Origin of the sequence: Streptomyces sp. NPDC058052 (assembly GCF_042885515.1) — a bacterium.
In the GTDB taxonomy this organism is placed as follows: domain Bacteria; phylum Actinomycetota; class Actinomycetes; order Streptomycetales; family Streptomycetaceae; genus Streptomyces.
Map to the genome: position 1 here is coordinate 335,775 of NZ_JBHVRX010000004.1, position 57,531 is coordinate 393,305.

General features: G+C 72.9%; 46 protein-coding genes and 1 tRNA gene (2 of these 47 running past the window's edge). 19 read left to right on the forward strand and 28 right to left on the reverse strand.

Going from position 1 to position 57,531, the window contains the following annotated elements; all coding sequences use genetic code 11:
• The 3 genes from mfd to ACFVU3_RS08355 all read right to left on the reverse strand — a co-directional run.
• Positions 1–2,586, reverse strand: partial view of a transcription-repair coupling factor gene (gene mfd, locus ACFVU3_RS08345; RefSeq protein WP_390064771.1) — the 5' portion only. The gene continues 942 nt to the left of window position 1, outside the view; the window shows 2,586 of its 3,528 coding nt (coding positions 1–2,586); the start codon lies at positions 2,584–2,586; its stop codon lies beyond the left edge, outside the window.
• Positions 2,587–2,853: 267 nt separating this feature from the next.
• A complete protein-coding gene (locus tag ACFVU3_RS08350; protein ID WP_390064773.1) occupies positions 2,854–5,427 on the reverse strand; it encodes an ABC transporter permease in 2,574 nt (857 codons plus the stop codon).
• Positions 5,424–6,212, reverse strand: a complete 789-nt coding sequence (locus ACFVU3_RS08355) for an ABC transporter ATP-binding protein (protein ID WP_390064774.1) — start codon at positions 6,210–6,212, stop codon at positions 5,424–5,426. Before ACFVU3_RS08355 ends, ACFVU3_RS08350 begins: the two co-directional genes overlap by 4 nt.
• Positions 6,213–6,465: 253 nt before the next feature.
• Here ACFVU3_RS08355 and ACFVU3_RS08360 point away from each other — a divergent pair, with 253 nt between their 5' ends.
• Both ACFVU3_RS08360 and ACFVU3_RS08365 read left to right on the forward strand, forming a co-directional pair.
• Positions 6,466–8,091 carry an MFS transporter gene (locus ACFVU3_RS08360; RefSeq protein WP_390064775.1) on the forward strand — a complete coding sequence of 542 codons (1,626 nt, stop codon included), beginning with the start codon at positions 6,466–6,468 and terminating at the stop codon, positions 8,089–8,091.
• A 68-nt stretch (positions 8,092–8,159) separates the two neighbouring features.
• Positions 8,160–8,720, forward strand: coding sequence for a nitroreductase family protein (locus ACFVU3_RS08365; RefSeq protein WP_390064776.1), 561 nt, complete (start codon positions 8,160–8,162; stop codon positions 8,718–8,720).
• Between the two features lie 54 nt (positions 8,721–8,774).
• Here ACFVU3_RS08365 and ACFVU3_RS08370 read toward each other — a convergent pair whose 3' ends face one another.
• From ACFVU3_RS08370 to ACFVU3_RS08385, 4 genes are all read right to left on the reverse strand, one after another.
• The gene (locus tag ACFVU3_RS08370; RefSeq protein ID WP_390064778.1) at positions 8,775–9,152 is read right to left on the reverse strand and encodes a VOC family protein; all 378 of its coding nucleotides are present in this window, start codon (positions 9,150–9,152) and stop codon (positions 8,775–8,777) included.
• 10 nt (positions 9,153–9,162) lie between these two features.
• Positions 9,163–10,167: a cellulose-binding protein gene (locus tag ACFVU3_RS08375; RefSeq protein WP_390064779.1), complete on the reverse strand. Its 1,005-nt coding sequence runs from the start codon at positions 10,165–10,167 to the stop codon at positions 9,163–9,165.
• Positions 10,168–10,303: 136 nt separating this feature from the next.
• Positions 10,304–12,802: an SUKH-4 family immunity protein gene (locus tag ACFVU3_RS08380; protein ID WP_390064781.1), complete on the reverse strand. Its 2,499-nt coding sequence runs from the start codon at positions 12,800–12,802 to the stop codon at positions 10,304–10,306.
• 7 nt (positions 12,803–12,809) lie between these two features.
• On the reverse strand, positions 12,810–13,808 hold the full coding sequence (locus tag ACFVU3_RS08385) for an SMI1/KNR4 family protein (RefSeq protein WP_390064783.1): 999 nt from the start codon (positions 13,806–13,808) through the stop codon (positions 12,810–12,812).
• 309 nt (positions 13,809–14,117) lie between these two features.
• Between ACFVU3_RS08385 and ACFVU3_RS08390 the strand changes: the two genes are divergently transcribed.
• Both ACFVU3_RS08390 and ACFVU3_RS08395 read left to right on the forward strand, forming a co-directional pair.
• A complete protein-coding gene (locus ACFVU3_RS08390; protein WP_390064785.1) occupies positions 14,118–14,636 on the forward strand; it encodes a YwqJ-related putative deaminase in 519 nt (172 codons plus the stop codon).
• A gap of 9 nt (positions 14,637–14,645) precedes the next feature.
• Entirely contained in the window at positions 14,646–15,128 is a 483-nt protein-coding gene (locus ACFVU3_RS08395) for an SUKH-3 domain-containing protein (RefSeq protein WP_390064787.1), read from the forward strand.
• Positions 15,129–15,159: 31 nt separating this feature from the next.
• Here ACFVU3_RS08395 and ACFVU3_RS08400 read toward each other — a convergent pair whose 3' ends face one another.
• Positions 15,160–16,491 carry a sensor histidine kinase gene (locus ACFVU3_RS08400; RefSeq protein ID WP_390064789.1) on the reverse strand — a complete coding sequence of 444 codons (1,332 nt, stop codon included), beginning with the start codon at positions 16,489–16,491 and terminating at the stop codon, positions 15,160–15,162.
• A 179-nt stretch (positions 16,492–16,670) separates the two neighbouring features.
• Between ACFVU3_RS08400 and ACFVU3_RS08405 the strand changes: the two genes are divergently transcribed.
• The 7 genes from ACFVU3_RS08405 to ACFVU3_RS08435 all read left to right on the forward strand — a co-directional run bounded on the left by ACFVU3_RS08405 (position 16,671) and on the right by ACFVU3_RS08435 (position 22,474).
• Positions 16,671–16,745, forward strand: a tRNA-Gln gene (locus ACFVU3_RS08405).
• Positions 16,746–16,863: 118 nt separating this feature from the next.
• Positions 16,864–18,312: a bifunctional UDP-N-acetylglucosamine diphosphorylase/glucosamine-1-phosphate N-acetyltransferase GlmU gene (glmU, locus tag ACFVU3_RS08410; protein WP_390064790.1), complete on the forward strand. Its 1,449-nt coding sequence runs from the start codon at positions 16,864–16,866 to the stop codon at positions 18,310–18,312.
• A 121-nt stretch (positions 18,313–18,433) separates the two neighbouring features.
• Entirely contained in the window at positions 18,434–19,408 is a 975-nt protein-coding gene (locus ACFVU3_RS08415; RefSeq protein WP_030494695.1) for a ribose-phosphate diphosphokinase, read from the forward strand.
• Between the two features lie 243 nt (positions 19,409–19,651).
• On the forward strand, positions 19,652–20,245 hold the full coding sequence (locus ACFVU3_RS08420) for a 50S ribosomal protein L25/general stress protein Ctc (RefSeq protein ID WP_390064792.1): 594 nt from the start codon (positions 19,652–19,654) through the stop codon (positions 20,243–20,245).
• A 101-nt stretch (positions 20,246–20,346) separates the two neighbouring features.
• Positions 20,347–20,943: an aminoacyl-tRNA hydrolase gene (gene pth, locus ACFVU3_RS08425; RefSeq protein WP_390064794.1), complete on the forward strand. Its 597-nt coding sequence runs from the start codon at positions 20,347–20,349 to the stop codon at positions 20,941–20,943.
• Positions 20,944–20,994: 51 nt separating this feature from the next.
• A complete protein-coding gene (locus ACFVU3_RS08430) occupies positions 20,995–21,438 on the forward strand; it encodes a hypothetical protein (protein WP_390064796.1) in 444 nt (147 codons plus the stop codon).
• 184 nt (positions 21,439–21,622) lie between these two features.
• Positions 21,623–22,474, forward strand: coding sequence for an LPXTG cell wall anchor domain-containing protein (locus tag ACFVU3_RS08435; RefSeq protein ID WP_390064797.1), 852 nt, complete (start codon positions 21,623–21,625; stop codon positions 22,472–22,474).
• 67 nt (positions 22,475–22,541) lie between these two features.
• Here ACFVU3_RS08435 and ppc read toward each other — a convergent pair whose 3' ends face one another.
• Positions 22,542–25,271 (reverse strand): phosphoenolpyruvate carboxylase, encoded by a 2,730-nt coding sequence (gene ppc, locus ACFVU3_RS08440; RefSeq protein ID WP_390064799.1) that lies wholly within the window; start codon positions 25,269–25,271, stop codon positions 22,542–22,544.
• Positions 25,272–25,510: 239 nt separating this feature from the next.
• Here ppc and ACFVU3_RS08445 point away from each other — a divergent pair, with 239 nt between their 5' ends.
• The 4 genes from ACFVU3_RS08445 (at position 25,511) to ACFVU3_RS08460 (ending at position 30,996) form a co-directional block, all read left to right on the forward strand.
• On the forward strand, positions 25,511–26,494 hold the full coding sequence (locus tag ACFVU3_RS08445) for an acyl-CoA desaturase (RefSeq protein WP_390064801.1): 984 nt from the start codon (positions 25,511–25,513) through the stop codon (positions 26,492–26,494).
• Entirely contained in the window at positions 26,494–27,186 is a 693-nt protein-coding gene (locus tag ACFVU3_RS08450; RefSeq protein ID WP_390064915.1) for a TetR/AcrR family transcriptional regulator, read from the forward strand. Before ACFVU3_RS08445 ends, ACFVU3_RS08450 begins: the two co-directional genes overlap by 1 nt.
• Before the next feature lie 206 nt (positions 27,187–27,392).
• Positions 27,393–29,084 (forward strand): FG-GAP repeat domain-containing protein, encoded by a 1,692-nt coding sequence (locus ACFVU3_RS08455; protein ID WP_390064802.1) that lies wholly within the window; start codon positions 27,393–27,395, stop codon positions 29,082–29,084.
• Positions 29,085–29,301: 217 nt separating this feature from the next.
• Complete coding sequence (locus tag ACFVU3_RS08460; protein WP_390064803.1) at positions 29,302–30,996, forward strand: FG-GAP-like repeat-containing protein; 1,695 nt, start codon at positions 29,302–29,304, stop codon at positions 30,994–30,996.
• 73 nt (positions 30,997–31,069) lie between these two features.
• Here the strand turns inward: ACFVU3_RS08460 and ACFVU3_RS08465 are convergent, their stop codons facing one another.
• On the reverse strand, positions 31,070–31,906 hold the full coding sequence (locus tag ACFVU3_RS08465; RefSeq protein ID WP_390064804.1) for a trans-aconitate 2-methyltransferase: 837 nt from the start codon (positions 31,904–31,906) through the stop codon (positions 31,070–31,072).
• Positions 31,907–32,067: 161 nt separating this feature from the next.
• Between ACFVU3_RS08465 and ACFVU3_RS08470 the strand changes: the two genes are divergently transcribed.
• Positions 32,068–32,565 (forward strand): MarR family winged helix-turn-helix transcriptional regulator, encoded by a 498-nt coding sequence (locus ACFVU3_RS08470; RefSeq protein ID WP_030494707.1) that lies wholly within the window; start codon positions 32,068–32,070, stop codon positions 32,563–32,565.
• Here ACFVU3_RS08470 and ACFVU3_RS08475 read toward each other — a convergent pair.
• The 9 genes from ACFVU3_RS08475 to ACFVU3_RS08515 all read right to left on the reverse strand — a co-directional run bounded on the left by ACFVU3_RS08475 (position 32,524) and on the right by ACFVU3_RS08515 (position 44,838).
• Entirely contained in the window at positions 32,524–33,294 is a 771-nt protein-coding gene (locus ACFVU3_RS08475; protein ID WP_390064805.1) for a LuxR C-terminal-related transcriptional regulator, read from the reverse strand. The genes ACFVU3_RS08470 and ACFVU3_RS08475 overlap by 42 nt on opposite strands.
• A gap of 257 nt (positions 33,295–33,551) precedes the next feature.
• Complete coding sequence (galK, locus tag ACFVU3_RS08480) at positions 33,552–34,700, reverse strand: galactokinase (RefSeq protein WP_390064806.1); 1,149 nt, start codon at positions 34,698–34,700, stop codon at positions 33,552–33,554.
• Positions 34,697–35,689, reverse strand: a complete 993-nt coding sequence (gene galE / locus ACFVU3_RS08485; RefSeq protein WP_390064807.1) for a UDP-glucose 4-epimerase GalE — start codon at positions 35,687–35,689, stop codon at positions 34,697–34,699. The genes galK and galE overlap by 4 nt, the downstream gene beginning before the upstream one ends.
• Positions 35,686–36,729, reverse strand: a complete 1,044-nt coding sequence (galT, locus tag ACFVU3_RS08490; RefSeq protein ID WP_390064809.1) for a galactose-1-phosphate uridylyltransferase — start codon at positions 36,727–36,729, stop codon at positions 35,686–35,688. The genes galE and galT overlap by 4 nt, the downstream gene beginning before the upstream one ends.
• Positions 36,730–36,873: 144 nt before the next feature.
• Positions 36,874–37,557: a LuxR C-terminal-related transcriptional regulator gene (locus tag ACFVU3_RS08495; RefSeq protein WP_390064917.1), complete on the reverse strand. Its 684-nt coding sequence runs from the start codon at positions 37,555–37,557 to the stop codon at positions 36,874–36,876.
• Between the two features lie 171 nt (positions 37,558–37,728).
• A complete protein-coding gene (locus ACFVU3_RS08500) occupies positions 37,729–39,660 on the reverse strand; it encodes a PQQ-binding-like beta-propeller repeat protein (protein ID WP_390064811.1) in 1,932 nt (643 codons plus the stop codon).
• Positions 39,661–39,673: 13 nt separating this feature from the next.
• A complete protein-coding gene (locus ACFVU3_RS08505; RefSeq protein WP_390064812.1) occupies positions 39,674–41,509 on the reverse strand; it encodes a PQQ-binding-like beta-propeller repeat protein in 1,836 nt (611 codons plus the stop codon).
• Between the two features lie 112 nt (positions 41,510–41,621).
• Positions 41,622–43,427 (reverse strand): ABC-F family ATP-binding cassette domain-containing protein, encoded by a 1,806-nt coding sequence (locus ACFVU3_RS08510; RefSeq protein ID WP_390064813.1) that lies wholly within the window; start codon positions 43,425–43,427, stop codon positions 41,622–41,624.
• Between the two features lie 118 nt (positions 43,428–43,545).
• Positions 43,546–44,838 (reverse strand): acyltransferase, encoded by a 1,293-nt coding sequence (locus ACFVU3_RS08515; RefSeq protein WP_390064814.1) that lies wholly within the window; start codon positions 44,836–44,838, stop codon positions 43,546–43,548.
• Between the two features lie 213 nt (positions 44,839–45,051).
• Here ACFVU3_RS08515 and ACFVU3_RS08520 point away from each other — a divergent pair, with 213 nt between their 5' ends.
• Positions 45,052–46,017: a hypothetical protein gene (locus ACFVU3_RS08520; RefSeq protein WP_390064815.1), complete on the forward strand. Its 966-nt coding sequence runs from the start codon at positions 45,052–45,054 to the stop codon at positions 46,015–46,017.
• Here ACFVU3_RS08520 and ACFVU3_RS08525 read toward each other — a convergent pair.
• The 6 genes from ACFVU3_RS08525 to rsmI form a co-directional block, all read right to left on the reverse strand.
• Positions 46,014–46,919 (reverse strand): 4-(cytidine 5'-diphospho)-2-C-methyl-D-erythritol kinase, encoded by a 906-nt coding sequence (locus ACFVU3_RS08525; RefSeq protein ID WP_390064817.1) that lies wholly within the window; start codon positions 46,917–46,919, stop codon positions 46,014–46,016. The two genes, ACFVU3_RS08520 and ACFVU3_RS08525, sit on opposite strands and share 4 nt — an antisense overlap.
• Positions 46,916–47,788, reverse strand: coding sequence for a 16S rRNA (adenine(1518)-N(6)/adenine(1519)-N(6))-dimethyltransferase RsmA (gene rsmA / locus ACFVU3_RS08530; RefSeq protein ID WP_390064818.1), 873 nt, complete (start codon positions 47,786–47,788; stop codon positions 46,916–46,918). Before rsmA ends, ACFVU3_RS08525 begins: the two co-directional genes overlap by 4 nt.
• Positions 47,789–47,874: 86 nt before the next feature.
• A complete protein-coding gene (locus tag ACFVU3_RS08535; RefSeq protein ID WP_390064820.1) occupies positions 47,875–49,167 on the reverse strand; it encodes a ubiquitin-like domain-containing protein in 1,293 nt (430 codons plus the stop codon).
• 162 nt (positions 49,168–49,329) lie between these two features.
• Complete coding sequence (locus ACFVU3_RS08540) at positions 49,330–50,199, reverse strand: TatD family hydrolase (RefSeq protein WP_390064822.1); 870 nt, start codon at positions 50,197–50,199, stop codon at positions 49,330–49,332.
• A gap of 44 nt (positions 50,200–50,243) precedes the next feature.
• Positions 50,244–50,663, reverse strand: coding sequence for a hypothetical protein (locus ACFVU3_RS08545; RefSeq protein WP_390064824.1), 420 nt, complete (start codon positions 50,661–50,663; stop codon positions 50,244–50,246).
• 173 nt (positions 50,664–50,836) lie between these two features.
• The gene (gene rsmI, locus ACFVU3_RS08550; RefSeq protein WP_390064826.1) at positions 50,837–51,682 is read right to left on the reverse strand and encodes a 16S rRNA (cytidine(1402)-2'-O)-methyltransferase; all 846 of its coding nucleotides are present in this window, start codon (positions 51,680–51,682) and stop codon (positions 50,837–50,839) included.
• Between the two features lie 104 nt (positions 51,683–51,786).
• On the opposite strand from rsmI, the gene ACFVU3_RS08555 reads away from it, so the two are divergent.
• Entirely contained in the window at positions 51,787–53,544 is a 1,758-nt protein-coding gene (locus ACFVU3_RS08555; RefSeq protein ID WP_390064828.1) for a dolichyl-phosphate-mannose--protein mannosyltransferase, read from the forward strand.
• 208 nt (positions 53,545–53,752) lie between these two features.
• Complete coding sequence (locus ACFVU3_RS08560; RefSeq protein ID WP_390064829.1) at positions 53,753–53,995, forward strand: hypothetical protein; 243 nt, start codon at positions 53,753–53,755, stop codon at positions 53,993–53,995.
• Positions 53,996–54,184: 189 nt separating this feature from the next.
• On the opposite strand, the gene ACFVU3_RS08565 is transcribed toward ACFVU3_RS08560, so the two are convergent.
• The 3 genes in view from ACFVU3_RS08565 to ACFVU3_RS08575 are tightly spaced (at most 2 nt apart) and all read right to left on the reverse strand, a layout consistent with a single transcriptional unit that may run on beyond the window.
• The gene (locus ACFVU3_RS08565; RefSeq protein ID WP_390064831.1) at positions 54,185–54,802 is read right to left on the reverse strand and encodes a hypothetical protein; all 618 of its coding nucleotides are present in this window, start codon (positions 54,800–54,802) and stop codon (positions 54,185–54,187) included.
• Between the two features lie 2 nt (positions 54,803–54,804).
• Positions 54,805–57,108: a hypothetical protein gene (locus ACFVU3_RS08570; protein ID WP_390064832.1), complete on the reverse strand. Its 2,304-nt coding sequence runs from the start codon at positions 57,106–57,108 to the stop codon at positions 54,805–54,807.
• On the reverse strand, positions 57,108–57,531 hold the 3' portion of the coding sequence (locus ACFVU3_RS08575) for a hypothetical protein (RefSeq protein WP_390064833.1). It continues 98 nt past the right edge of the window; only the last 424 of its 522 coding nucleotides appear in the window; the start codon falls outside the window, past its right edge; the stop codon is at positions 57,108–57,110. The genes ACFVU3_RS08570 and ACFVU3_RS08575 overlap by 1 nt, the downstream gene beginning before the upstream one ends.

Consider the following 57,531-nt stretch of genomic DNA (forward strand, 5'->3'; position numbering starts at 1 on the left):
CGCCTCGGGGACGATCTCGCGCAGCCGGGCCGCCGCGCGGTCGATCGAGTCCACCCGGTTGTGGATGTAGAAGACCTGGCCCTCGCGGAGCAGTTCGCGGCGGATCGCCGCGCCGATCTGCTTCTCCTCGTACGGGCCGACGAAGGTGAGGACCGGGTGCCGCTCCTCCGGCGGGGTGGTGATGGTGGACATCTCGCGGATGCCCGTCACCGCCATCTCCAGGGTCCGGGGGATCGGGGTCGCGGACATGGTGAGGACGTCGACGTTGGCGCGGAGCTTCTTCAGCTGCTCCTTGTGCTCGACGCCGAAGCGCTGCTCCTCGTCGACGATGACGAGGCCGAGGTCCTTGAACTTGGTCTCGGAGGCGAAGAGGCGGTGGGTGCCGATGACGACGTCGACCGATCCCTCCCGCATCCCCTCCAGGGTCGCCTTGGCCTCGGTGTCCGTCTGGAAGCGGGAGAGGGCGCGGACGTTGACGGGGAACTGGCCGTACCGCTCGGAGAAGGTGCCGTAGTGCTGCTGGACGAGCAGGGTCGTCGGCACCAGGACCGCGACCTGCTTGCCGTCCTGGACCGCCTTGAACGCGGCCCGCACCGCGATCTCCGTCTTGCCGTAGCCGACGTCGCCGCAGATCAGCCGGTCCATCGGGACCGTCTTCTCCATGTCCTCCTTCACCTCGGCGATCGTCGAGAGCTGGTCGGGCGTCTCCGCGTACGGGAAGGCGTCCTCCAGCTCCCGCTGCCACGGGGTGTCGGGGCCGAAGGCGTGGCCGGGGGCCGCCATCCGGGCGCTGTACAGCTTGATCAGGTCGGCGGCGATCTCCTTGACCGCCTTCTTCGCCCGCTGCTTCGTCTTCGTCCAGTCCGCGCCGCCGAGCCGGTGCAGGGTGGGCGCCTCGCCGCCGACGTACTTGGTGACCTGCTCCAGCTGGTCGGTCGGGATGTAGAGCCGGTCGCCGGGCTGGCCGCGCTTGGCGGGGGCGTACTCGACGAGCAGATACTCGCGGGTGGCGCCCTGCACCGTCCGCTGCACCATCTCCAGGTAGCGGCCCACGCCGTGCTGCTCGTGCACGATGTAGTCGCCCGCCTCCAGGGTCAGCGGGTCGATCGTCTTGCGGCGCTTGGCCGGCATCCGCTGGCCGTCCTTGCCGGCCGCCTTCTGGCCGGACAGGTCGGTCTCCGTCAGCACGGCGAGCTTCAGCGCCGGGTCCACGAAGCCGAAGTCGATCGAGCCGCAGGCCACGTGGACGACCGCCGGGTCGACGTCCTCCAGGTCGGCCGCCAGACGGGCCGGGATGCCCTCGCCGCCCAGTACCTCGACCGTGCGGGAGGCGGGGCCGTGGGCCTCCGTCACGTACACCGTCCGCCAGCCGTCGGCCAGCCAGCCCTTGGTGTCGGCGAGCGCGCGGGCCGTGTCGCCGCGGTACGTCTCCGGGGCGTGCATGCCCAGGGTGAGGGTGTCGGCCTCCTGGTCGAGGCCGGCCGCGAACGGCGACACCGACCACCACATCATGCCGAGTTCCCGCGCCCGGTCCCGGACGTCCGCGATCCCCCACAGGGAGGCCGCGCCGACGTCGATCGGCGCCTCGCCGCCGCCGGCCGTCGCCGCCCACGACGCCTGGAGGAACTCCTGGCTGGTCGCGACGAGGTCGGCGGCCCGGGTGCGGACCCGCTCGGGGTCGCAGACCACGGCCATCGACCCGGTCGGGAGGACGTCGAGCAGCAGCTCCATGTCGTCCACGAGGACCGGCGCCAGCGACTCCATGCCCTCGACCGCGATGCCCTCGGCGATCTTGTTCAGCATCTCGCCGAGCTCCGGGTGCTCCTCGGCGAGGGCCGCGGCCCTCCCCCGCACCTCGTCCGTCAGCAGCAGCTCACGGCAGGGCGGCGCCCACAGGCCGTGCTCGGCCACCTCCAGGGAGCGCTGGTCGGCGACCTTGAAGTACCGGATCTCCTCGACGTCGTCGCCCCAGAACTCGATCCGGAGCGGGTGCTCCTCGGTCGGCGGGAAGACGTCCAGGATGCCGCCGCGGACCGCGAACTCGCCGCGCTTCTCGACCAGCTCGACCCGGGAGTACGCGGCGGCCGCGAGCCCCGCGACGACCTCGCCGAGGTCCGCCGTCCGCCCCGACCTGAGCGCCACCGGCTCCAGGTCGCCCAACCCCTTCACCTGCGGCTGGAGCACCGACCGGATCGGCGCGACGACCACGCTGACGGGCCCCGCGGCCGGGTCGTCCGGGCTCGGGTGCGCGAGCCGCCGCAGCACGGCGAGGCGGCGGCCGACGGTGTCCGAGCGGGGCGAGAGCCGCTCGTGCGGCAGGGTCTCCCAGGACGGGTACTCGACGATGGTGTCCGGGTCGAGGAGGGAGCGCAGCGCCGCCGCCAGGTCCTCGGCCTCCCGGCCGGTCGCCGTCACCGCGAGCACCGGCCGCCCCGAGTCCCGGGCCAGCGCGGCCACGGCGAAGGGCCGGGCGGCGGCGGGCCCGACCAGGTCCACGTGCGGGCGGTTCCCGTCGAAAGCGGCCGTCATCGCCTCCTCAAGGGCCGCGTCCTTGACGACGAGGTCGAGCAGACCGTGCAGGCTCATGGGGCTTCCATCCCGGTACGTACGAGGGTGAACGGACAAGCGGACAGGCTGACGAACAGGCAACGCGAACGACCCGACACGTCGCACGGGCCGGGGCCTCCACCCTACGACGGCGCCGGGCCCCCGGCGCGGGGGATCGCACCCGTCCGGCGGGGCGGATCGCCCGCTCCGCCGGTCCCCTCCCCCGCGCGCCGGTCCCGGCCGTCCGGACAGCCGTACGGCCCCGGTGCGGAAAGCCGCTCCGGGGCCGTGCGCCGCCTCGCGGGATCAGTCGCTCGCGATGGCGTTCAGGACGTTCATGCGGCCCGCGCGGAAGGCCGGGACCAGGGCCGCGAAGAGACCCACGAAGGCCGAGCCGACGAAGACCGTGACGATCGTCGGCCACGGGATCTCCAGGACGCCGAAGCCCTCCAGGGCGAGGAGCTTCTGGGCCGCCGTGCCCCAGCCCATGCCCAGGCCGAGGCCGAGCAGGGCACCGAAGAGGGCGATCACCACCGACTCCAGCCGGATCATCCTCCGCAGCTGGCGGCGGGAGAGACCGATCGCCCGCATCAGACCGATCTCGCGGGTGCGCTCCACCACCGACAGGGCCAGGGTGTTCACGACTCCCAGGATCGCGACGACGATCGCCAGCGCCAGCAGGCCGTAGACGATGTTCAGGAGCTGGCCCACCTGCTTCTGGAGGGCCTCCTTGTAGTCGGCCTGGTTGGAGACCTTGTACTGCGGGTACGGCGCGAGCGCCTTCTTCAGCGCCTCGTACGCCGCCTCCTCCTGCCCGTCCTTCGCGCTCGCGAGGAGCAGCGCGCTGGCCGGCATCCGCTCGGCCGGCAGATGGGCGCGGGCGGTGGTGACGTTCGTGTACATGGCGCCGTTGTCGACGTTGCCGCCGTCCACCGTGATCGCCGCGACCTTCAGCTTCGCCGTCGATCCGTGGGCGAAGGCGACGGTCAGGGTGTCGCCGACCTTCACGCCGTGCGCCGTCGCGTAGTCGCTGCCGACGGACATCGCGCCCGGGCCGTAGGCGGCCGCCAGGTCACCGGAGGCGACCTCGCGCTTCAGGTCCCCCGGGTACGACGGCTCGGTCGCCGCCAGCCACTCCTTGGAGACCGCGCCGCGCGCGTCGGTGATCCGTACGTCGACGGGGCGGTACTCGGTGACGTGGTCGAGACCCGCGGTCTTCTCCACCGCGGCCTGCGCCTGCGGCACGATCGGCGCGCCCATCTGGTTCTGCACGATGTAGTCGGCGCCGACGGACCGGTCCAGCTCCTCGGTGGCCGAGGCGACCATGGAGGAGCCCACGACGGAGAGGCAGGCGACGAGCGCCAGGCCGATCATCAGGGCGGCGCCGGTCGCGCCGGTGCGGCGCGGATTGCGGAGCGCGTTCCGCTCGGCCATCCGGCCGACCGGACCGAAGATCCGCAGGACGACGACGCCGAGGGCCCGCACGACCCCGCCCGCGAGGACCGGGCCGATGACGACGAAGCCGAGCAGCGACAGGACGACGCCGAGACCGAGCCACAGGGAACCCGTGCCGGCCTTCTCGGCCTGGGTCGCCGCCCACAGCGCGCCGCCGCCGGCGAGCGTGAGGAGCAGGCCGAGGGCGGCGCGGACCCGTCCGGCGCGCCCGTCGGCCGGGGTGCCGGCGTCGCGGAGGGCGGCCATCGGGGAGACCTTGCCGGCCCGGCGGGCCGGGACGTAGGCGGCGAGGACGGTGACGAGGACACCGAGGGCGAGGCCGACGACGGGGGTGGTCCAGGCGACGGTGAGGTCGCGGGTGGACAGGTCCATGCCCATCGAGGACATGAGCTTCATCAGGCCGACGGCGAGGCCGACGCCGGCGGCGACGCCCGCGACCGAGCCGATCACGCCGAGCAGGACGGCCTCGACGAGCACGGAGCGGTTGATCTGCTTGCGGCTGGAGCCGATGGCCCGCAGCAGGCCGATCTCGCGGGTGCGCTGGGCGACCAGCATGGAGAAGGTGTTGACGATGAGGAAGATGCCGACGAGGAAGGCGATTCCGGCGAAGCCGAGCATCGCGTACTTCATGACGTCGAGGAAGCCGGCGACGTCCTCGCGGCCCGCGTCGGCGGCCTCGGCGGCGGTCTGGAGCTTGTATCCGTCCCCGAGCGCCGCGGCGACGTCCGCCTTCAGCGTGTCGTCGGCGACGCCCGGCTTCCCGTCCACCATCACCTGCGTGAACAGGCCCTCCTCGCCGAGCAGCTGACGCTGCGCGGTGGCGGTGTCGAAGTAGACGACGGTGGCGCCCGGGTTGGTGACCTTGAACTCGACGATGCCGGAGATCTTCGCGGTGAAGTCGCCCGCGGCGGAGATCGTCCGGAGGGTGGCACCGAGCGTCAGGCCGTGCTTGTCGGCGGTGCCGCGGTCCACGACGACGTCGGTGGGGCCGCGCGGCTCGTGGCCCTCGGCGAGCTGCACCGAACGGAGCTCGTACGGGCTCCAGTTGACGGCGATCGTCGGGGCGCCGCTGGTCGGACCGACGTTCTTGTCGTCCTTGTCGACGACGGTGATGCCGAGCGAGGTGACCGAGCCCTGCGCCGCGGCGACGCCCTTCGCCTTCCGCACGTCGGCGACGACGGAGGCGGGGAAGGACTCGGGGCGGCCGGTGTCCGGGGTCTCGTCCTCCGGGTCGGCCTGCTTCGGGGAGACCGTCACGTCGGAGGCGGTGACGGCGAAGAGCTTGTCGAAGGTCGTGTTCATCGTGTCCGTGAAGACCAGCGTGCCGGACACGAACGCGACGGAGAGGAGCACGGCGACGGCGGAGAGCGCCATCCGGCCCTTGTGCGCGAGGAGGTTTCTCAGCGAGGTGCGGAAGACGGTCACGACGTCCGCCCGCGCGCGTCGAAGTCCTTCATCCGGTCGAGGACGGCCTCGGCGGTCGGACGCTCCATCTCGTCCACGATCCGCCCGTCCGCCAGATACAGCACGCGGTCCGCGTACGAGGCGGCGACCGGGTCGTGGGTGACCATGACGATCGTCTGCCCCAGCTCGTCCACCGACTGCCGCAGGAAGCCGAGGACTTCGGCGCCGGCCCGCGAGTCGAGGTTTCCGGTCGGCTCGTCCCCGAAGATGATCTCCGGACGGGCGGCGAGCGCCCGCGCGACGGCGACCCGCTGCTGCTGCCCGCCGGACAGCTCGGTCGGCCGGTGGCTCAGCCGCCCGGCGAGCCCGACGGTGTCCACCACGCGGTCCAGCCAGGCCCGGTCGGGCTTGCGGCCGGCGATGTCCATCGGCAGCGTGATGTTCTCCAGGGCGGTCAGCGTCGGCAGCAGGTTGAACGCCTGGAAGATGAAGCCGATCCGGTCCCGGCGCAGCTGGGTGAGCTTCTTGTCCTTGAGCCCGGTGATCTCGGTCTCGTCGAGGAAGATCTGCCCGCCGGTGACGGTGTCGAGACCCGCGAGGCAGTGCATCAGGGTCGACTTGCCGGACCCCGAGGGGCCCATGATCGCGGTGAACTGGCCGCGGGCGATGTCCACGTCGACGTGGTCCAGCGCGACGACCCGGGTCTCCCCCGAGCCGTACGCCTTGACGACCTGTCGCGCCCGCGCGGCGACGGCCGTACGCCCTCCAGTACCCCCGTGCCTGGGGATGGTCACAGCCGTGGTCACGGTTTTCTCCTAGGGATGGTGTGGGACGGCGAAAGAAATGGCGCATGGGACGGTGCGGACGGCGGCGCGGCCGGTGGGCCCAGGACCGCCGTATAAGAACAAGCTAAGAACCTCCCCCGCCCCTTCTCGTCCTCCGCCGGGACGACCGTCCCCTGGCTCGCATGGGGGAGGTTCCCCTAGGGGTTCCTCCGCCCGTGGTCGGAGTGAGACTCTGGGCCCGCACATTTAGGTGTACGAAGAAAGGAAGGGCCGCGTGGTGACGGACGGGAGCACGTCCCCGGGACGGACCGCCCAGGAGAAGCCGCCCGCGGACCGCCGCCGCGGCGCCGTCGTCGCCGCCCTCATGCTCTGCATGGCGCTCGCCGCCCTCGACGGCACCATCGTCGCCACCGCCGTCCCCCAGATCGTCGGCGACCTCGGCGGACTCTCCGTCTTCTCCTGGCTGTTCTCCGGCTACCTCCTCGCCGTCACCGTCACCCTCCCCGTCTACGGCAAGCTCAGCGACACCTTCGGCCGCAAGCCGGTCCTCGTCGCCGGAACGATCCTCTTCCTCGTCGGCTCGCTGCTCTGCGCCGCCGCCTGGAACATGGCCGCCCTCATCGCCTTCCGCGTCGTCCAGGGCCTCGGCGGCGGCGCCCTCCAGGGCACCGTCCAGACCATCGCCGCCGACCTGTACCCGCTCAAGGAACGCCCCAGGATCCAGGCGAGGCTCTCCTCCGTCTGGGCCACCTCCGCCGTCGCGGGCCCGGCCGTCGGCGGCCTCCTCGCCGGATACGCGGACTGGCGCTGGATCTTCCTCGTCAACCTTCCGGTCGGCGGCCTCGCCCTCTGGCTGATCGTCCGCCACCTCGGGGAACCCGCCCGGGCCCCCCGCACGACCCCGGTCCGCATCGACTGGCCGGGCGCGCTCGGCGTCTTCGCGACCGGCGCGCTGCTGCTCACCGCCCTCGTGCAGGGCGGCGTCGCCTGGCCGTGGCTGTCGGCCCCGTCGCTGGGGCTGCTGGGCGGCGCGGCGCTGCTCGCCACCGCCACCGTGGCCGTCGAACGCCGGGCGGCGGAACCGATGATCCCCGGCTGGGTGTGGCGGCGCCGCACGATCGCCGCCGTCAACGTGTCCCTGGGCGCGCTCGGTCTCCTCATGGTCGCCCCGACCGTCTTCCTGCCGACGTACGCCCAGTCCGTGCTCGGCCTCGGGCCCATCGCCGCCGGGTTCGTCCTCTCCGCGTGGACGCTCAGCTGGCCGATCACGGCCGCGTTCTCGAACCGCGTCTACACCCGCATCGGCTTCCGGCTGACCGCCGTCCTCGGCATCTCGGGCGCCCTCGTCTGCCTCCTCGCCTTCCCGTTCCTGCCCTATCCGGGCGAGGCGTGGCAGCCGGCCGTCCTGATGCTGCTGCTCGGCGGCTGTCTCGGCTTCTTCCAGCTCCCCCTCGTCGTGGGCGTGCAGTCCACCGTCCCGTACGAGGAACGGGGCACCACCACCGCGTCCGTCCTCTTCTGCCGCCAGGTCGGGCAGAGCGTCGGCGCGGCGGCGTTCGGCGCGGTCGCCAACGGCGTCCTCGCCGCCCGCCTCGGCGCCGGCGCGGACCTCGACGCCCTGGCCCGCTCCCTCGACACCACCGACGCCATCCGCCGCGCCGTCGACGCGGCCGTGGACTGGGTCTACTTCGGCGCGGCCGGCGCCGCGGCCCTCGCCCTCCTGGCCCTCCTCACCCTGGCCCCCCGCCGCTTCCCGGTGCTCCAGGAGACGGCGCCGGAGGACCCGGAGCGAGGGGAGGACCCGGAGCCCCGGCGGACCGCGGCCGAGGACCCGAAGCCGCGGACGGCCGCGGCGGAGAACCCGGAGCGACACGGACCGGGCACGCCGCCGGAACGGTGACGGAGCCGGGCGGCGCCGCCGTCCGGCCGGGCGGAATACGGTCGGGCGGCGGGGAGTTGGAGCGGGTCATGCGACGCGACCCGGGAGCGCACGGCGCCCTTCACCCCCTGTTGGCGGGACGGTACAGCCCCTCCCGGTTCGACCCGGCGGCCGCCGTCGACGACCACGCCCTGCACCTGCTGCTGGAGGCCGCCCGGTGGGCGCCGTCCGCCGGGAACTCCCAGCCCTGGGGCTTCCTCCCCGCCCGGCCCGGCGAGCCGGAGCACGAACGGCTGGTCCGCCACCTCGCGCCCAGTTCGGCCCGGTGGGCGCCGGACGCCGGGCTGCTCGTCGTCACGCTGACGCGCCGCCACACCGGCGACCCGGAGCTCCTGTACTCCGAGTTCGCCGACTACGACCTCGGCCAGGCCATCGCCCACATGACCGTCCAGGCCCAGGCCCTGGGCCTGGCCTCCCACCAGTTCCGCGCCTTCGACCTGGAGGGCCTCACCAAGGAACTGGAGCCCGCCCCCGGCTGGGCCGTCGTCTCCATGATCGCCCTGGGCGCCCCGGCCGGCCCCCCGCCGTCCCACCGCACCCGCCGCAGCGTCGCCGACCTGCTGGCGGCACCCTGGGCCCCCGCGGAGTAGCGCGGCGGGCCAGAAGGCGGTGCCGTTCCCGGGCCAGGTCCGCCTCCCCGCCGCTCACGCCTGCCGAGGGGGCCTGACCGAGAGGCAGAAGGGGTGGCCCGCCGGGTCCAGGAGGACGCGCCACCGGTCGGGGCGGGGCTGGGGTGCGGGGAGCGTGGCGCCGAGGGCGGTCAGTCCGGCGACCGCCTCGTCGAGGTCGTCCACGTCGAAGTCGAGGTGGAGCTGCTGCGGGACCGCGCCGTCCGGCCAGGTCGGGGGGCGGTGGTCCTCGACCCGCTGGAAGCCGAGGACCAGGCCGTGTTCACCCACCAGCCCCGCGAAGCCGGCGTCGGAGCGTTCGTGCAGGGGCAGGCCCGTCGCCTTCGCGTAGAACGCGGCGAGGGCGAGCGGGTCGGGACAGTCGAGGTTCACGGCCGTGAGTCGCATCTGCATGGGCGGGAGCCTAGGTGTCGGCCCGCGTCCCGGTCCCGGGGTTTTCGCCGCCCCCGGGCCTGCCGGTCTCCCCCGCCCCGTCCGTCTCCCCCGCCCCGTCGGTCTCCCCGGCCTTGTCCGTCTCCCCGGCCTTGTCGGGTCCGGGTTGCGGGGACGCCGCCACCGGGCGGCCGGTCAGCGCCGCCAGCGAGTTGCGGATGTGCTCCATGTGGGAGTGGATCTCGTCGCGCGCCTCGTCGTGCTCGCGCAGCACCCGCTCCGTCTCGCGCTCGACCCGCTCGCCCTTCATCCGGGCCTCCGCCAGGAGCTCCCCGGCCTTCGCGTCGGCGTCCTCCTGGCCGTGCCGGGCCTCCTCCTCGGTGCGGGCGAGGGCGCGGCGGGCCTCCTCCAGGCGGGCCTCAGCCTCGGCGACCTGTGCGGCGTGGCGGGCGTCGAGGGCGGCGGCGGCCGCGTCGGCGGCGCGGTCCGCCTCGGTGCGGCCGGTGCGGTGCTCCTCGGCCTGGTGGGCCAGAAGCTCGGCCGCGCGGTGCCCGGTCTCCTCGTACGCCTCCGTCGCCGCCGCCCGGGCGCCCTCGGCGTCGCGGCGGGCGACCGTGCCGAGCTCGTCGGCCCGTTCGCGGGCGGTCTCCAGGGCCGCTCGGGCCTGCGCCTCGGCCGCGGACCGCACCCCCTCCGCGTAGGCGCCGGCCGACTCGCGGGCCTCGCGGGCGGCCGCGTCCGCCGCCTCCGCGACGGCCTGGGCCTCCGCCTCCGCAGCGCGGACGAGCCGCTCGTCCTCCTGCTCCGCGAGCTTCAGGATCTGCTGGGCCGCCTCGCCCAGGGACTCGTACCGCTGCGGCTTCAGCGCCGCGACGGCCTCCCGCAGCGCGGCCCGCTCCGCCTCCACCTCCTGGGCGAGGACGGTGAGCCGTGCGGCCCGCTCCCATGCCTCGTCCCGGTCCTCGGACAGTGCGGCGAGGTGGAGGTCGACCTGCTCCGGGCGGTACCCCCGACCCCGTCCGACGGCGAAACTCATCCCTGGCGCCCCTTCCTACGGTCCCTTCCAGGATGCGCCATAAGAACGGACAAAAGGCGCCCGACGTGATCACACATCGAGCGCCCTTCGTCACATTCTGCTCTGACATGCCATCAGAGACACCGCCGGACCGGCGTCAGAGCAGACCGTCCCACATCTGCTCCAGCAGCACCGACCACCAGTTCTCCGGCGACGACAGCGCCGCCGGATCCAGCATCGCCAGCTGCGCCTGGAAATCGACCGTCCAGCGCCCCGCCTGCTCCGGCGTCAGCCCGAACCGCAGCCGCCACATCCGGCCGAGCAGCGCCATCGAGCGCGTGAACTCCGGCAGACCCGTGTTCACGAACTGCGGCGGCACCGACGCCCCGCCCGGACCCGCCTCCACCGGCACCGCCACGATGTGCGCGGTCCCGTACTGCACACAGATCGCCCGGCCGAAGTCCGACCCCAGCACCAGGTACGAACTCGCGTCCGCGGACGCCTGCACCTGCCGCTGCTGCGCCAGCTCCGCCAGCGTCGGTACCACCGGCATCGCCGGCTGCGCCCAGAAGAACGGCCCGAAGTCCGCCGGCAGCCCCGCCCACATGAGCGTCACCGCCACCAGCTCCGGCACCCCCTGACGGGACACCGCCCGCTGGTCGAACCGGAGGATCCCCGGCCCGAACGCACCCGCCAGCTCCTGCGCCACGCCCTCCGGCGGAACCGGCGGCGCCGGCTGCACCTGCGGCAGCGGCGCCCGTACCGGCGCGGGACGCGCCGGACCGTCCGCCACCTGGTGCAACTCGCCCTGGTGGGTCAGAAGCTGACGCATCCCCTGCTGACGGCCCGCGTGATCCCGGCCGTACGGCGCGATGCTGGTGATCCGCGCCTGCGGCCACGTCTCACGGATCATCCGCGCGCAGTAACCACCGGGCAGCTCACAGGACTCCAGCTCCGTGTGGAGCTCCAGCACCTGCTGCGGCGGCACACCGAGCCCGCGCAGCTCGTGCAGGATCTGCCACTCCGGATGCGGGGTGCCCGGCGCCGAACGCCGGATGATCTGCTGCTCCGAACCGTCCGGAGCCCGGTACCGCAGCACCGCCTGGTACCCCGGACCCACCGTCGGCACCCCGGCCGGCGGCTGCTGCGGATACCCGTACGCCGGGGCCGGCCCCGGAGCACCCGGCCCCGGAACGGGAGTCGGAGCCGGGCCGGGCGGCTGCGGCGCCGCCGGAGCGGGCCCCGGCGGAGGCACCGGCGCCCCCGGACCCGCCGGACCCGGCTGGGCCAGCATCGTCGGCGCGTGCTCGATCCCGTGCGCCGGCGTCCCCGGACCACCGGGAGCACCCGGCGGCGGAGGCGGAGGCGGCGGCGCGGCCGGACCACCACCGGGACCGGCCGGCCCCGGATGCGCCAGCATCGTCGCCGCGTGGTGCACCGGCTGCGGAGGCGTCACCGGACCCGGCGGCGCCGGCGGCGGAGGCGTCCCCGGCTGCCCCGCCGGAGCGGGCGCGGGCGGCGGCGTCTGCGCCATCAGCTGCGTCGGCACGTACCCGGACGCGGACCCACCGGACGACGCGCCCGGGACCCCCGGCACCCCCGGCGGAGGCGGCGGCGCCACCGGCCCGCGGGCCGCCTTCTTCGGCGGCAGCGTCGCCTTGCTCGTCGCCGCGTCCGCGATGTCCCCGGCCCCCGCGACCGCCGGCGGAGCCGCCGGAGGAGGCGGCGTCGCACCCGGCACCACCGGCGGCGGCGTCGCACCCGGCGGCGCGGGCGCCGCCGGGTCCAGCCGCGGCGCCACGGCCGTCTTCGGCAACGCGCTCCCGCCGTGCATCAGCGCCGTCGGCGCGTCCGCGCCCACCACCGGCACCGGCGCGTCCTCGTCGTCGGCCCCCGACAGCGGCGGCGCGAACACCGTCGCCGGCAGCGGCACGCCCTCCACCCCGCCGGAGCTCGCGTTGGCGTCCACCCACGGACTGCCCGGCGACGCCGGGACCCCGTCCATGGCCGTCGGCTCGAACTCCGCGTCCGACTCCTCGGACGACACCGAGGACGACGGAAGGGAGGAGGACGAAGGGGACGAGGAGGCGGACGAGGACGACGGCACGGCCGACAGCGGCGTCGGCGTCGCGGGCGTCTCGGACCCCGCCGACACCGCGCGTCCCTCCGACGCCCCGGACTCCGCCGACGACACCGAACCCGCCACCGCACCGGTGTCCGGCTCGGACTCCGGCTCCGCCTCGCCCCGCTCCTCCTGCGACGCGTTCGGCCGCTGCGGCAGCCCGATCTTGTCCGCCGCGTCCTGCAGCCACTCCGGCGGACTCAGCAGGAACGACGTCTGGTTCAGATCGATCCGCGCCGGCGGCACCGACGGAACCGGCTCGGCCGACTCCTCGGCGACCCCGTACTCCTCCTCGTACCGCCGGATCACCTCACCCACCGGCAGCCCCGGCCACAGCGTGGCCTCACCCGAGTCCCGCGCGACCACCAGCCGCTGCCGGCCCGTGTCCGCCGTCGGACCGCCCTCGCGGTCCTCCGCCCACGCCACGAAACCCAGCGCGAACTCCCGCACCCGCACCTCCTGGTGCTGATACGGAGGCAGATCGCCGTTGATCCACTCCTCGGCGCGCTCCTGCGCCTGCGCGAACGTCACCACAGCCGGCTCACCCTCCCACCGGGGCCACGGGCACGGCGCGCGCGAAGCCGCCGTCCACCATCAGGTTCGCGACCGTCTCCAACTCCGGCGGATTGCCCGCGAGGCGCAGCAGAAACGCGTCGAAGTCCACACCACAGGGCAGCAGCAACCGCTCCGCCCGCTCGTTCACCGACCAGCCCGCGGCCTCCTCGCCGGAATCCCGCGCGTCGTCGTACGCGCAGAACCACACCGAACCGGCCCCGGAACCCCGCACCTTCACCGCCACCAGACCGCCCTGCACGAACGCCACCCCCAGGTAGTCCTTCGTCAGGTGGTCCCGCAGACACTTGTTGACGTAGACGAGGTCGTTGACCCCCGCCTCCTCGCGCACCGTGAAGAACGGCTGATCCACCAGGAGCCCCAGCTCCGCGTCGAGCGCCGCCCCCACCGGAGCACAGCCACCCGCCACCTTCAGGAACGAGCGGTACGCCCCCGGCAGCCGGTAGCCCAGATCCTCCTCCACGCCCTGCAACTGCTGCTCCGACACCGACATCCCGCTCTTCGGCAGCCCGAAGTGCACCGGACGCGTCTCCTGCAGCGGTCGCGTACCCCGCTTCGAGTGGTCCACCGCCGCCGTCGCCACACCACCGTGATGCCGCAGCAGCGCCTTCACCTCGACCGGCACCAGCTCAAGGCGGCGCGACCCCGCCACGTGGTGCCACGTCCAGCCGTGCGGCGTCGCCACCGCCGGAATGGTGTCCCACAGCTCATGACCGGTCGCCGCCATCGCCGCGTTCGCCGACACGTAGTCCGTCAGCCGCAGCTCGTCGACGCCGAAACCCTCCGGCGGCTCCGCGATCTCCGCCGCCGCACGCGCGTACGGCGAGAAGTCCGGGAAACCGCGCTCGTCCACGCGCACCCCTCTCGGATGCCGCGAAGCGCGCACCGGATCCGGGAAACGCACGACCTGCCCGGCATAGGCCGCGTTCGGTGGCGCGGTGGACTGCCCGAGCCGACCTGTCGTCATGGCGGTTGCCCCCTGCATGGCGTCACTGGCTGCTACTGCTAGCTCCTGCTGCCGGACGCCACTGCACGCAGCCGCGCCCGACCGATCCCGCACAGCCTATGCGCTGCCACAAGACCACGAACCGGCCCGCGCCCCCGCCGGACCACCCCGCACACGCACCGTCACCAACCGTCACGAACCCATGACGAGCCGACCACGGCTCCGACACACCGGCATGTCGAAACCCCCACCCAGCTTCCCCATATGGCTCCCTATTTGGCAGGCTGTGCACCGCAACTCGGGGGATTGCAGGAGGGGAAGACGAGCACCATGTACGCCAGCACGACGCCCACGCAGGGTGACCCACGCCTCAACTGGAGCAGCGACACCGACAACGGTCGCGCCCCCTTACTGCTCCACCGCCGCGACGGCATCCTCCCCGCCGTCGGGGCCGCCCTGTCCGTACGCGGCGAGACCCTCACCTGCACCGCGGGCCGGGGAGACGCCCCGCCGGTCCTCCACGCCCTCGTGCAGGACTTCCTCGACACGCTCACCAGCGGCCAGCGGGAACGCTTCACCGGACGATGTCCCGAAGCCATCCTGCTCTCCCGGCACCTCACCGCCGCCGAGAACAGCCGCTCCAAGCGTGCCCAGCGGAAACCCCTCACCTCCGGCGAGGCCCGCCGCAGCCTCAAACACGCCAAGATCACCGCACGGCGCATCCGCGAGGACGGCGACCCCCTGCACGGCAGCTACGCCGCGCCCTGCCGCTCCTGCGCCGCCCTCCTCGACCACTTCGGCGTCCGCACCATCGACCCGACCCCCGCCACGCCCGCCCAGAACGGCTGACCCCACCCCATGTCCGACACCACCCGCTTCCCCGTCAACGTCGACGCCGCCCTCCGCGACGCCGGCTGGCAGCCCGGACGCTGGGACATCAAACTCGCCGAGGAATGGGCCGACACCCTCCGCGCCCACGTCTCCCCCGCCGGCCACCGGCACAGCGTCTTCCCCGCCGTCGTCGAGGCGTGGGCCGAATTCGGCGGCCTCCGCCTCACCGCCCCCGGCCACGGACGCCAGATAGCGCCCGCCACCCTCCGCTTCGACCCCCTGGCAGGACTCCACCTCGCCCGCACCCTCGCCGACCTCGGCCGCGCCCTGGGCACCGAAATCGCCCCCCTCGGCGAGGAGGGCGACCACCAGGCGGTCCTCGCCATGGACGCCGAAGGACGCGTCTACAGCCTCGACCACGCCGGCGACTGGTACCTCGGCCGCGACATCGACGCCGCCCTCGCCACCCTCGTCACCGGCACCCAGCCCACCCGCCTCACCGCCGGCTAGAGAACCCCTCCGCCACCGGAACCACCACCGGCTACGCGGCCCCCTCGGACACCGGGATCACCGCCGACACCTTGAAACCGCCGGCCTCCGTCGGACCCGAGACGAACGCCCCGCCCAGCCGGACCACGCGCTCCTTCATCCCCACCAGCCCGTTCCCCCCGCTCGGCAGCCCCGCGTCCGCCGCGCCCGCGTCCGACGGACCGTTCTCCACCTGCATCGCCACCTCGGACCCCCGGTGCGCCAGCCGCACCACGACCTCCGCACCGGGCGCGTGCTTGTGCACGTTGGTCAGCGCCTCCTGGACCACCCGGTACCCGGTCCGCTCCACCTCCGCCGGATACGCCCCCGGCTCCCCCAGCTCCACCAGCTCCACCACCGCCCCGGCCAGCCGCGACTGCTCGCACAGCCCCTCCAGCGCCCCCAGCCCCGGACCCTCGCCCGACACCGGCCCCTCCCCCGAAGCCGCCGCCTCCGCGGCCGCCGCCGCGGCCCGTCCCACCGCCGCCAGCGGCACCACGCCGGACGCCACCGGGGCCGGCTCCTCCCGCAGCACCCCCAGCATCTCCCGCAGCTCCGTCAACGCCTGGCGCCCCATGTCACCCACCAGCGCCGCGTTCCTCACCGCCTTCTGCGGGTCCTTCAGCGCCACCGCCTGCAACGCCGCCGCGTGCACCACCATCAGCGACACCCGGTGCGCCACCACGTCATGCATCTCCCGCGCGATCCGCCGACGCTCCTCCTGCCGCGCCCACTGCGCCCGCTGCTCCGCCCGGTCCGCCAGCAGCGACAGCTCCTGCTCCAGCGAGTCCGCCCGCTCCCGCAGGCTCTCCATCAGCCGCCGCCGCGCCCCTATATAGAGCCCGAACAGCACCGGAGGCGCGTTCAGCCCCAGCGTCATCAGCAACGCCATCACCGGCACGTACCAGGTGCTCGGATCGAAATCGTCCGCCTGCGCCGCGATGTCCCGCCGCAGCTCCACGGCCGTCACGACGAACACGGCCACCGTCGCCATGCCCGCCAGCACCGCCGTGTACCGCCGCGGCACCTCGGAGGCGGCGAGCGTGTACAGCCCGACGACCCCCATCAGGTAGCCCATCTCGGCCGGCGCCACCGCGATCGACACCAGCACCACGGCGATCGGCCACCGCCGCCGCACGACCAGCACCGATCCCACGATCAGCCCGAACAGCGCCCCCAGCGCCTCCGGAGCCCCCGCCCTCCCCGCGAACTGCACGCCCTCGACGGCACACTCCACCGCCGACACCAGCGCCAGCCCGACATCGAGCACGGCACTCCGCCGCCGCGCCCACCACCCCATGGTCCGCGCGCCCGGCGCGTCCCGGTCTGCCCCCGTTGCGGTCATGCCCCCACCCTACGGTCGCCCCCGACGAAATCCGCAGGGCGCCGACACCCCCGCGCACCGGGGCTCCGCCGGGCCGGGGGCACCGACTCGTACCGTCGCATCGAGGGCGCCTGGTACGGCATAGTGGGGGCGGTCGCGTCGACGGACTAACGGACTGTCCGTTTTGACCGATAATGCCATCCCCTGTGGTGTAATCGGCAACACATGTCACTTTGGATGATATGTTCCAGGTTCGAGTCCTGGCAGGGGAGCCATGACACCCACACGCCGTTCCGGGCCCTGACCGTGCAGGTCAGGGCCCTTGCTCATGTCCGCCCCCCGACCCCCCGGTATCCTTCGTGCGTCCACCACCCAAAGCCGAAGGGCATATCCGTGAGCGCCAACCGCCCGGCAGCCGTCGTCGTCCTCGCAGCGGGTGAGGGCACCCGCATGAAGTCCAAGACCCCGAAGGTGCTGCACGAGATCGCCGGACGGTCCCTCGTCGGGCACGTCGTGTCCGCCGCGCGCGAGCTGGAGCCCGAGCACCTCGTGGTGGTCGTGGGGCACGCGCGGGAGCAGGTCCGGGGACACCTGGAGGAGGTGTACCCGGGGACCCGTACCGCCGTGCAGGAGGAGCAGAACGGGACCGGCCACGCGGTGCGGATGGCCCTGGAGGAGCTGGGGGCGACGCCCGAGGGGACCGTGGTCGTGGTGTGCGGCGACACGCCGCTGCTGTCCGGGGCGACCCTGAGGGCGCTCGCCGAGACCCACGCCGGCGACGGCAACGCGGTGACCGTGCTGACCGCCGAGGTGCCGGACTCCACCGGCTACGGGCGGATCGTGCGGGACCTGGCCACCGGGGCCGTCACCGCGATCGTCGAGCACAAGGACGCCTCCCCGGGCCAGCTGGACATCCGCGAGATCAACTCCGGCGTGTTCGCCTTCGACGGCGCGCTGCTCGCCCGGGCGATCAAGCAGCTGCGGACGGACAACAGCCAGGGCGAGGAGTACCTCACCGACGTGCTGTCGATCCTGCGCGAGGCCGGACACCGCGTCGGCGCGTCCGTCGCCGCCGACCACCGGGAGATCCTCGGGATCAACAACCGGGTGCAGCTCGCGGAGGCCCGCGCCCTGCTGAACCAGCGGCTGCTGGAGGCCGCGATGACGGCCGGCGTGACCGTGGTCGACCCGTCCTCCGTCGTCGTGGACGTGACCGTGACGTTCGAGCCGGACGCCGTGATCCACCCCGGTACGCAGCTGCTGGGCACCACGCACATCGCGGAGGACGCCGAGGTCGGGCCGAACACGCGCCTGACGGACACCGTCGTGGGCCGGGGCGCGCGGGTGGACAACGCCGTGGCGGTCTCGGCCGAGATCGGCGAGGGCGCCTCGGTGGGGCCGTACGCCTACCTCCGTCCGGGCGCGAAGCTCGGCGCGAAGGCGAAGGCCGGCACCTACGTCGAGATGAAGAACGCGACGCTCGGCGAGGGCACGAAGGTCCCCCACCTGTCGTACGTGGGCGACGCGACGATCGGCGAGTACACGAACATCGGCGCGGCGAGCGTCTTCGTGAACTACGACGGCGAGGCGAAGCACCACACCACGATCGGGTCCCACTGCCGGACCGGGTCGGACAACATGTTTGTGGCTCCCATCACCATCGGGGACGGCGTCTACACCGCCGCCGGGTCCGTGATCACGAAGGACGTGCCGGCGGGTGCGCTGGCCGTGGCCCGGGGCCAGCAGCGGAATATCGAGGGCTGGGTCGCCCGGAAGCGGCCCGGCAGCGCCGCCGCGCAGGCCGCCGAGGCGGCCTCGGAAGGATCCGCCGGCGAAAGCTGACCGGAAACAGGTACGTCGATCGAGGCGTACCGTGATACGTGCACACAAATTCGGCTGGTTCGCACACGCGCTCGGGAGCGCGGGTCTTGCGGCCAGAGAACACGTCTGAGGAGACAGTGCTGTGACCGGGATCAAGACGACCGGCGAGAAGAAGCTCATGCTCTTCTCCGGCCGCGCCCACCCCGAGCTGGCCGAGGAGGTCGCACACCAGCTGGGTGTCGGTCTCGTTCCGACCAAGGCGTTCGACTTCGCCAACGGTGAGATCTACGTCCGCTTCCAGGAGTCGGCGCGCGGCGCGGACTGCTTCCTGATCCAGAGCCACACGGCTCCGATCAACAAGTGGATCATGGAGCAGCTGATCATGATCGATGCTCTGAAGCGGGCCTCGGCCCGGAGCATCACCGTGATCGTGCCGTCGTACGGCTACGCCCGTCAGGACAAGAAGCACCGCGGCCGTGAGCCGATCTCGGCCCGCCTGGTGGCGGACCTGATGAAGACGGCCGGCGCGGACCGCATCCTGACCGTGGACCTGCACACGGACCAGATCCAGGGCTTCTTCGACGGTCCGGTGGACCACCTGTCGGCGCTGCCGGTGCTCGCGGACTACGTGGGCGGCAAGGTCGACCGCTCGAAGCTGACGATCGTCTCCCCGGACGCGGGCCGCGTGCGGGTCGCCGACCGCTGGTGCGACCGCCTGGACGCGCCGCTGGCGATCGTGCACAAGCGCCGTGACAAGGACGTCGCCAACCAGGTGACCGTCCACGAGGTCGTGGGTGACGTGAAGGGCCGCGTCTGTGTCCTGGTGGACGACATGGTCGACACCGGCGGCACGATCTGCGCGGCGGCCGAGGCGCTCTTCGCCCACGGCGCCGAGGACGTCATCGTGACGGCCACGCACGGCATCCTGTCGGGTCCCGCCGCGGACCGTCTGAAGAACTCCAAGGTGAGCGAGTTCGTCTTCACGGACACGCTGCCGGTGCCGGGCTCCCTGGAGCTGGACAAGATCACGGTGCTGTCGATCGCGCCGACGATCGCGCGCGCGGTGCGCGAGGTGTTCGAGGACGGTTCGGTGACGAGCCTCTTCGAGGAGCACTGAGCCCCGATTCGTTCCGAGGGCCGTCTTCCCCGTTCGGGGGAGGCGGCCCTCGGCCGTTCCCCCGGGTGTGATCCATTTGGGGGGCCGGGGGCGGGCGGGTAGACTGCTGGGGTTGCTCGGCGAGGGAGGCCGTGCCCGTTCCAGGGTCGGCGCTCCGTTATCGACGCGCTCTTCGTAGCAGGCCATCGCCAGTCGGCGGCCGGGTGACAGCCGCCATCGTCACCACCACTACGAGGAGTGCACATGTCCGAGGTCAAGCTCGCCGTCACCGTCCGCACGGAGTTCGGCAAGGGCGCCGCCCGCAAGATCCGCCGTGCCGCCCAGGTCCCCGCCGTCCTCTACGGCCACGGCTCGGACCCGATCCACCTGACCCTCCCGGCCCACGACACCGCCATGGCGCTGCGTACCCCGAACGTCCTGCTGGCCCTGGACATCGAGGGCAAGGGTTCCGAGCTGGCCATCCCGAAGGCCGCCCAGCGCGACCCGCTGAAGGGCAGCCTGGAGCACGTCGACCTCCTCCTCGTGAAGCGCGGCGAGAAGGTCACCGTCGAGGTCCCGGTCGTCGCCGAGGGCGAGCTGGCCGCCGGCGGCAACCTGCTGGAGCACGTCCTCAACACCCTCTCCGTCGAGGCCGAGGCCACCCACCTCCCCGAGTCCGTGACGGTCTCCGTCGAGGGCCTGGAGGCCGGTGCCTCCGTCGCCGCCGGCGCCATCGCGCTGCCGAAGGGCGTCACCCTGGTGACCGACGCCGACGCCGTCGTCCTCCAGGTCCTGGCCGCCCAGGCCGAGGAGCCGGCCGCCGAGGGTACCGAGGGCGACGAGGCCGCCGAGGCCTGAGCCGTAGGCTCTTGTCCGACGTGACGGGGTGACGGGCCGTGCGGCCCGTCACCCCGTTTCTCTTTTCCCAGCGAACTTTCCCAGTGAACAAGGAGATGGCGATGACCGACGACGCGAACGCGCCCTGGCTGATCGTCGGCCTGGGCAATCCGGGGCCGGAGTACGCGGGCAACCGCCACAACATCGGCTTCATGGTGGTGGATCTGCTGGCGGAGCGGATCGGCGGGAAGTTCAAGCGGGCGCAGAAGGCGCAGGCGCAGGTCGTCGAGGGCCGGCTGGGGCCGGTGGGTCCGGCGAACCGGCGGGTGGTGCTGGCGAAGCCGATGTCGTACATGAACCTGTCCGGGGGGCCGGTGACGGCGCTGCGGGACTTCTACAAGGTGCCGACCGCGCATGTGCTGGCGATCCACGACGAGCTGGACATCGACTACGCGACGCTGCGGCTGAAGCTGGGCGGCGGGGACAACGGGCACAACGGCCTGAAGTCGATGACGAAGTCGATGGGGCCGGACTACCACCGGGTGCGGTGCGGGATCGGGCGTCCGCCGGGCCGGATGCAGGTGGCGGACTTCGTGCTGAAGGACTTCTCGTCGACGGAGCGCAAGGAGCTGGACTGGTTCGTGGACCGGTCGGCGGACGCGGTGGAGTGCCTGGTGACGGAGGGGCTGGAGCGGGCGCAGTCGGCGTACAACTCCTGACGGCGTCCTGGGCCGCCGGCCCTTCGCGGTACGACTGTACGATCGCGGGTCATGACGCACGTCCGGAACGCCGCCATGGTCCTCGTCGCCGTCCTGCTCGTCGTGGCGGGGGTGTGGGCGTCGTGGGGGTCGGCGCAGCACGTCCTGCTGGCGAAGGGCCGTGAGCACGGGACGCTGACGGTCACGGGGTGCACGGACGAGCGGTGCAGCGGGAGTTACGTGCCCCGGGAGACGGAGTCGCCGCGGCGGACGCTGACGATCGGGCGGTCCGTGGCGGCGGGTCCGGGGTCGGTGATCCCGGTCGTGGTGAAGCCGGGGACGGACGAGGGCGTGCGGGCCGGCTGGGGCGGCGGGCTGCACGCGTGGCTGCCGCTGGGCGGGGCGCTGGTGCTGGCCGCGCCGCTGGTGGCGGGGGGTCTGCGGCTGCGGCGGACGGCGTGGGGGCTGGCGGGCGCGGGGGCGGGGTTGTGGGTGGCGGCGTTCGTGACGCTGTGACAGGTCCCGGGGTATGGCCGGATTCCACCAGTTCCTGGCGGGATCGTTATATGCCTCTGGGTTAAGCGTGGCTTAAAGCGACGGATAGGCTGCCCCAGCCACCTCCCACGGCATCCCTCATCCCACAGATGGACGACTGCACATGCGACGCTCCCTGATTCCCGCCGCCACGCTTGTCGCGGCCATGGCGGGCTCTCTGATCCTGGCGCCGACCGCCTCCGCGACGGGTGGCGGCGAGTACGAGCTCCCCCTGCACCAGCCGACGCCGATCAAGGCGGCGGACTTCCAGCAGGGCGACTGCCCCGACACGATCCCCGCCGACCAGGACGGGTGGCACTTCGTGATCCCCGGCAACGGCGTGGACTTCGTCAAGCTGACGGTCACGTTCGACAACGGCACCCCGATCGAGGTCACCACCTTCGGCCCGCCGAAGAACGACCACGCGTACGTGGCCTCCGAGGCCGGTGCCGAGCTGACCTCGGCCGTCGCGATCGTCGACGGCAAGGTGAAGCAGGGCTTCTTCAACCTGTCGCACACGTGCGCGGCGGAGGAGACCGGCGGCACCACGGGTGAGACCACCGGCGAGACGACCGGTGAGACCACCACGGGCGAGACCACCGGCGAGACCACCACGGGTGAGACCACCACGGGTGAGACCACGACCGGCGAGACCACCACCGGTGAGACCACGACCGGTGAGACCACCACGGGTGAGACCACCACTGGTGAGACCACCACGGGCGAGACCACCGCCACCGGTGAGACCACCGGTGAGACCACGACCGGCGAGACCACCACGGGCGAGACGACCGCCACCGGCGGTGCCACCACGGGCGAGACGACCGCGACCGGCGGTGCCACCTCCGGCGAGACCGCCGCGGGCAACGAGACCGACACCAAGGGCGGCTCCGAGGAGGGCAACCTCGCGGAGACCGGTTCGAGCGCGCCGATCGGCGTGCTGGCCGGCGTCGCCGCCGCGCTCGCGGCCGCCGGTGGCTTCCTGGTGATGCGCCGCCGCAAGGCCACGCAGAGCTGACGCCCCCCCGCGCAAGCGAAGTGCCCCCACGGGACTCCCGTGGGGGCACTTCTCGGTTCCGGGGCCGTCAGCCGGTGTTGCGGAGGCCCGCCGCCACGCCGTTGACGGTCAGGAGCAGGGCCCGCGCGAGCAGCGGGTCCGGGTCCTCGCCGGTCTCGACGGCGGCGCGCTGGCGGGCGAGGAGGGCGACCTGGAGGTAGGAGATCGGGTCCAGGTAGGCGTCGCGGATGGCGAAGGTCTGCTGGAGGGCCGGGTGGGAGTCGAGCAGCTTCTCGCCGCCGGTGACCTTGAGGACCTCCTCCACGGTGAGCGCGTGCTCGGCCTCGATCGTCTCGAAGACGTGCTTGAGCTCGTCCGGGACGAGGGTGTCGACGTAGTGGCGGGCGATCCGCAGGTCCGTCTTCGCGAGCGTCATCTCCACGTTGGAGAGGAAGTTCCGGAAGAAGTGCCACTGCTCGTGCATCTCGCCGAGGACCGCGTCGAGGCCGGCCTCGCGCAGTGCCTTGAGGCCGGAGCCGACGCCGAACCAGCCGGGGACGATCTGGCGGGACTGGGTCCAGCCGAAGACCCACGGGATGGCGCGCAGGCCGTCGAGCGAGACGCCCGAGCCGGGGCGGCGGGCGGGCCGCGAGCCCAGGTGCAGGTCGGCGAGCTGGTCGACCGGCGTGGAGGCGAGGAAGTACGTCGGCAGGTCGGGGTCCTCGACGAAGGCCCGGTAGGCGGCGTGGGCCGCTTCGGAGACGACGTCCATCGCGGCGTCCCAGCGGGCCAGGGCCTCGTCGGACTGGCGGGGCGCGGTGTGCAGGGCGGACGCCTGGAGGGTGGCGGCGACCGTCAGCTCCAGGTTCTCCCGGGCCAGGGAGGGGATGAGGTACTTGTCGGAGATGACCTCGCCCTGCTCGGTCACCTTGATCTCGCCCTCCAGGGTGCCCCAGGGCTGGGCGAGGATGGCGTCGTGGGAGGGGCCGCCGCCGCGGCCGACGGTGCCGCCGCGGCCGTGGAAGAGGCGGAGGCGGACGCCGTACCGGTGGGCGACGTCGCGCAGCCGCCGCTGGGCGCGGTGGATCTCCCACTGGGAGGTGGTGATGCCGCCGAACTTGGAGGAGTCCGAGTAGCCGAGCATGACCTCCTGGACGTCGCCGCGGAGCGCGACGAGGCGTCGGTAGGAGGGGTCGGCGAGCATGTCGTTGAGGATGACGTCGGCGGCGCGGAGCTCGTCGGTGGTCTCCAGGAGCGGCACGATGCCGATCTTGGCCCAGCCGGCGTGCAGGTCGATGAGGCCGGCCTCGCGGGCGAGGACGGTGGCCGCGAAGACGTCGTCGGCGCCCTGGCACATCGAGATGATGTAGGACTCGATCACCTCGGGGCCGAAGCGCTCGAAGGCTTCCTTGATGGTGTGGAAGACGCCGAGGGTCTTCTGGCCGGGAGCGTCGAGCGGGGCGGGGGTGGGGGCCAGCGGGCGGCGGGAGCGGAGCTCCTTGGCGAGCAGCCGCTGCCGGTAGTCGCGGGGCATGTCCGCGTACCGCCAGGACTCCTCGCCGAGGCGGTCGAAGAGCTGGCCGAGGGCGTGGTGGTGGGCGTCGGCGTGCTCGCGGACGTCCATGGTGGCGAGCTGGAGCCCGAACGCGGAGAGCGTGCGGATGGTGCGGTCCATGCGGCCGTCGGCGAAGAGGCCGCCGCGGTGCTCGCGCAGGGAGGTCTGGATCAGGGTGAGGTCGCGGATGAGCTCGGCGGTGCCGAGGTAGTCGCGGCCGTCCTGGTGGGGGGTGCCGGCGGCGAGGCGTTCGCGGGTGTTGAGGAGCTTCTGGCGGACGCAGGTGGCCTTGAGGCGGTACGGCTCCTCGGCGTTGAGCCGCTTGTAGCGGGGGCTGATCTCGGGGAGGAGGTCCAGGTCGCGCTGGAGGGAGTCCAGGAGTTCCTGGGTGGCTCCGGTGTAGCGGATGGAGTTGGAGAGCAGGCCGCGGAGGAAGTCGATGAGCTCCAGGGCGTCGGTGATGCCGTGCTCGTGCTGGAGGATCAGGACGTCCCAGGTCACCTGGGGGGTGACGTTGGGGTTGCCGTCGCGGTCGCCGCCGATCCAGGTGCCGAAGGTGAGCGGGCGGGTGCCGGCGGGGAGCTCGTAGCCGACGCGCTCCAGCTCGGCGGCGAGGTCCTCCAGGACGTCGCCGACGGCGTTGGCGTGGAGCTCGTCGAGGTAGTAGATGGCGTTGCGGGCCTCGTCGGCGGGCTCCGGGCGGACGACGCGGAGTTCGTCGGTCTGCCAGATGAGGTCGATGTTCTCGGCGAGCCGGAGGTCGTGGCGGCGCCGGTCGGCCTCGATGACGGGCGTCTCCAGGAGGGCGCCGATGCGGCGGAGCTTGTTGAGGACGGAGCGGCGGGCGGCCTCGGTGGGGTGCGCGGTGAAGACGGGGCGCACGTTGAGGTTCTTGACCGTCTCGCGTACGTGCGCGGGGTCGCCGTCCTTGAGCATGTCGGCGGTGCGGGCCAGGAGGCCGCCCTCGGCGGCGCGCTTCTCCCGGAGCTCGCGGCCGCGGTGGACCTGCTCGGTGACGTTGGCCAGGTGGAAGTAGGTGGAGAAGGCGCGGACGAGCTTGGCGGCCGTCTCCAGTTCGACGCCGCGGAGCAGCTCGGCTGCGGCGTCGCCGTCCTCTCGGGTGAGGCGGCGGACCTTCTCGACGAGGTCGAGGAGCTCGTGGCCCTCCTGGCGCACGAGGGTCTCGCCGAGCAGGTCGCCCAGTCGGCGGATGTCGGCGCGCAGCTCGGCGTTGGTGGTGGGAGTCTGGTCGGCACTGCTCACAGGTGCGGCTCCTTGCAGTGTTCAAGCACGTCTGGAGGGTTCTGGAGGCTTGCGGACCGCGCTGTCCGGCGTCCCCAGGATAGGTGTCCAATCCCTGGACATCGGGCAGCCCCCCGCTTGTGCCCTCTTGCCGCGTGCCGCCGCGCTGCCATACTTACGTCGCCGTAGGTTACGCAGCCGTAGCCTCGGCCCGATTCTTTTCCGTACGCACCCTCACCCTCACCCCCCAGGGGACACGCATGACCATCAGCCCCGAGGTCACCTCGGCGTCCGAGGCGACCGATCCGGTCCAGGACCTGCCCTCCGCCACGCTGGGCGGTGACAGCAAGGGTTCCGTCGAGCAGTTCGCGCTGGCGCTGTTCATCGTGGTGCCGTTCGTGGCGCTGCTCGCGGCGGTGCCGCTGGCCTGGGGCTGGGGGGTGAGCTGGCTGGACCTGGGGCTGATGACGGCGATGTACTACATCGGCTGCCACGGCATCACGATCGGTTTCCACCGTTACTTCACGCACGGGTCGTTCAAGGCGAAGCGGCCGCTGCGGATCGCGCTGGCGATCATGGGCTCGCTGGCGGTCGAGGGGCCGCTGGTGCGCTGGGTGGCGGACCACCGCAAGCACCACAAGTTCTCGGACGCCGAGGGCGACCCGCATTCGCCGTGGCGGTTCGGGGAGACGGTCCCGGCGCTGATGAAGGGCCTGTGGTGGGCGCACATCGGCTGGATGTTCGACGAGGAGCGGACGCCGCAGCACAAGTACGCGCCCGATCTGATCAAGGACCCGGCGATCCGGCGGATCTCGCGCCAGTTCGTGGTGTGGACGATCGTCTCGCTGGCGATCCCGCCGGTGGTGGGCGGTCTGGTGACCTGGTCGTGGTGGGGCGCGTTCACGGCGTTCTTCTGGGGCTCGCTGGTGCGGGTCTGCCTGCTGCACCACGTGACGTGGTCGATCAACTCGATCTGTCACGCGGTGGGCAAGCGTCCGTTCAAGTCGCGCGACCGTTCGGGGAACGTGTGGTGGCTGGCGGTGCTGTCGTGCGGCGAGTCGTGGCACAACCTGCACCACGCGGACCCGACGTCGGCGCGGCACGGGGTGCTGAAGGGGCAGGTGGACTCCAGCGCGCGGCTGATCCGCTGGTTCGAGCTGGCGGGCTGGGCGAGCGACGTGCGGTGGCCGGCGCAGTCCCGTATCGACGCCCGGCGCCAGGCAGCCTCCTCCGACGCGGCATGATGGAAGACGTGGCGATCGACGGCGTTTCCAGCAGCACCAGCGGTACGGGCGGTACCGGAGCGAAGCCCCGGCGGAGCCGCCGGGTGCGGATGACCGGTGCGGAGCGCCGGGAGCAGCTCCTGGACATCGGCCGGACGCTCTTCGCCGAGAAGGGGTTCGAGGGCACGTCGGTGGAGGAGATCGCGGCGAAGGCCGGGGTCTCGAAGCCGGTGGTGTACGAGCACTTCGGCGGCAAGGAGGGCCTGTACGCGGTCGTGGTCGACCGGGAGATGCGGCAGCTGCTCGACGGGGTGACGGGGGCGCTGACCGCCGGCCATCCGCGGGAGCTCCTGGAGCAGGCGGCCTTCGCGCTCCTGGACTACATCGAGAACTACACGGACGGTTTCCGGATCCTGGTCCGGGACTCGCCGGTGGCGCAGTCCACGGGGACGTTCGCGTCGCTGATCAGTGACATCGCCACGCAGGTCGAGGACATCCTGGGCCTGGAGTTCAAGGCGCGCGGTTTTGATCCGAAGCTGGCGCCGCTGTACGCGCAGGCGCTGGTCGGGAGCGTGGCGCTGACCGGCCAGTGGTGGCTGGACGTCCGCAAGCCGAAGAAGGCCGAGGTGGCGGCGCACCTGGTGAATCTGGCGTGGCACGGCCTGGACGGTCTGGAGCAGAAGCCGCGGTTGATAGGGCACCGGAAGAACTGAGCGTGCGGCCGGGTCCGGCGGGTGTCCGCCGGGCCCGAGGTGACGGAAGACGGAAAGTTTCGTTGCCGTCTCAACGGTCAGCGCTATGATCCCCCCACATCCGGGGGGGTGTTCGCCCTCCGCACGTGGCCCTCGTGTGCCGTGCGGAGGTGGTGCGGAGCCCTGCCCTGGATGCCTGTTCTCACGTTCCCCAGGGGGGGATCACTTTGCGTACCGCCATCTCCTCGCACGCCCGCCGCGTCTCCGCGTGCACCGCGCTCGCCCTCTCCGCCGGCATGCTGCTGGCGACCCCCGCGTCGGCGGACACGCCGGCGCCGCTTCCCTCGGTGGAGCGGCCGTCCGTCTCGGCCGAGCTGCCCCGCCGTTCCTTCATCCTGCCGCAGGCCGGCCGTGCCGCGTCCGCCGCGGCGACGGGTGACACCCGGCCGCTCGCGGACCTGAACAGCGACGGCTGGGAGGACGTCGTCTTCCGCTCCATGGACGGCGAGCTGTACTCGTCCCTGTCCGACGGCGGCGGCGGCGAGTTCCTCGCGACCCGCACCGAGGTCGCGAAGGACGTCATCCCGATCGGCAACCAGGGCGGCAACTCGATCCGTCCCGAGGTGCTCGTGCTCTCCGAGACCGGCACCCTGACGATGTACCAGGACGCCCACCGGGACAGCTACGACGTGGAGCGGACCGTCGGCGCCGGCTGGCAGGTCTACAACAAGGTCTTCTCGCCCGGTGACATCAACAACGACGGCCGCGCCGACGTCCTCGCCCGCACCCACGCCGGTGAGCTGTACGTGTACCTGGGCACCGGCCACATGACCGGTCCGCTCTCCACCCGGAAGCGGGTCGGCGGCGGCTGGGGCGTCTACGACCAGCTCGTCGGCGCCGGCGACGCCAACGGCGACGGCAAGGGCGACCTGTACGTCCGCGACACCACGGGCCGCCTGTGGTTCTACGCCGCCACGGGGGACATGAGCCGGCCGTTCGCCACCCGCCGGGCCATCGGCCAGGGCTGGAACACGTACAACCAGATCATGTGGGCGGGCAGCGGCGCCCTCGCGGCCCGCGACAACACCGGCACGATCTACCTGTACGACCCGCGGGGCGACGGCACCCTGTCGGCGCGCCGCAAGGCCAGCGACACGGGCGGCTGGGCGGGCGTCGCGCAGTTCGCGAACTCCGGCAGCCTGCCGCACACGGGCAAGTCGGGCGTCTACGCCCGCACGACCGCCGGCAACCTGTTCTGGTACGGCAACACCACCCGGGGCTTCCTGAGCTCCCGGTACCAGCTGACCGAGGACGGCGGGTGGGCGGGGATCAACATCTTCCACGCCTCCTCCCTCGACGCGGACAACTTCGGCGAGTTCGGCGTCGTCTACGACGGCCGCCTCTTCTTCGGCGACAACGTCATCGGCTCGGGCTGGGGCGTCTACGACGCGCTGGTCGGCCCCGGCGACCTGAGCGGCGACGGCAAGGGCGACCTGCTGGCCCGGGACCGCTCCGGCGTCCTGTACCTGTACCGCGGCAACGGCCACGCCACCGCGTTCGCCTCCCGGGTCCGGGTCGGCGACGGGTGGAGCGCGTACGACAAGCTGGTCGGCGCCGGCGACTACACGGGTGACGGCCGCGCGGACCTGCTGGCCCGCTCGAAGGCCGGCGACCTGTACCTGTACGCGGGCACGGGCACCGCGAGCGCGCCGTTCAAGGGCCGGGTGAAGATCGGCGGCGGCTGGGGCGGCTACAAGCACATCACCGCCCCCGGCGACCTGAACGCCGACGGCAAGGCGGACCTGCTGGCCGTGACGGGCGGCGGGACGCTGTACCGCTACACGAACACGGCGCCGGGCAAGTTCGCCCCGCGCAAGCAGCTCGCGACCGGATTCGGCGTCTACAACACCTTCTCCTGACGCCCTCCGGGCCCGGAAGGGGTGCCCCGCGCCGGATTTCCGGTGCGGGGCACCCTGTTCGAAATCCGTTCGCCTCGTTGTCGGCGGAGCGGGTTACACTCACGCACATATCCGGGGGGATGTTCGCCCCTCGCACGTCAGAACACGTGCGAAGGCGCCGCGAACCCGTCCGGGTCCCATTCTCTTTCGTTCCCCAGGGGGGGATCTTTTGCGTTCCGTGTTCTCCGGGCGTGGCCGCCGCGTCGCCGCGTGCACCGCTCTCGCCCTCTCCGCCGGCATGCTGCTGGCGACCCCGGCGTCCGCCGACACCGACCCGGCGCGCTCCTTCGCCGAGAAGCGCCAGACGGCCACCGACGGCCCGAAGAAGAGCCTGCCGCAGCCGGGCGCGACCCGCGCCGGCGCCCAGGCCGCCCAGGCCGTCTCGCCGCTCCTGTCCGACCTGGACAACGACGGCGCCGAGGACATCATCTACCGCGACGCGGACGGGTTCCTGAACGCGGTCGTCGGTGACATCACCTGGCCGTTCGGCGACTGGAGCGCCCCGGCGCCGCTGGACGTCGTCCCGATCGGCAACCAGGGCGGCGGCGCGCTGCCCGAGGTGCTCACGGTCTCGACGAACGGCACGCTGACCCTGTTCAAGGACAACAGCGAGACCGGCAGCGTCGACGCCGCGGGCGAACCGCGGGCCGGCGTCCGCGTGGGCGGCGGCTGGCAGATCTACAACAAGATCGCCTCGCCCGGTGACGTGAACAACGACGGCCGCGCCGACGTGATCGCCCGCACCCCGGCCGGTCAGCTGTACGTCTACATCGCCACCGGCGACCTCACCAAGCCGCTCGGCACCCGCATCCTCGTCGGCTCCGGCTGGGGCGCGTACGACCAGCTCGTGGGTCTCGGCGACGGCAACGGCGACGGCAAGGGCGACCTGTACGCCCGCGACACCACCGGCACCCTGTGGTGGTACACGGGCACCGGTGACAAGAACAAGCCGTTCACCACCCGCAAGGCCATCGGCGGCGGCTGGAACACCTACACCCAGATCGTGGCCGGCGGCCACGGCAGCCTGCTCGGCCGCGACCTCAACGGCACGCTCTACGGCTACGCGCCGAACGGCAACGGCACCCTGGCCCCCCGCGTGCGGGTGGGCGACGCGGGCGCCTGGTCGGACGCCGCCCAGATCGCCAACGCCGGCAGCATCCCGTACCTGGGCCGCGAAGGCGTCCACGCGCTGACCCCGGGCGGTTCCTGGTACTGGTACCAGAACACCACCACGGGCAAGCTGGCCCCGCGTCTGACCATCGACGACCAGAACTCGTTCGCGGGCCAGAACCTCTTCGGCCTCTCCTCGATGAACGACGACGGCGCGTCCGACCTCGGTCACGTCGTCAACGGCTACTTCTTCATCGACGGCTCCCAGATCGGCGCCGGCTGGGGCATCTACAACTCCATCGTCGGCCCGGGCGACCTGTCCGGCGACGGCAAGGGCGACATCCTCGCCCGCGACAAGAACGGCGTGCTGTACCTGTACAAGGGCAACGGCCTGGGCACCGCCCTGGCGACCCGCGTCAAGGTCGGCACCGGCTGGCAGATCTACAACAAGATCGTCGGCGCCGGCGACTACACCGGTGACGGCCTCACGGACATCGTGGCCCGCACCACCGGCGGCGACCTGTACGTCTACCCGGGCACCGGCAGCGCCACCGTCCCGTTCAAGACCCGCGTGAAGGTCGGCTCCGGCTGGGGCGCCTTCAAGCAGCTCGCCTCCCCCGGCGACCTGAACGCGGACGGCAAGGGCGACCTCATCGCCGTGAACGGCGCGGGCGAGCTGGTCCGCTACCTGAACACGGCCCCGTCGAAGTTCGCCTCCGCCAAGATCGGCACCGGCTTCCAGATCTACAACCGGATCGGCTGACGCCTCCCGGCACCCCTGGCCGCCCCGCACCGGATCCGTCCGGTGCGGGGCGGCCGCGTTTCCGGACGGGCGGTCATCCCGGCTTGCGGGCGACCGCGAAGACGCGGCGGAAGGGGAAGACCGTGCCGCCGGGGCCCGGGGGGTACGCCTCGTGGAGGAGGGCGCGGTACTGGGCGAGGAAGGCGTCGACCGCGTGCCGGTCGTCGCCGAGGGTGGTGAGGACGGGGCGCAGGGCGGTGCCCTTGACCCAGTCGAGGACGGCGTCCTCGCCCTGGAGGAGCTGGCAGTAGACGGTCTCCCAGACGTCGGTGGCGCAGCCGAGGGCGGTGAGGCGGGCGAGGTAGTCGGCGGGGTCGAGGATGTGGACGAAGCGCCGGCCCTGGTCGCCGAGGCGTGCGCGCCACTCGGGGAGGGCGCAGAGTTCGCCGAGGAGGGCGTGGCTGGGGGAGGTGAAGTTGCCGGGGACCTGGAAGGCGAGGGTGCCACCGGGGCGGAGTCCGTCGATCCAGGGGGCGAAGGACTCGGGGTGGTTGGGGACCCATTGGAGGGCGGCGTTGGAGACGATCAGGTCGTAGGGCTCGCCGGGGGTCCAGTGGGCGGCGTCGGCGGGGCGGAAGTCGAGCCAGCCGCCGCCGGAGGTGGTGCCGGCCCAGTCCTTCTCGGCCTGTTCGAGCATCTCGGGCGAGAGGTCGTAGCCGGTGATGTGGGCGTCGGGCCAGCGGTCGGCGAGGAGGGCGGTGACGTTGCCGGGGCCGCAGCCGAGGTCGGCGATGCGGGCGGGGCGTCCGTGGTCCGGGAGCCGCGGTATTCGGTGGAGGAGGTCGAGGAAGGGGCGGGTGCGGTGGGTGGAGTGGTGGAGGTACTGCTGCGGGTCCCATACCGGTGCGGCGACGGAGTGCGCGGAATACATGTTCGAAGCCCCCTTGCAGGCGATAGTCGGCCAAACGGAACCGGTTCCGGCCGGGTCCCTTCCCCGTTGCCCCGCCAACTATATCTTGATGTCAAGATTCATGACATCAAGAAACTCGAATGCAAGAGACTTTATGTCAACAGACCCACTACACTGATCACATGGAGGACGAGGTCGACCGGCTGGTCGCTGCATGGCGCCGAGAGCGCCCGGACCTCGACGTGGAGCCGTTGGAGGTCCTCAGCCGGGTCTCCCGGCTGGCCCGGCACCTCGACCGCGCCCGCCGGCTCGCCTTCTCGGAGCACCAGCTGGAGCCCTGGGAGTTCGACGTCCTCACCTCGCTGCGCCGCGCCGGAGCCCCGTACCAGCTCTCCCCCGGCCAGCTCCTCACCCAGACCCTGGTCACCTCCGGCACCATGACCAACCGCATCGACCGGCTCACCAAGAAGGGCCTCGTCGAGCGGCTGCCCGACCCCAGCGACCGGCGCGGGGTCCTGGTCCGGCTCACCCCCGAGGGGCGTGACCGCGCCGACGAGGCGCTCGCCGGGCTGCTCGCCCAGGAGCGGGCCATCCTCGCCCAGCTCTCCCGCCCGCAGCGCGCCGAACTCGCCGCCCTGCTACGCCGGCTGACCGCCCCGTTCGACAACGTCCCCGGCTAGCTCCGGCAGCGGCGCCGGGCCCACGCCCGCGCGCCGGGCCAGGGCCACCGCCGCCAGCGTCGAGTGGACGCCCAGCTTCCCCAGCACGTTCTGCATGTGCGTACGGACCGTGTGCGGGGAGAGGAAGAGCCGCTCCGCCACCGCCTTCCGGCCGAGACCCGCCACCATGCAGCGCAGCACCTCCCGCTCGCGCGGGGTCAGCGACTCCACCAGGCGCTCGCTCTCCGTCCGGTGCTTCCGGGCCGCCGTCAGCTCCCGCAGCACCCCCGTGAGCAGCGCGGGCGGCAGATGCGTCTCGTCCCGCAGCACCCCCCGGACCACGGCGAGGAGCCGCTGGAGCGAGCAGTCCTTCGCCACCCAGCCGGAGGCCCCCGCCTGGAGCGCGAGCGCGGCCCTGCGGGCGTCGTCCCGCTCGGCGAGCACCACCGCGCGGACCGCGGGCATCGCCTTCCGCACCCCCGCGACCAGCGAGATCCCGTCCACGGCGGGCTCCCCCTCCGGTCCGGACGGTACGGCCGCCGGGGCCGCGGGCACCGCGCCCAGGTCGGCGTCGACGAGCAGCACGTCGAAGCGGCGGCCCTCCGCGGCCCCCCGGTCCAGACAGCGCAGGGCGGCGGGACCGCTGCCCGCCGCGGCGACGTCGACGTCCGGCTCGGCCGCGAGCGCGGCCGCCAGCGACTCGGCGAAGACGCGGTGGTCGTCCACCACCAGGACCCGGATTCGTGCCACGGACACCCCCAAGTGTCGAGGAGAGACCGGCGCGGTACGGCGCCGGGGGCGGGTCCGTCGGGCGCACGGCCGCCGCCGTGTCCTGACTGCTACCCCGCTCCCGGCGCCGTACCCGACGGGTCTCGCCCCCTGAACGGCGCCGGCCCCCACCGGCGCTGCCCCACAGAGTAGGGGCGGGGCGGCGCCGTGGGGGCCGATTGGCGGAAGTGTCCGAAGTCGACCGTACGTGTGACCTGAAGGATCACGTACGGGCGACGTCAGAGGCGGCGGGCGCCCGCCGAGGGCACGGCCGGGAAGATCCCCGGCTCCGCGTACCCGGCGCCGGCGAACGCCTTCCGGACCGCCTCGCCGACCTCCTCCGCCCGGTCCGCCTCGACCAGGACCACCGCCGAGCCGCCGAACCCGCCGCCGGTCATCCGGGCGCCGAGCGCGCCGGCCGCGTTCGCCGCCTCGACCGCCAGGTCCAGCTCGGGGCAGGAGACCCGCAGGTCGTCCCGGAGCGAGGCGTGGCCCTCGGTGAGGACCGGGCCCACCGCGCGGGTCTCGCCGGCGTCGAGGAGGGCGATCACCCGGACCACCCGGTCGTTGTCCGACACCACGTGCCGGACGTACCGCAGGACCGTCCCGTCGCTCAGCCGGCCGAGGGCGGCGGGCAGATGCGCGGCGTCGACCTCGCGCAGGGCGCGCACCCCGAGCGCCCGCGCACCCGCTTCGCAGCCGGCGCGCCGCTCGGCGTACGCGCCGTCCCCGAGCGCGTGCTTCACCCGGGTGTCGACGACCAGCAGCGCCAGCCCCTCGGCGGCGAGGTCGAAGGGCACCTGACGGAACGACAGGTCCCGGGTGTCCAGGTGGAGGGCGTGGCCCTCCACCGCGCAGGCGGAGGCCATCTGGTCCATGACCCCGCAGGGCACTCCGACGAAGGCGTTCTCGGCGCGCTGGGCGATCCGGGCCAGTTCGGGGCGGGTGAGCCCGAGGCCGAAGAGGTCGTTCAGGGCGAGGGCGGTGACGACCTCCAGGGCGGCCGAGGAGGAGAGCCCGGCGCCGGTCGGCACGGTGGAGACGAGGTGGATGTCGGCGCCGCCGACCGGGTGTCCGGCCTCGCGCAGCGCCCAGACGACACCGGCCGGGTAGGCGGCCCAGCCGCCGCCGGAGAGCGGTTCGAGTCCGTCGACGTCGAGCTGGACGATGCCGCCGGCCCCGAAGTCGGCGGACCCGGAGTGCAGGCGCAGGACGCCGTCGTCGCGGCGGGAGACGGCGGCGAGGGTGGTGTGCGGCAGGGCGAGCGGCAGCACGAAGCCGTCGTTGAAGTCGGTGTACTCCCCGATGAGGTTGACCCGCCCGGGGGCGGCCCAGACACCGTCGGGGGCGGCGCCGTACAGCGCCTCGAAGTCGGCGGCGACGGTCACGCGCGGGCTCCTTCCTGCTGCCGGGCGAAGGCCCAGGCGTCGGTGACGATGGCGGCGAGATCGGGACGGGAGGGCGTCCAGCCGAGCCGCTCGCGGGCGGCCTCGGCGGAGGCGACCAGGACGGCCGGGTCGCCCGGCCGGCGGGCGGCGGCGACCTCCGGGACGGGGTGACCGGTGACCTTGCGGACGGTCTCGACGACCTCGCGGACGGAGAAGCCGTTGCCGTTGCCGAGGTTGCAGATCAGGTGCTCGCCCGCCGGCACGGTGCCCTCCGTCATGGCGTCGAGGGCGAGGACGTGGGCCTCGGCGAGGTCGGCGACGTGGATGTAGTCGCGGACGCAGGTGCCGTCGGGGGTCGGGTAGTCGTCGCCGTAGACGGAGATCGCCTCGCGGCGGCCGAGGGCGACCTGGAGGACGAGCGGGACGAGGTGCGACTCGGGCGCGTGGCGCTCGCCGAGCTCCCCGTACGCCCCGGCGACGTTGAAGTAGCGCAGGGAGGCGGCGGCGAGGCCGTGCGCGGCGCACTCGCCGGTGATCATGTGGTCGACGGCCAGCTTGCTCGCCCCGTACGGGCTGGTGGGCGCGGTCGGCGCGGACTCGGTGATCGGCAGGGTCTCCGGCTCGCCGTAGGTGGCGGCGGTGGAGGAGAAGACGAGCTTGCGGACGCCGGCCGCGCGCAGGGCGGCGAGCAGGGCCATGGTGCCGCCGACGTTGTTCTCCCAGTACTTCTCGGGCTGCGCGACGGACTCGCCGACCTGGGAGAACGCGGCGAAGTGCAGGACGCCGTCGTAGGAGCCGTCGAGCACGCGGGCGGCGTCCTGGATCCGGCCCTCGACGAACTCGGCGCCGGCCGGGACGCCCTCCCGGAAGCCGGTGGACAGGTCGTCGAGGACGGTGACCCGGTGGCCCCGCTCCAGGAGGTGGGCGGCGACCACGCTGCCCACATAGCCCGCCCCGCCGGTGACCAGGTACTTCTGGGAAGACGTCATGCGCTTGCCACCTCTCGGATGCGCCGGGCCGCGTCCTCCGGCCGGATGTCGTTCATGAACGCGCCCATGCCGGACTCGGTTCCGGCGAGGAACTTCAGCTTCCCGGAGGCGCGCCGGACGGTGAACAGCTCCAGGTGCAGTCCGAAGTCCTCCCGCCGCTCGTCCGTGAACGGCGCCTGGTGCCAGGCGGCGATGTAGGGCGTGGGCGGCTCCGCCGGGCCGAAGATCCGGTCGAAGCGCCTCAAGAGTTCCAGATGGACCTGTGGGAACTCTGTCCGCGCGGCCTCGTCGAGGGCGAGCAGGTCGGGCACCCGCCGGGTGGGGTGGAGGTGGACCTCGTACGGCCAGCGGGCGGCGTACGGGACGAAGGCGATCCAGTGCTCGGTCTCCAGGACCACCCGTTCGGCGTCGGCGCGTTCGCGGGCGACGAGGTCGTCGAAGAGGTTCCGGCCGGTGGTGCGGCGGTGCTCGTCGAGGCGGCGGCGCATCAGGGCCGTGCGGGGGGTGACGTACGGGAAGGCGTAGATCTGGCCGTGCGCGTGGGGCAGGGTGACGCCGATCTCCTGGCCCCGGTTCTCGAAGCAGTAGACCTGCTGGACGCCCGGGAGGGCGGAGAGGGCGGCGGTGCGGTCGGTCCAGGCGTCGAGGACGAGGCGGGCCCGTTCCTCGGTGAGGTCGGCGAAGGAGGCGGTGTGGTCGTCGGTGAAGCAGACGACCTCGCAGCGGCCGACGCCACCGGAGAGGGAGGGGAAGCGGTTCTCGAAGACCGCGACCTCGTAGCTCTCCTCGGGGATCTCGCTCTCGCGGCCGTCGCGGGCCGGGCAGAGCGGGCAGGCGTCGGCCGGCGGGAGGTAGGTGCGGCTCTGCCGGTGGGACGCGACGGCGACATGGTCGCCGGTCAGCTCGTCGAAGCGGATCTCCGAGCGGGAGGTGACGGGGGTGAGCGGGCGCGGGTCGACGGCGGTGCGGACGGCGTCGTCACGCGCGTCGTAGTAGATGAGCTCGCGCCCGTCGGCGAGCGTGGTGACGGTCTTCTTCACGGGGGTGCCCTCCGGGCGGGATCAAACAGAACCACGCACAAAGAATCACAACCGAACATCGGAGTCAATGGCGCGGCCCCGCGCCGCCCGGAAGCCGGACTCAACGCGGCGTGCGCTGCCCCGCGCCGCGCCCGGAAGCCGGACTCAGCGCGGCGTGCGCTGCCCCGGCACCGCCCGCTCCAGGAGCCCCGTCCGGGCCGCGAGCGCCGCCGCCTCCAGACGCGAACCGACCCCCAGCTTCATGAGCACCCGCTGCACATGCGTCCGCGCCGTGCTCGGCGCGATCCCCATCCCCGCCGCGATCAGCCGGGTGTCCTCGCCCTCCGCGACCCGCACCAGCACCTCCACCTCCCGGTGGGTCAGCAGCCGCAGCAGCCGCTGCGCCTCGTCGTCCGGCTGCGCCGCCGGGTTCAGCAGCTCGGCGAAGGCCCCCGCGAGGAGCTGCGGCGCCACCGCGGCCTCGCCCGCCCGCGCCTTCAGCAGCGCCCGCTCGACGCCCTCGATCCGCTCGTCGTGCCGGACGTACCCGGAGGCCCCGGCCGCGAAGGCCGCCGCGATCCCGCGCGGCGACGGGACCGGGCCCAGCACCACCACGGCCACCTGCGGGCGCTCCCGCTTGATCCGCGCGACCGGTTCGAAGGCCCCGGGCGCGGCGGGCGCGGCGGTGCCGAAGAGGCAGACCTCCGGCGCCCGGCCCACCACGACCTCCGCCGCCCCGGCCGTCGGAGCGGCCGCCGCGAGCACCCGGTGCCCGCGCAGTTTCAGTGCCGAGGCGAGCGCCTCCGCGAGCAGGCGGTGGTCGTCCACGACCACGAGCCGAACGCCCATCCCGAAATCCCCCATCCCCCGAGCGTGCCGTCCCCCGGCACCTCTGACCCGGCAAGCTACACGCTCCCCCGCCCCACGGTCCGTCAACCTCCGCGGCACGAACGGGGGACGGACACGGGAAGGGCCTCCCCGGAACATCCGGGGAGGCCCTTCCTGCGAGCGGTCGCGGGGTCAGTCCTTCGTGGCGTAGGACACCGCGTGGTACTTCTTGCCCAGGGAGCTTTCGGACTCCCGCGGCTTGTTCGCGTAGGTGGCCGAGATGAAGAACCGGCCGTCGGCGTAGAGGAGTTCCGCGCCCGTGATCGAGAAGCTGCTCACGATGTCCCGGTTCCCCTTGTCCGACGGGGTCTCCATCAGCAGGGTCTCCTTCATCGTGCCCGCGTTGACGGAGACGATCTGCCCGCCCTTGTCGTACGGGCCCACCTTGTACGCGATGATGTCGCCGCCGTCCATGCGCAGCGGCATCAGCGTGTACCCGTCGCCCGCGTCGGCCTTCTCGGGCGCGGTCCGGCCGGTGGCGAGGTCGAACGCGATGATCTCGTTCGTCTCGTCGCTGTACTCGCCGGTCGAGCCCTCGTGCTCCTCGGTCGGCACGTAGAGCCGGTCGTCGCCGACGAGGACCTGCCGGCACTCCTCCACCGAGGTGGCGCCGCACTCGGCCGCGTAGCGGTCGGCGCTGGCCGCGATCTTGGTGCGCAGCTTCCCGGTCTTCTCGTCGATGGAGAAGAAGTCCGAGATGCTGCTGCCGTCGTCGGCGGCGTCGCCGACGTTGGCCGCGACGACCAGCGGCTTGGTCGAGACGACCGACGCGTACTTCACGCCCGACGGCATCTTGAACTGCGAGAGCGGCTTGCCGGAGACCGGGTCCAGGTTCTGGACGAGGATGGTCTCGGAGCCGTACCTGCCGCACTTGCGGACCGCGACGAGGCCGGCGCCGCCGCCGTAGCCCATGTCGTAGCAGTTCTGGTCGTTGGACTGCGGCTTCCAGCGGACCTTGCCGGTGGCCGCGTCGAAGGCCGCGCCGCCGTCGGTGCCGCCGGCCGCGACGGTCCCGCCGCCGAGCGTCACCTCGCTGAAGCGGGCCTTCTCGTCACCACCGCCGCCGACCGAGGCGGACCAGAGCAGCTTTCCGGTGTTCAGGTCGACCATGCCGACCTGGTTGCAGCTCTGGTAGTAGCGGGGCGCGACGCGCTTGGACTCCTCGAAGAGGATCGGCACCTTGTGGTCGGCGGTCATGTGCCGGGAGGCACCGCAGACCTGGCCGGCCAGCGGAAGGGTCCAGGAGACCGTGCCCTTGGCGATGTCGTAGCCGACGACCGAGTTGACGCCCGTCTTCACGTACGTCGTGTCGGTGAGCCAGGAGCCGTCGACGGGCGTGGTGTCGGGCACCTTCGGCACGTCGATGCGGAAGGCCAGGCTCGCGCCGGTCTTCGCGCCCGGCTTCTCCTTGCCGTCGCCGCCGAGGCCGGAACCGCCGCCGGAGCCGCCGGCTGCGTCGCCGCCGCCGTTCGGGGACTGGCTGGTGCCGCCGGTGGGCTTGGCGTCCGGCGTGTCCGAGCCGGAGGTGGAGTACCAGATGCCGCCGCCGACGATCAGGGCGACGGCCACGACCGCCGCGATGATGATCTGCGTCTGCGCCGACAGCTTCTTCCCGCCGCCCGGCCCGGGGGCCGGGACCTGCTGCTGCGGCGCGGTCGGGTAGCCGTACGGCTGCTGGGGCTGGGCCGGGTAACCGTACGGCGGCGGCACCGGCTGCTGGTGCTGCTGCTCCGGGTACCCGTAACCGGGCTGCGGGGGCTGCTGCTCCGGGTAGCCGTAACCGGGCTGCGGGGGCTGCTGCTCCGGGTAGCCGTAACCGGGCTGCGGGGGCTGCTGCGGGTAGCCGTAGCCCGGCTGTCCCTGCGGCGGGGGCGTCGGCGCGCCGAAGCCGCCCTGGCCCTGGGCCGGGCCCTGCGGGGCGCCGAAGCCGCCCGCCGGCGGCGTGTGGCCGCCGGGGGGCTGCTGGGGCTGCTGGTAGCCGCCCGGGGGCGGGCCCGGCGGCTGGTTCGGCGGCGGGAAGCCGCCCGGGGGCTGGTTCGGCGGCGGAGGGGGTGGCTGGGTCATCGGTCCGCGTACCTCACTTGCTGAAGCCCATCATCGTCTTGGTCTCCTTCTCCTCGGCGTCGCTGGACGCCGAGACGCGGCCGGCCGCCACCACGAACGTGCCGTTGCCGTAGGCGTAGCCGGCGCTGAAGAAGCCGCTCTCGATCTGCGCGACCGAGACCGGGTGCTTGAGGAGGATCTTCGGCGCGCCGCCGGACGGGGCGATCGTCGCGACCGCGCCGCCCTTGTCGTACTTGGGCGCGACGTAGACCAGGACCTCGCCGCCCTCCATGCGCAGCGGCGTCATCTGCTGCTCCTCGGGCGCCTTCGAGCGCCACTTGGGCTTGCCGGTCTTCAGGTCGAAGGCGACGACCTCGTTGGCGGTGCCGTAGGCGGCCTCGGTCGCCATGTAGAAGGTGTCGCCGGCGGCGGCGACACCGGTGCAGCCCTGGAGGTTGCGGCCGAAGATGACGAAGCCGCCGCCGCAGCTCGGCGCGAACTTGTCCTTGCCGCCCTCGATCTGGGAGCGCACGGAGCCGTTCGGGTTGAGCGCGACGACCGACCACTTCTTCTGCTCGCGCTGGAAGGCGGAGACGACCAGCGGGTTCACCGAGTAGACCTTGTCGACCTCCCAGGTGGCGGCCAGCCGGTAGGTCCACTTGGGCTTGCCCGTGGCGGGGTCGACCTCGCTGACCGTGTGCTGTTCCTTGGCCGGGTCGGACGTGCGGCACTGGTTGGCCGCGATCAGCTTCGTGGCGTCGCCGGCGTACGCGTACGGCTTGCAGTCGCCGGTCGAGCCGGTGAAGACCTGCCGGCCGTCGGTGAGGGAGAAGCCGTAGGCGCTGCTGCTGCCGGCGGCGGTCACCGTGTTGCCGCCGATGGCGAGGGTGTTGTCGGAGAAGGCGAAGAGGCCGGTCGGCTTCGGGACGGCCTTCTTCCAGCCCGCCTTGCCGGTCTTGAGGTCGATCTGCTGGAGCATCGAGCACTTGGCGCCGTCCTTGGCGCTCTCCTCGTACCCGAAGACCATCAGGCCGTTGGCACCCGGCTGGGCCGGGGCGGCGCACAGCTGGAAGGGGACGTCGACCTGCCACTTCTTGCTGCCGTCGGCGAGGCTGTAGCCGGCGACGCCCTTGTACATGCCCTTCACGACGGTGTCGCCGACGATCCAGGGGCCGAGGACCTCGGAGCCGTTGCGGGGCAGGTCGACGTCGTTGGTGGTGAGGAAGTTGACCTTCGCCTCACCCTCCTGGCGGGCCGCGTTGAGGTCGTCCTCGCCGCCCTTGTCGCCGTCGCCGGAGCCGTCGCCCTGGTCGGCGGACTCGGTCGGCTTCGGCGCCGCGGTGGCGCTGGAGGTGCTCGCCGTCGGGTTCGCGACGGTCGGCTTCTCGTCGTCGCCCTTGCCGACGACCGCCCAGGTGGTGACGGCGGCGACGACCACGACGGCCGCCGCGACGGCCGCGACGAGCGCGGTGCGGTTCTTGAACGGGCCGCCGCCGGAGCCGCCGGCCGGGGCGGGCGCGGCCGGGTACATCGGCTGCGTCTGGCCCGGGTAGCCGCCGTAGGGGTTGGCCTGCTGCCCGTACGGGCCGGGCTGCTGGCCGTACGGACCCTGCTGCTGGCCGTAAGCGCCCTGCTGGGGCTGCTGCGGGTAGCCGTACGGGCCGGGCTGCGGGGCCTGCTGCGGGTAGCCCTGGCCGGGCTGGCCCTGCGGGGGCTGGGCGGGCGGCTGGGCCGGGGCCTGCGGCGGCGCCGGCGGCATCTGCGGCGGCTGGGCCGGCGTCTGCGGAGGGACGGGCGGCATGCCGCCCTGGTTCGGATCCTGGGGAGCTCCGAAGCCCCCCGGCGGCTGGTTGCTGGGCGGCTGGGTCATCAGCGCTTCCCCCTTGCTGTGAGCGGGTTTTCTTTCTACCACTCGCGGGGTGGCGCAAAAGCGACCGGTCCATCCCTTGTGCCCAAGGGAGGACCGGTCCGTGATGCCCTTGTTATGCGTTCTCGGCGAGTTCGAGCCAGCGCATCTCCAATTCTTCACGTTCTCCCGAGAGTTCGCGCAACTGCGCGTCGAGCTTCGCGACCTTCTCGAAATCGGTCGCGTTCTCGGCGATCTGCGCGTGCAGCTTCGTCTCCTTCTCGGAGATCTTGTCGAGCTGCCGCTCGACCTTCTGCAGCTCCTTCTTCGCGGCGCGCGCGTCGGCGGCGGAGACGCCCCCCGAGGGCTGCGCGGCCGGGGCGGCGGGCGCCGGGGCGGCCGCCTCGATCATCCGCTGCCGCCGCTCCAGGTACTCGTCGATGCCGCGCGGCAGCATCCGCAGGGCCCGGTCGCCGAGCAGGGCGAAGGTGCGGTCGGTGGTGCGCTCCAGGAAGAAGCGGTCGTGGGAGATGACGACCATGGAGCCGGGCCAGCCGTCGAGGAGGTCCTCCAGCTGGGTCAGGGTCTCGATGTCGAGGTCGTTGGTGGGCTCGTCGAGGAAGAGGACGTTCGGCTCGTCCATGAGGAGGCGCAGCAGCTGGAGGCGGCGGCGCTCGCCGCCGGAGAGGTCGCCGACCGGCGTCCACTGCTTCTCCTTGCTGAAGCCGAACTGCTCGCAGAGCTGTCCGGCGGTCATCTCCCGGCCCTTGCCGAGGTCGACCCGGTCGCGGATCTGCTGGACGGCCTCCAGGACGCGCAGCTGCGCGGGGAGTTCGGTGACGTCCTGCGAGAGGTAGGCGAGGCGCACGGTCTTGCCGACGACGATCCGGCCGGCCGGCGGCTGCTTCTCGCCCTGGGTGACGGCCGCGTCCGCCAGCGCCCGCAGGAGTGAGGTCTTGCCCGCGCCGTTGACGCCGACGAGGCCGACGCGGTCGCCGGGGCCGAGCTGCCAGGTGAGGTGCTGGAGCAGCGTCTTCGGACCGGCGGTGACGGTCACGTCCTCCAGGTCGAAGACGGTCCTGCCGAGGCGCGCGTTGGCGAACTTCATCAGTTCGCTGGTGTCGCGGGGCTCCGGCACGTCCGCGATGAGCGCGTTGGCCGCCTCGATGCGGAAGCGGGGCTTGGAGGTGCGGGCGGGGGCGCCGCGCCGCAGCCAGGCCAGCTCCTTGCGGACCAGGTTCTGCCGCTTGACCTCCTCGGTCGCGGCGATCCGCTCCCGCTCGGCCCGGGCGAAGACGTAGTCGGAGTAGCCGCCCTCGTACTCGTAGACGTCACCGCGCTGCACGTCCCACATGCGGGTGCAGACCTGGTCGAGGAACCAGCGGTCGTGGGTGACGCAGACGAGCGCCGAGCGGCGGTTCTGGAGGTGGCCGGCGAGCCAGGCGATGCCCTCGACGTCGAGGTGGTTGGTGGGCTCGTCGAGGACGAGCAGGTCCTGGTCCTCGATGAGCAGCTTGGCGAGCGCGATGCGGCGCCGCTCGCCGCCGGAGAGGGGGCCGATGATCGTGTCGAGGCCCTGCTCGAAGCCGGGCAGGTCGAGGCCGCCGAAGAGCCCGGTGAGCACGTCGCGGATCTTGGCGCTGCCGGCCCACTCGTGGTCGGCCATGACACCGATGACCTCGTGCCGGATGGTGGCCTTCGGGTCGAGCGAGTCGTGCTGGGTGAGGATGCCCAGGCGCAGCCCGCCGCTGTGGGTGACGCGGCCGGTGTCGGCCTCCTCCACCTTGGCGAGCATCCGGATGAGGGTGGTCTTGCCGTCGCCGTTGCGTCCGACGACCCCGATCCGGTCCCCTTCGGAGACGCCGAGCGAGACCCCGTCGAGCAGGGCACGGGTGCCGTACACCTTGCTGACGTTCTCGACATTGACCAGGTTGACGGCCACGTTGACTCCAGTACGGGGGATCGATCGACGTCCCAGGGTACGTCCCCGCGCGGCCGGGGCCTCGCGTCGTCGGTCCCGGCCCCGGAGGCCGCCGCCCCGCGCGGAGGCCGGGCGGCCGTCACCGGGACCGGATCCGCCCCGCCCGTTCCACCAGGAGCCAGCCCGCCAGGGCCAGGGCGACGGCCGCCGGGGCCGTGACGGGGACGGCTATCAGGGTCGCCGAGTGACCGTCGAGGAGCCCGGCGAAGCCCGTCAGGGAAAGGCCGAGGACGCCGAACAGGGCCAGGGTGATGCCGAGGGCGGCGAGCGGCCCGCCGGTGCCGGTCGCCGGGGCGGCCGGGACCGGGGCCTCGAAGCGGCGGAAGACCGCGACCAGCAGGGCCGTCAGCACGCCGGCCGCCGCGAACCGCAGCGGGACCTGCGCCCACCAGCCGCCCGAGGCCGGGGCGGGGAGGTCCGCGCCGAGGCCGAGCACCGCCCCGTACACCGCGAGCATGGCCGTCAGGTGCCACAGGAACGCCGTCATCGCGATCCCGTTGGCGGCGACGACCGTCCGCCACACCCCGGCGCGGGCGACGAGCCGCGCGCCCGGGCCCTTCAGCAGCTCGACCGCGCCGACCAGCCACAGGCCGTGGCAGAGCAGGGCGAGGGTCGGCGGCGCCATGTTCGACACCTTCTCCCCCGGCATGCCCACCATGGACAGCGGGTACGGCCCGAGGGCGACCAGCGCGGTCGCGCCGGCGAGGCCCGCGCCGGCGAGCAGGGCCGGGCGGCCGATCATGCCGTCGGCGCGGAGGAAGCCGAGCTGGTGGACGGCGAGCCACACGAACGCGAAGTTCAGGAACTCGACGAAGGGCACGTCCGCCGCGAACCGCAGCACGTCCACGGCGACCGCCCCGCCCGCGAGCGCGGCGAACGCGCCCCAGCCCCAGCGCTCGTGCAGCCGCAGCAGCGGCGGCGTGAAGGCCACCATCGCCAGGTAGATGCCGATGAACCACAGCGGCTGCGTGACCAGCCGCAGCGCGACCCCGGTGAGACCCCCGTCCGCACCGGAGAGCTGGAGCAGCAGCGCGGCCACGCCCCACACCCCGACGAACACCATCGTCGGCCGCAGCAGCCGCTGGAGCCGGGCCCGCAGGAAGGCCGCGTACTGGGGCCGGGAGCGGTGGGCGAGGGCGTGCGAGAAGCCGCCGACGAAGAAGAACACCGGCATCACCTGGAACGCCCAGGTCACCACCTGGAGTTCGGGCACGACGGCGAGCAGGTTCCCGACCTGTCCGTCGGCGCCGACGGCCGCCATCAGCCAGTGGCCGAACACGACGACGGCGAGCGAGGCGACCCGGAGCAGATCGACGTACCGGTCACGCGTCGCGGGCGTGGCGGCGGCGAGTTCGCGTGCGCTGATTCCCATGGGGGTACGGTCCCGCGCCCGCCCGGCGGGGAACAGGGCGCGGATACTCAGCCGGCCGCTGAGTACCGGCCCGGGCCCGGGCGGAGGCAGTGCCAACCGGCCCCATGCCGTCGGCCACGCGGGCGACCTCGCGGCCGGGGCTGCCGGGAGCCGTGGCTGACGAGCCGTCATGTTCTCTTCGGACCACCCGCCCCCCCATCCGAGGAGAGACCCATGCCGAGACGCCCACGCCTCGCCGCCGCCGCCGGCGCCGCCGTCGCGCTCACCGTGCTCGCCGCCGGCCCCGCGTCGGCCGGCGACCCGACCGTGACCGACCCCCGCGTCGTCGCCCGCTTCGACTTCGCCGCGGGGCAGACCCCGGAGAACATCGCCCTGGAGCCCGACGGCTCCGCCGACGTCACCTTCGCCTTCTCCCGCCAGGTCGCCCGCGTCACGAAGCGGGGCGACACGACGATCCTCGCCACGCTCCCCGAGGTGCCGGGCGCGCAGACGCCCGTCGGCGGGGCGGTCGTCCTCGGCATCGCCCGCGCCCACGACGGCACCCTGTACGTCACGTACGTCACCGGCAAGAAGGAGACCGGCATCTGGCGCGTCCGGCCCGGCGGCGCCCCGGAGCAGATCGGCTTCTTCCCGGCCGACGCCTTCCCCAACGGCCTCGCCCTCGACGAGGAGTGCGGCACCCTCTACACGGCCGACACGCGCCTCGGCAGGGTGTGGAGCCTCCCGGTCACCGGCGGCGAGCCCACCGCATGGGCCACCGGGGCCGCGCTCGAACCGACCGCCGAGATCCCCTTCGGCGCCAACGGCCTCAAGGTCCACCAGGGGGCCGTCTGGGTCTCCAACACGGCCCACGGGACCCTGCTGCGCATCCCGGTCCGCGAGGACCGCACCGCCGGCCCCGTCGAGACCCGGGCGACCGGGCTGAACTTCATCGACGACTTCGCCTTCACCGGCCACGGCGACACGGTCCTCGCCGCGCTGATCATGGACGACAAGGTGGAACTCGTCCGGCCCGACGGCACCCACAGGACGGTGCTCACCGGGGCGGACGGCCTCGACGACCCGACCTCCGTGGCCGTGCGCGCCAAGACCGTCTACGTGAACAGCGCGGCCTTCTTCACCACGGTGGACCCGGACCCGAACCTGCTCCTGGCCAGGATCTCCAAGAACAAGCTCTAGGCGTCCCGGAGGACCGTCGCGCCGGGCGCCGGGGACGTCGCCGGGCGCGCCGTCCGGCAGGTGCCGGAGGCGACGAGGGCGGCGGCGACCGCGACCGCGCTCTCCGCGTCCTTGACCAGGAACGCCGTCGTCGGGCCCGAGCCGGACACGAGGGCCGCGAGGGCGCCCGCCTCCGTGCCGGCCGTCAGGGTCGCGGCCAGCGACGGGCGCAGGGAGAGCGCCGGGGCCTGGAGGTCGTTGGCGAGGGCGCCCGCGAGAGCCGCGGTGTCGCCGGTGCGCAGGGCCTCCAGGAGCGCCGGGGACGCGGCCGGCCCGGGGACCTCGACGCCTTCGGTGAGGCGGTCGAACTCGCCGTACACCGCCGGGGTCGAGAGCCCGCCGTCGGCGACGGCGAACACCCAGTGGAAGGGCCCCTCCACCGGCAGCTCCGTCAGCCGCTCGCCGCGGCCGACGCCGAGCGCCGCGCCTCCGACGAGGCTGAACGGCACGTCGGAGCCGAGCTCGGCGCAGATCTCCAGGAGCACGTCACGGGGGGTGTCGAGGCCCCACAGCGCGTCGCAGGCGAGGAGGGCGCCCGCGCCGTCCGCGCTGCCGCCCGCCATGCCGCCGGCGACCGGGATGTCCTTCCGGATGTGCAGGTGCACGTCCGGGGAGAGGCCGTGCCGGGCGGCGAGCAGCTCGGCGGCGCGGGCAGCCAGGTTGGTGCGGTCGAGCGGCACCTTGTCGGCGTCGGGGCCCTCGCAGGTGATCGTCAGCCCGTCGGCGGGGACGGCGGTGACCTCGTCGTACAGCGAGACCGCGAGGAAGACGTTGGCGAGGTCGTGGAAGCCGTCGGGGCGGGCGGCGCCGACGGCGAGCTGCACGTTGACCTTGGCCGGGACCCGTACGGTCACGCCGTTCATGCCTTCGCCTCCGCGATCCGCGCGAACTCCTCCACCGTCAGCGACTCGCCGCGCGCCTGCGGGGAGATCCCGGCCTTCACCAGCGCCTCCTCGGCGGCGGCGGGCGAGCCGGCCCAGCCGGCGAGGGCGGCCCGGAGGGTCTTGCGGCGCTGTGCGAAGGCCGCGTCGACGACGGCGAAGACCTCCGCCTTGGTGGCGGTCGTCGCGACCGGTTCGGCGCGGCGGACCAGGGAGACGAGGCCCGAGTCGACGTTGGGCGCGGGCCAGAAGACGTTGCGGCCGATGGAGCCGGCGCGCTTGACGTCGGCGTACCAGTTCGCCTTGACGGAGGGGACCCCGTAGACCTTGTTGCCCGGCCCTGCGGCGAGCCGGTCGGCGACCTCGGCCTGGACCATGACGAGGGTCCGCTCGATGGTCGGGAAGCGGTCCAGCATGTGGAGCAGGACGGGCACGGCCACGTTGTACGGGAGGTTGGCGACGAGCGCGGTCGGCGCCGGGCCCGGCAGCTCCTGGACGAGCATGGCGTCGGAGTGGACGAGCGCGAAGCGGTCCTGCCGCTCCGGCATCCGCGCGGCGATCGTCGACGGCAGCGCGGCGGCCAGGATGTCGTCGATCTCGACGGCGGTCACCCGGTCGGCGGCCTCCAGGAGCGCCAGGGTGAGGGAGCCGAGCCCGGGCCCCACCTCGACGACCACGTCGTCCGGGCGGACGCCCGCGGTCCGGACGATGCGCCGGACGGTGTTGGCGTCGATGACGAAGTTCTGGCCCTTCTGCTTCGTGGGGCGCACGCCGAGGGCGGCGGCCAGCTCACGGATGTCGGCGGGGCCGAGGAGGGCGTCGGGGCCGTCGGGGCCGGTGGTGGTGCTCACCGGTACAGCCTAGGCCCTGTCCGGCGCTGGTCCGCCGGACAGGCCCGGGCCCGTCCGGCGGCGGGCGGCCGGGCCGGGCCCGCCGCTCAGCCGAAGAGCCTGCGGCCGCAGTGCGGCCAGGGGCCCGCGCCGCGCTGGACGTACAGCTTCTTCGCGCGGAACGTCTGCTCGGCGGCGGGCGCGTCCTGGGCGACGCCGGTGCCGCCGAGGGAGCGCCACGTACCGGGGTCGAACTGGTAGAGGCCGCCGTACGTCCCCGACGGGTCGACGGCGTTCGGACGGCCGCCGGACTCGCAGGCGGCGAGGGCGCCCCAGTCCAGGCCGTCGGCGCCGGCGACGGAGGCGGGCAGCGCGCGGGTGCCGACGCGGACCTTGCGGGAGACCGGCTCGCGGACGATCTCCTCGCCGGTGCGGCGGGGCTTCTGCCGGACGCCGTTGACGGACCGGAGGTGGTACGTGATCCGGCGCAGGCCCGGCACGCCCTGCCGTTCGACGACCTCGGTGCCGGCGAACAGGCCGGGGTCGCGGACGCGCTCGACGGCGTAGGGGACCGCCTCCTCGCGGGTCTGGGTGGAGCCGGTGATCCGCAGCACGGTGATCGTCTGGCCGTCGCGGGGGAACGCCTCCCGGGGCACCGAGGTGGTGTCCTCGCCGCCGAGGGTGATCCCGGCCTCGTCGAGGGCCTCGGCGACGGTGGCCGCGTTGGTGCGGACGGTCCGCTCGCGTCCGTCGGCGAGGAAGGTGACCGCGCGTTCGGTGCGGACGTCGAGGGCGAGGCCGCCGCGGGAGATCGCGGCGGAGCGGGAGACCGACAGATGGGCGCCCTCGGCGCGGACGCCGAGCTGCCGCAGGGCGCCCTCGACGGTGTCGGCGGTGGTCCACACCTGGCGGCGGTGCCCGTCGAGGGTGAGGGCGACCGGCCGTCCGTACCGGAGGACGATCTCGTCGCCGCTGGCCAGCGGCTCGCCGGGGGCGGGGGCGACGAGGTCGTGCGCGCCGACCGCCAGGCCCTCGTCGGCGAGGAGCTCCTCCACGTCGTCGGCGAAGGTGTGCAGGGTGCGGGGGACGCCGTCGACGGAGAGCCGGACGGCCTTGTCGTCGGCGACGAAGGCGGTGGTGCCGCCGGCCAGGAAGGCGACGACGAGGGCCTGCGGGACGAGCCGGCGCAGCCCGTCCCCGGCGGGGCGGGCGGTCCTGCGGCGGCGGGCCCCGCGCCGGCCGGCGGCCCGGCCCTGCGCGGGGACGGGGGCGGGGACGGGGGCGGGGGCCGGGAAGGGCCCCACGGCGAGGGGCGCCGCCTGGGTGGGCTGCTCGTGGACGGGCAGCGTGGCCGCCGCCCCCCGCCGTCCGGCGCGGTGACTGCCCTGGGAAGTGCTCACGAGGCCGGGACCCTAGCCCCGGCGACGGTCACTCTCCAAAACGACGCGACTACCTCGCGTAACCGTTATGGATCGGTGATGCGCGGCCGCCGGGTCCCGGCCGGTCGCCTCCGGTCGCGCTCGGCCGTGTCCGGTCCCGGCCGGTCCCGGCCGGTCCGCCGGTCAGTAGTCGAACGCGCGGGCCGTGTTCACCGCGAGGGCCTCGGCCATCGCGTTCTCGTCGATGCCGCGCACCTCCGCCATCGCCCGGACGGTGACCGGGATCAGGTACGGGGCGTTGGGGCGGCCCCGGAAGGGCGCCGGGGTGAGGAAGGGGGCGTCGGTCTCCACCAGGACCAGCTCCAGCGGGGCGACCGCGAGGGCGTCGCGCAGCGGCTGGGCGTTCTTGAAGGTGACATTGCCGGCGAAGGACATGTAGTAGCCCTTGTCGGCGCAGATCCCGGCCATGTCGGCGTCGCCGGAGTAGCAGTGGAAGACGGTCCGCTCGGGGGCGCCCTCCTCGTCGAGGACGCGCAGCACGTCGGCGTGGGCCTCGCGGTCGTGGATGACGAGGGTCTTGCCGTGCCGCTTGGCGATCTCGATGTGGGCGCGGAAGGAACGCTCCTGCGCGGCCATGCCCTCGGGGCCCGTGCGGAAGAAGTCGAGGCCGGTCTCGCCGACGCCGAGGACGTGCGGGAGGGCGGCCAGCCGGTCGATCTCGGCGAGCGCGTCGTCCAGCGCCGCGTCCCCGCCCGCGTCCCTGGCCCCCTGCCGGGACCAGCCGTCGGGGTCGCCGAGGACGATCCTCGGAGCCTCGTTGGGGTGCAGGGCGACGGCCGCGTGCACGTTCTCGTACCGCTCCGCGGTCTCGGCGGCCCACCGGGAGCCCTTCACGTCGCAGCCGACCTGCACGACCGTCGTCACGCCGACGGCGGCCGCCCTGGTCAGGGCCTCCTCGACAGTGCCCGACTGCATGTCCAGATGGGTGTGCGAGTCCGCGACCTCCACGAGGAGGGGTTCGGGCAGCGGCGGCGGGGCGTCCTTGGCACTCATGGCCCCGATCGTACGAGGGCCATGAGCGGGTCCGCGCGGCGGTTTCAGTGGCGGGAGCGGAAGGGGTGGAGCAGGTCGGAGAGGTGCCAGTGGTGCGGGACCGGCGCCCGGTCCTCGTCCCCCTCGGTCAGCTCCTGCCCCATCGGCCCGGCCGGCGAGACGGGACTGGTCTCCTTGGATCCGCGCCCGTGGTGCTCCATCGCGGCGATCAGGTCGAGCACGGTGGACACCTGGCCGGCGCGCATGATCCGCACCACGTGTCCGCCGCAGTTCATGCAGGTCGGGTTCGAGAGCGGGGAAGGAACCCGCTCCCCGTCCGCCTTGTACACGACGAACGCCTGACCGCGCGCGTCCGTGTGGTGCTCGATCTCGTAGGACTGCTCCCAGCCGTACCCGCACCTCATGCAGGCGAAGGCGTACGCCTCATGCGCGACGGGCGTTCCGGTGCCGGTGGTCTCGCTCATGCCAGCTCCTCTCCACTGGGTCCAGTGGACGCCTTTTCGGGCCGGAGCGCATCAGCACGGAAGAAAGCATGGAGCGGTTTTGGGCGTTCCCTTGCCAAGCGCCCTGTGAAGACTCCCGGCGCCGGATTCGGCTTTGCCTTAAAGATTAGTCCTTTACCGTTCGCAGGGCCTTTTCACGACGCGTTCTTTGCCGCCACGACGGCATCGAAGACCTCCCGCTTGGGCAGGCCCGCCTCGGCGGCGACCGCGGCGATGGCCTCCTTGCGCCGCTCCCCCGCCTCCTCGCGCACCCGCACCCTGCGCACCAGCTCGGCCGCGTCCAGCTCCTCGGGGCCGGTCTCCGGGGCGCCCTCGACGACGACCGTGATCTCGCCGCGCACCCCTTCCTTCGCCCAGGCCGCCAGCTCGGCCAGCGGGCCCCGCTTCACTTCCTCGTACGTCTTGGTCAGCTCGCGGCAGACGGCGGCGCGGCGCTCGGCGCCGAACACCTCGGCCATCGCGTCGAGGGTGTCGTCGAGCCGGTGCGGCGCCTCGAAGTAGACGAGGGTGCGCCGCTCGCCGGCGACCTCCTTCAGGCGGCCGAGCCGCTCGCCCGCCTTCCTCGGCAGGAACCCCTCGAAGCAGAAGCGGTCCACCGGCAGACCGGAGAGCGCGAGCGCCGTCAGCACGGCGGAGGGGCCGGGGACCGCGGTCACCTTGATGCCGGCCTCGACGGCGGCGGCGACCAGCCGGTAGCCGGGGTCGGAGACGGACGGCATGCCCGCGTCGGTCACGAGCAGTACCCGGGCACCGCCGGCCAGCGCCTCGACCAGCTCGGGCGTCCGGGCCGACTCGTTCCCCTCGAAGTAGGAGACGACCCGTCCCGTGGTGTGCACGCCCAGGGCCCGGGTCAGGCCGCGCAGCCGGCGGGTGTCCTCGGCCGCGACGACGTCCGCGCCCTCCAGCTCGGCGACGAGCCGGGGCGGGGCGTCCGCGATGTCGCCGATGGGGGTGCCTGCGAGTACCAGCGTTCCTGTCACCCGCCCATCCTCCCAGCCCGCAACGGCCCCCGCCGACCCCGGGCGGGCGACCTGCGCGGGCCCGGTCCCTACGCGCGCACAGGCGCAGTCCCTACGATGGCGCGGTGACCCGAACCGCACCCGAGGCCCTGGAGGGCCAGCACCCCATGGCGAAGACCGTGGCCGAGCCCTCTTCGTGGCAGCTCCGGCTGCGTCGCTTCGGCTACCGTCCGCCCGCCACCGGCACGCTCTCCATCGGCACCAGGGACCGGCTCGACCCGCCGTACACCCGGCCCTCGCAGCGCGTCACGTCGCTGCTCGGGCTCGGCCCGGCCGCCGCCGACCGGGTCTGGCGGCTCGCCGCGTGGGGCGGGCCGCTGCTGGTCGCGGCCGTCGCGGGCGTGCTCCGGTTCTGGAACCTGGGCAAGCCGCACGCGGTGATATTCGACGAGACGTACTACGCCAAGGACTCCTGGGCCCTGATCAACCAGGGGTACGAGGGGGCGTGGCCCAAGGACATCGACAAGACGATCCTGGCGAACCCCGACTCGGTCCTGATCCCGACCGACCCCGGCTACGTCGTCCACCCGCCGATGGGCAAGTGGGTCATCGGCCTCGGCGAGAAGATCTTCGGCTTCGAACCGTTCGGCTGGCGGTTCATGGTCGCGCTCCTCGGGACGCTCTCCGTCCTGATGCTGTGCCGGATCGGCCGCCGGCTCTTCCGCTCCACCTTCCTCGGCTGCCTCGCCGGCCTGCTGCTCGCCGTCGACGGCCTGCACTTCGTGATGAGCCGCACCGCGCTCCTCGACCAGGTGCTGATGTTCTTCGTGCTGGCGGCCTTCGGCTGCCTGGTCCTGGACCGGGACCGGACGCGGAGACGGCTCGCCGCCGCGCTCCCCGAGGACGACGAGGGCGTGCTCCGCCCCGACGCGGAGATCGCCGAGACCCTGCGGCTCGGCTGGCGCCCCTGGCGCATCGCGGCCGGCGTGATGCTGGGCCTCGCCGCCGCCACCAAGTGGAACGGCCTGTACGTCATGGTCGGCTTCGGCCTGATGACGGCCCTGTGGGACGTCGGCGCCCGCCGCACGGCCGGCGCGGTCCGCCCGTACCTCTCGGTGATCAAGAAGGACGTGCTGCCGGCGTTCGTGTCGGTGGTGCCGGTGGCGCTGGCGACCTACCTGGCGACCTGGACCGGCTGGCTCGTCACCGACAAGGGCTACTTCCGCGACTGGGCCGCCAAGCAGGACGCGCTCCCGAACGGCGGCGGCACCTGGTCCTGGCTGCCCGAGTGGCTGCGCAGCCTGTGGCACTACGAGACCGAGGTCTACAGCTTCCACGTGGGCCTGACCTCTCCCCACACGTACGAGTCGAACCCCTGGTCCTGGATCGTCCTCGGCCGCCCGGTCTCCTACTTCTACGAGTCCCCCGCCCCCGGCACCGCCGGTTGCCCCGCCTCCGCCGGCGAGAAGTGCGCCCAGGAGATCCTCGCCCTCGGCACCCCGCTCCTGTGGTGGGCCGCCTGCTTCGCCCTCGTGTACGTCCTCTGGCGCTGGGCCTTCCGCCGCGACTGGCGGGCCGGCGCGATCGCCTGCGCCGTCGCCGCCGGCTGGGTCCCCTGGTTCCTCTACCAGGAGCGCACGATCTTCCTCTTCTACGCCGTCGTCTTCGTCCCGTACCTGTGCCTCGCGGTCGCGATGATGATCGGCGCGATCATCGGCCCGAAGGGCGCCACGGAGAAGCGCCGCACCTTCGGCGCGGTGGCGGCGGGCTGCCTGGTCCTGCTGATCGTCTGGAACTTCATCTACTTCTGGCCGATCTACACGGCGACCCCGATCCCGATGGACCAGTGGCGGGCGCGGATGTGGCTGGACACGTGGGTCTAGCTGCTCAGACACCCCGGGACGACGAGCCGGGCGACGGGCCTCACGTGTCAGCCGACCGTTCTCGGTCTCGCCCCCTAGGACACGGTTTTAGTTGATTCCGAACCAACTGGTTTACCTCATCTGCTCATCCATGCCCCTCCATTTGACAAATGGAGTGCTCCGGACAAACGTGGGCAACGAGTACCGCACCCGTGGAATCGAGCACATCATGACCGGAACCACGAAGACCAAGAGGATCGGTGCCGCACTCGCCGCCACGGCGGCCGCCTTCGCACTGGGCGTCGGTGGGGCCTCGATCGCGGAGGCCAAGATTCAGCCGGTGGACATCTCCTGCACCAACAACGGGGGCCACGAGCCCGGCGGCCAGCAGCCGTCCTGCAAGGGCAGTTCACTGACTCAGGAGTCCGAGAACCAGAACCCCGCAGGCCACGCTCCTCGCGGCCACAACTGACACTCACGCTCCCCCCAGAGCCCTCTAGCGGCCTCTTCGATCGCGCCGTCGAGCGCGGTGGAGGGGCCGAACCAGGTGGCGGACACCCCCTCGTGCCGAGCGGCGAGGGCCGCGCTCGAAAGCCGATCTCGCCGCGCGGACGTGAGAAGAGGGCGCGACCGGTGGTCGCGCCCTCTTCTCCTTCCCCGCCTACTTCCGGGGGGTGTCCGCGGGGAGCGTACACCGGGCCGCCTCGTGGGCCTGTCCGGCGGCGATCTCCGCGAGGCGGCGGAGGTCGTCGAGCCGGTCGGCGGGGACGGGGTCGCGGAGCTGGACGGAGGTGCTCAGGCCGGCGTCGGAGTACGGCAGGCACGCGGAGTAGACGGCGGCGACCTTGGGCGTGGAGGTGGTGAAGGCCCAGCGGCCCGCGTCGAAGGGCTCCGCGGAACCGGCGGAGACCATGTCGAGCACCTCCTTCTCCCACCCCTTCTCGGTCGGTCCGCCCTGCATCTCGGTGCGGACCGTGAGCAGCCGGCCGTCACCGCGGATGAAGCACCGGGAGCTGTGGTAGATGTCCCGGGGGTCGGTGGAGCGGCGCTCGCCCTCCTCCCGGGAGATCCGGTACGAGGGCGCGTACGGCAGGATCCGGTTCAGGATGTCCGCCGCCTCCTGCGACTCGCCGAACGAGGGGCAGAGGCCGGCCGCCTCGATCGTGCCCCGCGGCTTCTTGAAGGGCGGGGTGTTCGTGGCATGGCTGATGCCCGCCCAGGCGGCGGCCAGCGCCAGGACGACGAGCGCGACGATGCCGCGCTTCTTCGTCAGCTTCATGATCACTTGTCCTTTTCCAGCGCCTTGGGAACACCCACGCCGTCGACGAAGTCTCCGACGGCGGCCTGGGCGTTGGTGAAGCCCAGCTCCGTCTCCGTGGCGACCAGCGACACGATGTGGGGCGACGGGTTGCCGGACTTCTCGCCGGCGTCCTGGGCGGCCTTCTCCACGAGGCGGAACGTGGAGTCGCGGGTGTCGCCGATCTCCTCGCCGTTGCGGTAGATGACCTCGCCCGAGCTGTCCTTCATCAGGCCCTCGGTGAGGCTGCCGATGATCTCGCCCGCGACCGTCTCCGCGACGCCGCCGGCGATGACTCCGCCCGGGCCCACCATCGATGCGGTGCCGACGCCCACGCCGATGCCGACGAGGGACTCCCCGAGCTCGCCCGCCTTCGTGATGGCGTCGTTGAACTCGGCGTCCTTGTTGCCGGCGTCCAGCTCGCTCGCGTACGCCCGGCCGGCGCCCAGGGTTCCCTGGATCTCGCCCGCGTTCCGGGCGATGTCCTTGATGGCGGGCTCCAGGTTCTGCGTGGGCGTGTACTTGTCGTCCTGGACGTACGCCTCGGGATGGGCGAAGTGGTACTCCATCGCCGACGCCGTGTAGGCGTGCTGGCCCACGGTCAGTGCGGCGTACCCCTCGGGGTTCTGCCCGACCGCGTACATGAAGCGCGTGAGGTCCTGCTCGCCGAGCTCCGCCACCGCGCCCTGCACCGGGTAGAGCTTGTCCACGTTGACCTCCGCCGCGCTCAGACCGCGGTGGATGTCCGCCATGTACTCGGCGGAGATCTGGCCCATGCTGTCCGACATGAAGCCGTTGTCGGTGAGGCGGGACGGGACCTCGGAGACGGACTTGACGAGGTCGCCGTACAGCTTCGCCTGTTCCGGCGAGTGCGTGCTCGTGGCCGGGGTCGGGAGTTCGCCCGCCGGGTGACCCGTCGTGGCGGCCTCCAGGGCGGCGGCGAGGTAGTTCTTGCCGGAGATGCTCTTCTCGCCCTCCGAGTCCTGGTCCTGCACCCACTCCCGCTCCTCGAAGAGGTACTGGAAGTTGGAGAGGCCGATGTGGCCCTTGTTGCCGTCGCCGTCGGTGTCGCGCTTGAAGGGGTTGTTCTCGGTGTCCTTCGCGATGAACTCCGAGGTGAAGAACTCGGTCGCCGCGTCGGGGCTGTTGGAGAGGGCCTTCATGTAGCCGGTCATCGGGTCGAAGCCGGCGTCGGTGCCGGTGGCGTTCAGGTGGGGCCAGAGGCCGCCGCCGTAGTAGCCCCAGATCTGCTCGGGGCGGCGGCCGTCGCGCACGCCCTCCTGCTCCTTGGCGAGCATGTTGCTGCCGTAGCTGGTGAGGAAGTCGTCGTCGTAGTCGCCCCAGCGCATGAGGTTGCTCATCACGACGTAGCCGGAGACGCCGCTGCCGGGGCCGATCGGCTTCTCGACGGCCTGGAGCATGTCGAACTTCCACCGCGACATGTCCGGGCTCGCGCTCTGCGTGGCGTTGGCGAGGGTCAGGCCGAGGTTCTTCTGGAGGTCCTTGTACTGCTCGTACCGCTTGCCGTCGGCGGGCTGGTCCCGGTCGTTCAGGTCGTTCAGGTTCGCCCAGAAGTCGAGGGTGCCCCGGGCGCCGAGCTTCTGGGCGAAGGCGGAGGCGAAGAGGTCGTCGCCGTGGTACTTGGTGAGGCCGGCGAGCAGCGTGTCGAACTCGGCCTCCGTCAGCTTCTTCGGGTCCTTCTTCGCCAGGTTCGCGAGGTTCTCGGCCGTCCTCATCGCGTCGGCGGCCTGGTCCCGGTCGCCGTACTTGGCGTCGCCGAAGCCCTTCCCGGCCTGGTCGACCAGGGCGCGCAGGACCTTGGCGGCGGAGCTGTCGCTCTCCGCGGCGCCGGAGATGATCCGGTCGATCTGGTCGCGGACGCCGTCGACGGTGCTCTGCTTGACGTCCTTGCCGGCGTCGCCGTCCATGGCCTTGGCCACGAAGTTCTTCCCGGAGGGGACGACGGAGACCATCTGGAGCCGGGCCGTGGCGATGGCCCCCTCCAGGTCGGTCTTGGCCTTCTTCAGCTCGCCGAGGGTGTCGCGGAGGATGTTGCGGATGGAGGTGGCCTGCGTGTGCGCGTCGCCGAACTCGCCGGCGGTCTTGTCGATGAACTTCCGCCCGACCTGCGAGTTCACGCCCTGCCAGTCGGCCTTGGCGGCGGCCCCCTTCAGGCCCTCGCTCGCGTCCTTCTCCAGCTTCTCCAGGTTGGTGACAAGGGTGTTCCAGTCGGTCAGCGCCGTGTCGAGCGTGCCGAACTTGGCGTGCAGCAGGGTGTCGAAGTCCATCACTTGCCGTCCTTCTTGTCGCCCTTGTCTTCCTTCTCGCCGTACACGCCGTTCGGCTTGCCGGGCTCGGAGGCCCGCTCGTCGAAGCCCGCGTCGAGGGTGGCGATGCCGCTCATGCGCCGCTCGATGAAGATCTCGTCGCCGGCGTGGGCGTTCTTCGTGTAGTCCATGTGGTTCGAGATGTGGGCGCAGGCGTCCATGAGATCCGCCAGGGCGGACGCCCACCTGATGGAGACGTGGCTGAGCGCGCCGCCCAGGTCGAAGCCCTGGCCGGAGAGGTCGGAGGCGGCGGAGTCGGTGGTGGCCTCGGCGACCCTGCCCTCGCGCCACAGCCGGTTGTAGAGGCCGAAGGCGTGGTCGCCGATCTTGGCGAGGTGCTCGTTGACGACCTTGAGGTCGCCCTGGCTGTTGGTGGAGAGCGAC

Bases quoted from the DNA above. Each gene is read 5' to 3' on its own strand.
- ACFVU3_RS08465 (WP_390064804.1), bottom strand. From the start codon at position 31,906: ATGTATTCCGCGCACTCCGTCGCCGCACCGGTATGGGACCCGCAGCAG.
- ACFVU3_RS08420 (WP_390064792.1), top strand. From the start codon at position 19,652: ATGTCCGAGGTCAAGCTCGCCGTCACCGTCCGCACGGAGTTCGGCAAG.
- ACFVU3_RS08375 (WP_390064779.1), bottom strand. From the start codon at position 10,167: ATGAGTTTCGCCGTCGGACGGGGTCGGGGGTACCGCCCGGAGCAGGTC.
- ACFVU3_RS08540 (WP_390064822.1), bottom strand. From the start codon at position 50,199: ATGAGTGCCAAGGACGCCCCGCCGCCGCTGCCCGAACCCCTCCTCGTG.
- ACFVU3_RS08430 (WP_390064796.1), top strand. From the start codon at position 20,995: ATGACGCACGTCCGGAACGCCGCCATGGTCCTCGTCGCCGTCCTGCTC.
- pth (WP_390064794.1), top strand. From the start codon at position 20,347: ATGACCGACGACGCGAACGCGCCCTGGCTGATCGTCGGCCTGGGCAAT.
- ACFVU3_RS08390 (WP_390064785.1), top strand. From the start codon at position 14,118: ATGTACGCCAGCACGACGCCCACGCAGGGTGACCCACGCCTCAACTGG.
- ACFVU3_RS08525 (WP_390064817.1), bottom strand. From the start codon at position 46,919: ATGAACGGCGTGACCGTACGGGTCCCGGCCAAGGTCAACGTGCAGCTC.
- ACFVU3_RS08370 (WP_390064778.1), bottom strand. From the start codon at position 9,152: ATGCAGATGCGACTCACGGCCGTGAACCTCGACTGTCCCGACCCGCTC.
- ACFVU3_RS08565 (WP_390064831.1), bottom strand. From the start codon at position 54,802: ATGAAGCTGACGAAGAAGCGCGGCATCGTCGCGCTCGTCGTCCTGGCG.
- galE (WP_390064807.1), bottom strand. From the start codon at position 35,689: ATGACGTCTTCCCAGAAGTACCTGGTCACCGGCGGGGCGGGCTATGTG.
- ACFVU3_RS08365 (WP_390064776.1), top strand. From the start codon at position 8,160: ATGCGACGCGACCCGGGAGCGCACGGCGCCCTTCACCCCCTGTTGGCG.
- ACFVU3_RS08400 (WP_390064789.1), bottom strand. From the start codon at position 16,491: ATGACCGCAACGGGGGCAGACCGGGACGCGCCGGGCGCGCGGACCATG.
- ACFVU3_RS08495 (WP_390064917.1), bottom strand. From the start codon at position 37,557: ATGGGCGTTCGGCTCGTGGTCGTGGACGACCACCGCCTGCTCGCGGAG.
- ACFVU3_RS08435 (WP_390064797.1), top strand. From the start codon at position 21,623: ATGGCGGGCTCTCTGATCCTGGCGCCGACCGCCTCCGCGACGGGTGGC.
- ACFVU3_RS08450 (WP_390064915.1), top strand. From the start codon at position 26,494: ATGGAAGACGTGGCGATCGACGGCGTTTCCAGCAGCACCAGCGGTACG.
- ACFVU3_RS08395 (WP_390064787.1), top strand. From the start codon at position 14,646: ATGTCCGACACCACCCGCTTCCCCGTCAACGTCGACGCCGCCCTCCGC.
- ACFVU3_RS08570 (WP_390064832.1), bottom strand. From the start codon at position 57,108: ATGGACTTCGACACCCTGCTGCACGCCAAGTTCGGCACGCTCGACACG.
- ACFVU3_RS08500 (WP_390064811.1), bottom strand. From the start codon at position 39,660: ATGACCCAGCCACCCCCTCCGCCGCCGAACCAGCCCCCGGGCGGCTTC.
- ACFVU3_RS08560 (WP_390064829.1), top strand. From the start codon at position 53,753: ATGACCGGAACCACGAAGACCAAGAGGATCGGTGCCGCACTCGCCGCC.
- ACFVU3_RS08470 (WP_030494707.1), top strand. From the start codon at position 32,068: ATGGAGGACGAGGTCGACCGGCTGGTCGCTGCATGGCGCCGAGAGCGC.
- ACFVU3_RS08505 (WP_390064812.1), bottom strand. From the start codon at position 41,509: ATGACCCAGCCGCCCAGCAACCAGCCGCCGGGGGGCTTCGGAGCTCCC.
- ACFVU3_RS08545 (WP_390064824.1), bottom strand. From the start codon at position 50,663: ATGAGCGAGACCACCGGCACCGGAACGCCCGTCGCGCATGAGGCGTAC.
- ACFVU3_RS08385 (WP_390064783.1), bottom strand. From the start codon at position 13,808: ATGACGACAGGTCGGCTCGGGCAGTCCACCGCGCCACCGAACGCGGCC.
- ACFVU3_RS08515 (WP_390064814.1), bottom strand. From the start codon at position 44,838: ATGGGAATCAGCGCACGCGAACTCGCCGCCGCCACGCCCGCGACGCGT.
- ACFVU3_RS08445 (WP_390064801.1), top strand. From the start codon at position 25,511: ATGACCATCAGCCCCGAGGTCACCTCGGCGTCCGAGGCGACCGATCCG.
- ACFVU3_RS08520 (WP_390064815.1), top strand. From the start codon at position 45,052: ATGCCGAGACGCCCACGCCTCGCCGCCGCCGCCGGCGCCGCCGTCGCG.